We start from the raw sequence: 57671 nt of genomic DNA, 5'->3' as shown, positions 1-57671 counted from the left end.
ACGGTTCGATTTCATGTTAACTCCTCAATCCTGTTGATAGTTTTAAGGACAAGCTTGCTTATGCAAACGAAATGTAACCCCTTAGGTTGCAGATCCAGCTTAGCAGGTTTTTACAGAGGTGCGTTTCGCCCACTAACCACATAGTTGATGGTTTGCTGGTAGATGTCACTGAGGATGTCATTGTCCGTGGCTTCCACCCACTTGGTCAGTTCCATCAAAATGTCATCTTCAGTAACAACACCGTGCTCGGCGTGAAGACCTTGTGCGATCGCGTTAACAAGTTCCGGTTGTGCTGCTGTGGTATGTGCCGGGTAATAAGTAAACATGCTGCCTCCGTGTCGTTGTCTGTTTAATGTTACGGCGTGCAAAATCGTAATTCACATTCAGATTGGCAAATATTTTTGCCGTTGTGGTTCAGATTCGTCCTGGAATTAAAAATAACATCTCCCGTAGCACAGAAATAAAACTCAGGGTTTCCAGCGGCGTAAATTCGTGGTTTTTTCATAAGGCATGGGCGTCGGCCAGGAGATCAATTCCACAATGCTGCCCCAGGGGGTTTGACCATAGCAGAAAGCATTGCCTTCACCTCGCTCATCCGGAAAGCTAAGCGGCTTCGGCGCGGTGAACATCTCGCCGCCGGCGGCGGTGAAAGCCGCGATGGCACTATCAAAATTATCAACATAAACAGCAAAATGCTGAAGGCCAAAGTCGCTGGCGCGAGCGGGCATACCCTGCTCAGGACCGTGCATTTCGAAGAGTTCTATGCCGGGTCCGTGCGGCATAACAAGCATGCGAATGGCATGAATTTTAGTGCCGGGAAATAATTTTAAGGTGTGCTGCTGGGCGGGCTGATCGATATTATCGGTTTCTGCATCGACAGAATGATATAAAACCTGTGCGCCGAAAGCGCGTTCAAAAAATAGGGTGGCTTTTTCAATGTCGGGCACCGTAATACCGATATGGTCAATACCCCTTACTGACGATTGCATAGTAAACTCCTGCTATAAAAAATTTAAATATAGCAGGAGATAATCAGGCTATTACCACTTCATTTCGCCGGTATTCACTTTGGCACTCAGTTCCAGCGAACTTTCTTCCGCAAGGTTCGGCCACTGTTTTTTCATCGCGTTGATGACGCCAGTTGATTCTTTATGCGTCGTGAGGGCCTGTTCAAACTGCTGTAGATAGCGACGGGTAAAGTCGATAGCGCCGGTACCCGCTGGCGGTGTCCCAAGGTAGTGGCCCGGAATAACGCGTTCGGGCTTAAGGGCAGCCATGCTATCCAGCGTCTGCTGCCACTGTTTACGGCTTTCCGGCGTTTGGGTATCCGCCGTCCAGACGTGAATGCCCCATGAGACGCCCGTGCCGCCGAGGATGGTTTTGGCGGATGGGATCCAGACGTACGCCGCATAGCTTTCAGGCTCTTCAATGCTTACTCTCTCACCGTCAATCATAAAGGTGGTTGAGGCAAGCACTTGCGGCACGTAGAGCTGCGTCGGCGCGCCATCTTTCATCTGTGGCCCCCAGAAGGCGAGCTTCGCGTCTTTTGTGGCCCTGATATGGTCCACCACCTGTTGCGTGGCGACAACTTTGGCATTAGGGAAGGCTTTCATCAGCGGTTGCAGGCCGAAATAGAAATCCGGATCGCCGGAAGTGATCACGATTTTGTTCAGCGTTTTACCGCTGTGGCGAATTTTTTCTACCAGCGCTTCGCCATCTTTCACGCTGAACTGGGCGTCAAACAGTACCGCCTCTTTCGGACCAGATACCAGCGTGGAAGAAACGGCAAAAATGCCTTTTTCCTGCGGGTTATACGTATCAACGGCCAACGGCGCGGCAAAGACGGCCGGAGTGAAAAGGGTTGTCAGCAAAGCAAGGCGGGCGATTGTCATGGTCAGGTCTCTGTTCTTCAGGAAAGTCTCTATTGTACGGATCTCTTCATTTGCCAGAATTCCTGAAACAGGAGATGCTTAGTTTCGTAGATCGAGCAAATGGAGGTCAAAATGGATCGCGTTATTGCCGCCCAGGTGTACAACCGCATCTGTGAGCTGGGGAGTTTAAGCGCGGCGGCGCGGGCGCTGGGGATCTCCCGTCCGATGGTGAGCCGTTATCTGGAGCAGATGGAGAAGTGGGCTGGGGCGCGGCTGGTTAACCGCTCCACCCGTAAGCTGACGCTGACGGCGGCGGGGGAGAAAGTCCTGCAAAAGACGCGCACGCTATCGCAAATTTCTCAGGAAATTGAAGATCAGTCAGTGAAGGATTTACCCTCAGGCACGCTTCGTGTCGCCTGCGCGCATTTTACCGCGATGCAGATTATCGCTCCGGTGCTGCCCGAACTGTTGCAGCGTTACCCTCAACTGCGCATTGAGCTGGATGTTAACAACCATCCGGTGAGCCTGGTGGGCGAGCGAATTGACGTGGCGATCCGCATCACCGATAACCCCGAACCGGGTATGATCGCTCGCCGGTTGGGAGAGTGTCGGTCCGTGCTTTGCGCCTCGCCGCACTACCTTGTAAGCCGGGGCGTTCCAGAGGAGCTGGAAGACTTAGCCCGGCACAACTGCCTGCATTACAGCTTTTTTGCCGGTCAGTCGTGGCGTTTTTTAACGCCGGCAGGGGAGCCGGTCACGACGGCGGTCAGCGGCAATCTCAGCGCCAGCATCTCATCTCTGCTGATGGAGGCGGCGATAAATCACTGTGGTATTGCCATGCTGCCCGAGCGCGAGGCCGACGCGGCGCTACGGCAGGGAAGCCTGGTGCCGGTGCTCAGCGCCTATACGCCAAAACCGATCGGCATTTTTGGTATTTATCAGTCGCGAGACTATCAGCCTGCGGCGCAGCGTGTGTTCCTCGACGCGCTGGCAAACCACCTTGCCACGCGATCGGACTAGTCTGTCTTCCCTGCAAAATAGATTATGCGTCCTATACTTATCCCTTTGTAAGCCAAAAGGAGAGCAAGAATGACGATTCATAAGCACGGTTCAGCACACTGGTCTGGCGACATCAAGCGCGGCAAAGGGACGGTATCGACCGAAAGTGGCGTCCTTAACCAGCAACCTTACGGCTTTAACACCCGCTTCGAGGGCGAGAAAGGGACTAACCCGGAAGAGCTGATTGGCGCAGCGCACGCGGCCTGTTTCTCTATGGCCCTGTCGCTAATGCTGGGCGAAGCGGGTTATACCGCCGATTCCATCGATACCACGGCGGATGTCTCGCTGGATAAAACCGACAGCGGTTTTGCCATCAGCAAAGTCGCGCTGCAAAGCAAGGTGACGGTACCGGGTATCGATCCGCAGCAGTTCGACGGCATTATCCAGAAAGCCAAGGCCGGTTGCCCGGTCTCGCAGCTGTTGAAAGCGGAAATCACGCTGGATTACAAACTGAACTGATATCGGGCCGGGCGCATGCCCGGCTCATTTTTAACGGTTACGCCAGCAGCGCACGCTTCGGCTTGCGGAAGAGGGCTGGAGCTGTTGCGGCTGTTCACATCCCTGCGTCGCCAGCGAACAGCGGTCGCAGAAATAGCACCCAACGGGCAGGTGGCGATTACCCGGAAGATCGGTTTTTCGCAACGCCAGATCCTCATCCAGCGGTTCTCCGGTCCGGGGAACGGAGTCAAGTAGCAGCTGCGTATACGGATGGCGCGGCTGACCCAGCACCTGGTTCGCCGGACCCAGTTCCACGATTTGCCCCAGATACATTACCGCCACCCGGTCGTTCATGTGCCGGACCACCGAGACGTTGTGCGAGATCAGCACGTAGGTCAGATTTCGCTGCTGTTGCAGGGCAACCAGCAAATTGAGGATCTGTGCCTGGACGGAAATATCCAGCGCGCTGGTGGGTTCATCCAGCACGATGATGTCCGGATCCGAAGAGAGCGCCCGGGCAATAGCGATTCGCTGGCGCTGTCCGCCCGAAAACGCATGCGGCAGGCGGTCAAGATATTCCGCTCGAATCCCAACCTGCTGCGCCAGCGTTTCAGCCAACTGACGACGCTCCCGTTCGCTGCGACGTTGCTGTATCCACACCGGCTCGGTGATGGTGCGCCAGACGGGTAAACGTGGATCAAGGGACGAGAGCGGGTCCTGAAATACCATCTGCATACCACCCGCCGCATTCGCGCGCTGACAGGCCCCGGTACTCGGTTTGAGCATGCCCATCAGCAGCTGCGCCAGCGTGCTCTTTCCACAGCCGGATTCCCCCACAACGCCCAGCGTTTCGCCGCGATGGATCCGGAGATCCATGCCGTTAAGGGCGTGTACCTGTTCCGTCACGCGCCCCAGCCAGTTTTTGCGCGCAGGAAAATTCACATGCACGCTATCCAGTTCCAGCAGTACCTCAGACATGGCGTCTCTCCTGTTGTGGGTACCAGCAGGCAGCCTGCTGGCCTTCTGCGCCCGTGGAAATTAAGCGCGGCGTTTCGCTGCATTTCGCCCCGGCAGCAAAACAGCGTTCGCGAAAAGCACATCCGCGCGGGAGGTGGCTGAGGTTAGGTACCGTGCCGGGAATGGCCGGGAGGATCTCGCGCGGTTTACCATTTTCCGGGGCACACCGCAGCAGGCCAATCGAATAGGGGTGCACAGGATGGTGGATCAAGGTCTGCGTGCTGCCGCTTTCGATCACGCTGCCCGCGTACATAACGTACATCCGGTCACAAAGCTGCGACACCACCGCCATATCGTGACTGATAAACAGCACCGACGTTCCGCTGGCGCGCGCTTTATGTTTCAGCAGACGCAGCACCTGAAGCTGGACGGTCACATCCAGCGCGGTAGTGGGTTCATCAGCGATGATCAGCTCCGGCTCGCAGGAGAAGGCAAGGGCGATCATGACCCGCTGGCGCATACCGCCGGAAAGCTCAAACGGATAGCGATCCATTACCTGCGCCGCATCCGGGATTTGCATCTCGCCCAGCAGGGTGATCGCCTTCTGCTGCGCGTCGCGGCGGGAAAGCGACTGATGCTGGCGGATCACCTCCACCATCTGCCTGCCAATCCGGCGCGTGGGGTTAAGCGCCGTCATCGGCTCCTGAAAAATCATCGCCACCCTGGCGCCGCGCCACTGACGAAGCTGTTTTTCCGACGCGTTCAGCACATCTTCCCCGAGCAGCGTGACACGGCCATGGTGAACATGGTAACTGCCTTCCGGCAGCAGGCGCATCGCCAGCATCGCGGTGACCGATTTTCCCGAACCGGATTCGCCCACCACGCCGACAATTTCACCCCGGCCAATCTCCAGCGAGACGTGGTTGAGCGCGTGGACGTCACCGCGAAAAATGGGGAAGCTCAGGTGCAAATCTTCAATCGATAATACGGAATCACTCATGACTGCTTCCCTCCTGATTTGGGATCCAGCAGGTCGCGAAGACCATCGCCAAACAGATTAAAGCCAACCGCCGTGATCAGAATTGCCGCCCCCGGAAACGCGCAGTACCACCACTGGTCAAGCACGTAGTTACGCCCCACGGCCACCATTGCCCCCCATTCGGCGGTCGGCTGCTGCGCGCCTAATCCAATAAAGCCCAGCGTGGCGGCCATCAGAATGGCGCTGCCGATATCCAGCGACGCTTGTACGATCAGCGGCGGCAGGGCGTTACGCAGGATATGCCAGCTGATCAGGTGCCAGCGCGATGCGCCAAAGGTGCGGGCGGCCAGCACGTAGGTGAACTGGCGCACCACCAGCGTTTGCCCGCGTGCCAGCCGCACGTAAAACGGAATGCGTACAATCGCAATCGCCAGCATCGCGTTAAACAGGCTTGGGCCGAGCGCGGCGGCCAGGGCCATCGTCAGCACCAGCGAGGGGATGGAGAGCATAATGTCCATGATGCGCATAATGATGGCGTCGCCGCGCCCGCCAAGTACGCCGGACAAACAGCCGAGCAGCGAACCGATGCCGCCCGCAATCACCACCACCGCCAGCCCCGCTGTGATGGACTGCTGGCTGCCCACCAGCACGCGGCTGAACAGATCCCGGCCCACCTCATCGGTGCCAAACCAGTGCTGGGCTGACGGTGCCTGCAAGCGCGCGGTCAGATCCAGCGCGTTCGGATCGTGCGGGACTATCCACGGCGAGACCACCATCATCAGCAGCATCACGATCATAATGACCCCGCCGATCAGCGTGAGCGGGCTTTTGCGTAACATCCAGAACAGCTTTGCCCAGTTGATGCGCTGTTTAGCGGTGCTGACAGGGACGGGCGTTTCCTGAGTTAACATCATTCGGCACCTCCGCGCCCGATTCGCGGGTCGATCCACAGATACAGCAGATCCACCACCAGATTAACTAAGACATAGGCCAGCGATACCACGACCGCGAAGCCCATGACGGCAGGGAAATCCAGCGCCTGAATGGAGGTCACCACCCAGGCTCCCATTCCCGGCCAGGCAAACACGGTTTCGGTAAGGACGGCCCCGTACAGCAGATCGCCCAGCGCCAGCCCGAGCACGGTAATGGAGGGGATCATGGCGTTGGGTAAGGCGTAGCGCAGGACGATGTACCAGCCCGGCAACCCGCTCGCGCGGGCGGTACGAATATAATCCTCGCTCAGTTGCTCAAGCATCGCGGAACGTACCTGACGCGCCACAATACCCAGATGCACAAAGGCCAGGGTCAGGGAGGGTAAAATCAGGTGCTGCAGGGCGTTGAAAAACACCTCGCCGTTGCCTTCCAGCAGAGTGTCCAGCAGATAAAAACCGGTAACGTGGGCGGGCGGATCGAGCCAGTCGTCCAGCCTGCCGCCGCCGGGCAGAATTTGCAGTTGCCCGTAGAACAGAACGATAACTCCCAGTCCCAGCCAGAAGGCAGGCGTCGAGATGCCCGTCATCGCCATCAGTCGCACCAGGTGATCCAGCCAGCGGTTACGGTACACCGCCGATAAAATGCCCAGCGGCACGCCAATCACCAGCGCCAGCAGCAGGGAGCAAAAGGCAAGCTCCAGCGTGGCGGGGAAAAAAGCTTTCAAATCTTCCGCAACGGGGCGACCGGTGCGAATAGAGGTGCCCAGATCGCCATGTGCCAGCGCCTCAACGTAGCGGCCAAACTGAATATAGAGTGGTTGATCCAGCCCCAGTTGCTGGCGGATGCCCTGCACGATTTCATCGCTGGCGCGATCACCGGCCAGCAGGCGGGCGGAGCGCCGGGGATCAGGTGTGAAATAATAAAAGTAATAATACAGACACCGGCCACCACCAGGATTAACCCCCAGCAGCGCTGGCGCACAATGCTCCAGAACGTCATACACTTCCCCCCGGCGTGGGCCGTTACTTACTCATGGTGGCGATGTTAAAGACCTGCTCAAGCATCGGATTAAAGGTGAAGCCTTTGACCTCTTTGTTCATCGCCAGCTGGTAGTTCTTCTGGAACAGATAAACGTAAGCCGCCTCGTCAATCACCACTTTCTGCGCCTGCTGGTAATCTTTGGTGCGTTCCGCCTGATCGGTGGTTTTCAGTGCCGCCTGCAACAGCGCATCGACCTCTTTGTTCTCATAGAATGAGCGGTTCCCCGGCAGCCCTTTTTTGTCCGATTCGAACCAGTAGTTCATGAACATGTACGGGTCAGCGAAGTCCGGGCTCCAGTTACCAATCGCAATGTCATAATCACCTTTGCCGACGCGGTCGCGCATGGTGGCGTTCGCCAGTTTCTCGAGCTTGACGTTAATCCCCAGCTTGCCCAGGCTCGCCTGCGTGGAGAGGGCGATAGGCTCCCAGTTCGGGTCGTTATCGGAATAGAGGAACGTCAGGCTGGCAGGTTTATCTTTGACTTTCTCCAGCGCCGCTTTGGCTTTGGCCTCGTCAAAGCTGTACCGCATGGCGTTCGCATCGAAGCCCCACATGCCCTCCGGGATCGGGCCGCGCATCTGCTTGCCGTTCCCGCTGAGAATGCCTTTCACCATCCCCTGGTAATCGGTCGCCCAGGAGACCGCGCGGCGCAAATCTACCTGATTCATCGGAGGCTTACTGTTGTTCAGATAGAGGTAGGTCACCCGCAGGGACGGGTATTCCGCCACGGCCACTTTGCCTTCCTGCTTCAGAGCAGCAAGCTGATCCACCGGCAGGGCGTCGGCGATATCCAGATCGCCACGGGAAAGTTGCAGGCGACGCGAGGCGCTTTCACCGATAATCTTCACCGAGACGCGCTTAAAGTGCGGCTTTTCACCTGGCCAGTGTGGGTTGGGCACCATCACCAGCTGTTGACCTTTCCGCCAGCTTTTCAGCATAAACGGTCCGGAACCCGCGGTGTTTTGCGCCAGGAAACCGCGTGCGTCGTCGGCGGCATTTGCCTTCAGCACCGCCGGGTTGACGATCGACGCGCCGTCATTGGCCAGCGTGTAGAGGAACGGGGCAAACGGCTGGCTGAGGGTGAATTTCACCGTATGCTCATCCACCACGTCCACTTTCAAATCTTTCGGGAACGCTTCGGAAGGTCCCTGGTTGATTTTAAGCAGACGTTCAAACGACAGCTTGACCGCTTCGGCGGTCACCGGCGTGCCGTCGGAGAATTTTGCATTATCCGCCAGGGTGAACGTCCACACTTTCTGGTCGTCTGACGCCTTCCAGCCCGTCGACAGATCGCCTTCCACCTCCGTGGTGCCAGGCTTGTATTTCACCAGACGCTGGTACGAGGGGTAGGTCACCGTCCAGTCGTTGTTATCGATAGTGACCGCCGGATCCAGCGTTTGCGGATCGGCAGCTTTCCCTATCACCAGCATATCTTTTGGCACCGCCGCCAGCGCGGGAAGGGCGCTCAGGGCGAGCGTAGCGGCAATCAGGGTAGTAAGCAGCGTTGTTTTCATGGCCGGGCTCCAGAATTACAGTGAGTGTGTGATCGGATAACAGGCGAACTGGTCATCTAACAGCGGATAGCTGGCGGCGTTCGGCAGTTCGAAATGCCACCACTCGCTGCTGATGCCCACAAAACCGCCGCCGTACATAACGGCGTTCAGGAGCAGACGATTTCGCTGCGCCTCGGGCGGAACGGAAGGGTGCCAGGCATGAGAACGGTCGTGCATTTCGTCAAACCCGGCGCCCATATCCAGCACGTTGTCGTGTTCATCCATCAGCGTGACGTCAATGGCAGTGCCCCGGCTGTGGTTCGAGCCAATCGCGACATCCACCACGTATTCCGGATTGGGGCAGGCATCCCAGAGTTGCGCCTGTGCCTGCTGGGGGCGGTAGGCGTCGTAGACCACCAGCTTCAGACCGGCCAGCGCGGCGATACTGATCGATTTCGCCAGCGCGGTGGCGGCATCCGTGTGCAGCAGGCACGCGTGGTACTGATAGATCGGGCGGCCGGTAATGTTATCGGCGGTCGCGTATTTCAGATCGATATGCAGCGTGGGAAAAGTTTTCGCCACATCAATCAGTTGACTCTCTTCAGGCATAGCTCCGCTCCTTTAGCGTTCAAATTGACCAAATTCTTGTTGTAGTTGTCGGTTGATTGCCAGACGTTCCGGCAGCGCTTCCCCCAGCGCCTCCACGACGCCCGACAGCAGCAGGTTGAACAGACAGCTCACCGGCGCCAGCGAGTCCCAGAAATGGCCGGTATCGGTCTTCATCTGGAGTAAATCAATCGGGTAATCCCGCGCCCACGGGCACCAGATATCGGTGATCAGCGCCATCGCCAGTCCTTTTTCGCTCGCCACGCGGCAGTACTGGCGGGCAATGGCGGAGTAGGCGCGGGTATCGGTCAGCACGATATACGGGTTAGCAAAGCCGGAGTTAAGCGACTCCACCCAGCTACCGGAGAGCCCTTCGGAATAGCTTACCCGCGGGCGCAGATACTCCAGATGGCTGAAGAACGCATTGGCGATCCCGCGCGTGGACTGGATCCCCAGCACGAAGACGGCGTCGGCATGGGTAAGTTGCTGGACCACCTGCCTGAACGTTTCGCTTTGCGCCAGCTGGTAGACATGGGCAATGGCGTCCACCTCCAGCGACAGGGAGTGCTGAAGGCGATCCGACAGCGGCTGTTGCTGCTTCCAGGAGTCGAGACGCTCGTTAATGCCCCAGGGCTGGTGGGGATCGCGCAGGCTTTTTTTGGCGTCGTCCAGGTTGCGATAGCCCAGCTTGCGCAGAAAGCGTCCGACGGTGATCCCGCTGGTGGCCGTGGCCAGCGCCACGCTCTCTGCCGTTTCAAAGGGGATCTGCCCGACGTGCGCCAGCATCCAGCTTGCCACCCGCTTTTCGCTCGGGGTGAGCTGGCTAAAGGTCGCTTCGATACGGCTCAACACCTCAGGTTTGGTCGTCATACCGCCTCGCTGTTAACTGGCTGTCAAAGGCCGGGTTTCTGTTATCAGATTAACAATGCAGGACGCGTGCCATGTTCACATTGCGGCGAAAACGCGCTGTGCAGCAAAGTTAATGCAATATTTGTTTAACAGATGCTCAACATTTGTGCAGCGTAGTTCACTTTTGGTGCAGTGTCCGGCCTGAGCGGTATCTATTTGGTGAATACGACAGCCTCTTCACATTTTTTGGTAAGATGAAAGCTCTGTGGATAAGAGAGGGAGCCTTACATGGCGAATTTGCCCTGGCGGGTCAGCGTGCGCCTGATGGCTCTCGCAAAAAAAATAGCGATGGTCATCGGGATCATCGTGCTCGTTCTGCTGGCGGTGCGGGTTTATCTTTCGCAGCAGGGGCCGGCTCTGCATCACTGGCATACCTGGCGGGCTGACGAAATGTCCGTGCAGGAGATGGATAACGCGACCTTCGCAGCCTATGTCGCGCGGGAAAACGCCATCTTCACCGCTCTTGATGCTGAGGTGACGGCGAAAGTCACCCCCGCAGAGCGCACGCCGCTGAACCGCTATTACCGTCAGAGCCTGGTGTGGCCAGGACACTTTACTCCGGATGCAAACCGGTCGTTTGTGCTGATGCCTGCCGGAAAGCCGCGCGGGGCGGTAGTGTTGTTGCACGGTCTGACGGATTCGCCCTACAGCGTCAGGCGTCTGGCTGTGAATTATCAAAAGCACGGCTTTGTGGCCGTAGTGCCTCGTTTGCCCGGACATGGCACGGCGCCGGGCGCGTTGACAGACGTTGACTGGGAGGCGTGGCTGGCAGCTACGCGCCTTGCGGTTCGTGAAGCAACACGCCTGACAGGGAACGATCTCCCCCTGCACCTGGTGGGCTATTCCAACGGCGGGGCGCTGGCGATGAAATACGCCCTCGACGCCCTTGATGCGCCTGAACTGCGTAAACCTCAGCAGATCGTTTTGCTCTCACCGATGATTGGCGTCACGGCGTTTGCGCGCTTTGCCGGATTCGCCGGGCTACCGGCTATGTTACCGGCGTTTGCCAAAGCCGCGTGGCTCAACATTTCGCCGGAATATAATCCTTATAAATACAATTCGTTCCCGGTGAATGCGGCACGTCAGTCCTGGCTGCTTACCCGGGCGCTGCATGAGCAGATAAACCGCGATGTTCATGATCACAAACTAACGCAGCTTCCGCCGGTACTGGCGTTTCAGTCGGTCATGGATTCAACGGTCAGTACCCGCGCCGTAGTCAGCGGGCTGTTTGACCAGCTTCCGGCAAATGGCAGCGAACTGGTGGTATTTGACATCAATCAGGCCGGGAGTTTCCGTCCACTGTTCAGGCCATCATCCTGGACGGCGGTGGCTGACCTGCTGCCCGAGGCGAAAAGACGTTACAGTGTCACAATCGTGACCAATGCCAGCCCTGACAGGTTTGATATGGTGGCAAAGACAACGCCTGCGGGCAGCACCCGGGAAACGGTGACGCCGCTGTCGGTCTCGTATCCGCAGGAGGTTTATTCCCTGTCGCATATTGCCATTCCGTTCCCGCCTGAAGACGATCTGTATGGCCGCCATCCTGAGGTGAAAAACCGCTATGGAATCAGTCTCGGGACGATAGCCCTGTGGGGAGAAACATCGGTTCTGAGCGTCGGCAAAGATGCGCTGATGCGCGTGACGTCGAATCCGTTCTACGACTATATGCAGACGCGGATCGACAGCCGTATCGGGGAGAATTAAGCCCGACGTGGAATAGATTAGGTCACACCGGGGAACTGTGTTAAACAATACCGTTCAGGCGTATACCCCATACCGGACCCCGTTTCTGTGCTGACAACTCTCATTTATCGAAGCCAGCTGAGCTTAACCTGCACCTCCGCAGCGTTAAGCGCGCTGGTTGAACAGGCCAGGATCCGTAATACGGAGCAGGGCATCTCAGGCATTCTTCTCTCCCGTGGACGTGACGTTCTGCAAATTCTCGAAGGCACGGAACAGAGCGTCGTCGCGCTTTTTAACACCATCCGTGCGGATGACCGGCATACCGGCGTGGTGGAGCTGATGCGCGATTACGGCCCGCGCAGACGTTTCGAAGACGTGGGAATGCTGCTGTTTGACCTGGATGTTCAGACCCCGAAAGCGGTTCTGGCGTCGGTTCTGCATTACAGCAAGCTGGAAAGCTATCTGACTTCTGAGGATCGGGTCTTCAAATTTATTCAGACCTTTATCACCGGCAAAACCGCTATCCCACCCGCTTCGGACTATGAGCCTGATAAATGGACGCTTTCACGAGAGCGCGCGCCGTTTGGTAAAGGGTTAGGTCTGCTGGCGGGACAGCCCTGCCAGTTTGCGCTGCAACCCATTGTCGAGCCGTCCGAAGGCAAAATCAGTTCTCTCGAAGCGCTTATACGCGGAAACGACGGCGGCAGCCCGGAGCATTTCTTCCATAGTCTCGATCGTGAACAGATTTACGAAGTCGACCTGCAAACCAAAGCCTGGACCTTTGCGCTGGCGCAAAAGCTCGGCATCGGCAGCCACAAACTGGCGGTGAACCTGCTGCCAATGTCGCTGGTTAACGTGCCGGGCGCGGTAGAGTTCCTGGTAACGCAGATCAAAAAGCACAATCTACAGCCAGAGCAGGTGATCATTGAAGTCACTGAGAACGAGATGATCTCTGGCTTCAACCAGTTTAACAGCGCCATTAAACAGCTGCGCGCGGAAGGGGTTGGGCTGGCGATAGATGATTTTGGTTCCGGCTATGCTGGTCTTTCACTGCTCACGCGGTTCCAGCCGGATAAGCTCAAAATCGACAGAGAGATCGTCAGCGATATCCACCTCAGCGGGCCCAAGCAGGCGATTGTGAAGTCGATAATCAGCTGCTGCACCGATCTGGAGATTACGCTGGTCGCAGAAGGCATTGAGAAGATAGAAGAGTGGTGCTGGCTTGAATCCGCCGGTATTCGCCGCTTCCAGGGCTTTTTGTTCGCCCGCCCGCAGCTCAATGGCGTGGGTGATATTCACTGGCCCCATCGGGTGGGTTAAGCAAATTGTCCCTCGCCATATTTCCCCTACACCCTGCCTGTGCTTAAATAGCTAAACCGGTTTAACATTATTTAGCTAAGAAGGTGATATGGAGACGATCTGGGTACTTGGCGATGCAGTGGTGGATCTGTTGCCCGACGGAGAGGGCAAACTGCTGCAATGTCCTGGCGGCGCACCGGCCAACGTTGCGGTAGGGGTAGCGCGTCTGGGAGGCAGAAGCGCCTTTATAGGCCGGGTGGGCGACGACCCCTTCGGGCGTTTTATGCAAAAAACGCTTGCGGATGAGCAGGTTAATACAGAATGGCTGCGCCTGGACCCGCAGCATCGCACCTCCACGGTGGTGGTGGATCTCGATGACGACGGGGAACGTTCCTTTACCTTTATGGTTCGCCCGAGCGCTGATTTATTCCTCGACTCTGCCGATCTCCCGCCATTCCGCGCCGGGGAGTGGCTGCACGTCTGCTCTATCGCGCTCAGCGCCGAACCCAGCCGTTCCGCGACGTTTCAGGCGATGTCCGCTATCAGACTGGCGGGGGGATTCGTCAGCTTTGACCCCAATATCCGCGCCGATCTCTGGCACGATGAAGTCGAGCTGCGCCAGTGTCTTGAGCGGGCATTAGCCTGTGCAGATGTGGTGAAAATCTCGGTGGAAGAGCTGGCGTTCTTGACCGGAAATGCGCAGGTCCATGAGGGGCTGGCGGCGCTGATGCGCACCTGTCCGGCCAGGCTGGTGCTGGTGACGCAGGGAAAAGAGGGCGTCACCGCCTGGCAAAAAGGTGCCTTGACGCACTATCCTGCATCACCCGTGGAATGCATTGATACCACCGGTGCGGGGGATGCTTTCGTCGCCGGGCTGCTGTTCGGTCTGGCACGTCATGGCCAGGCCCGTCTCTCAGAGGTCATCACGTTAGCGCAGCGCTGCGGAGCGCTGGCGACAACCGCAAAAGGGGCAATGACAGCGCTGCCTTATCATCACGAACTGTAATTCACGTCGCCAGGCCTCCGGTCGGGGGCCTGAATTGTCGCCTCGATCACACTTACTAAAACGGTTTAGCAAAAAACGTTGCCGATTCAAAATTCAACGGTTTAGTATCACTCACCTAAACCGGTTTAGCAATTTAGCACTTTTACCGATAGTTATTAGGGATGCGACAAAATGTATAAAAAACGCAGACTTGCCGTGATGATAAGCATGCTGGCCGGCAGTACCTCTGTTTTTGCCCAGATGGATATGACCCGTATCGAAGCGCGCCTGGCGGCGCTGGAGCAGCGTTTGCAGGAGGCGGAAACCCGTGCGCAGGTTGCTGAAAAACGCGCCACGGCAGCGGAACAGAAAACGCAGCAACTGGTGGCTGCGCAGCAGGAAGCGCAAACCTCCACACAGGCGGTGGCGCAACGTACCACGGCGCTGGAAGAGAAAGCCGATCGGACAGGCGGTTTTGAGTTTCACGGTTACGCCCGTTCCGGGCTGCTGATGAACGACGCGGCCTCAAGCAGCAAAAGCGGTCCTTATCTGACACCCGCAGGGGAAACGGGTGGGGCCATCGGGCGTCTGGGGAACGAAGCGGATACCTACGTTGAGCTGAATGTTGAGCACAAACAGACGCTAGAAAATGGCGCGACGACGCGCTTTAAGGCGATGCTGGCCGACGGTCAGAAAACCTATAACGACTGGTCGGCAGACAGCAGCGACCTGAACATTCGTCAGGCCTTTGCCGAGCTGGGCACTTTGCCGGACGTTACCGGCGCGCTGAAAGGCAGCACCTTCTGGGCGGGTAAGCGTTTTGACCGCGACAACTTCGACATTCACTGGCTGGATTCCGACGTGGTATTTCTCGCCGGGACCGGCGGCGGCGTCTACGACGTGAAGTGGAACGATACGCTGCGCAGTAACTTCTCCCTTTATGGCCGTAATTTCGGCAGCGAAGAGGAGATCGACAACAACGTCCAGAACTACATCTTAAGCATGAACCACTTCGCCGGGCCGGTGCAGTTGATGGTCAGCGGCTTACGGGCAAAAGATAATGACGACCGTAAGGACAGCAACGGCGATCCGATTAAAACCGACGCGGCCAATAACGGGGTACATGCGCTGGTTGGTCTGCATAACGAGAGCTTCTACGGCCTGCGGGAAGGTTCCGCCAAAACGGCGCTGCTTTACGGCCACGGTCTGGGCGCCGAGGTGAAAAGCATTGGTGCAGACGGCGCATTGCTGTCAGAAGCCGATACCTGGCGTTTTGCAAGTTACGGTGTCACGCCGCTGGGCGGTGGCTGGCACTTTGCGCCCGCCGTACTCGCGCAAAGCAGTAAGGACCGCTACGTGAAGGGCGACAGCTATGAGTGGGTCACGCTCAATACGCGTCTGATCAAAGAGGTGACCCAGAATTTCGCCCTCGCGTTCGAGGGCAGCTATCAGTACATGGATTTAAACCCGGAAGGCTACAAGGATCGCAATGCGGTTAACGGTAGCTTCTACAAGTTGACCTTTGCCCCGACGTTAAAGGCGGGCAAGATTGGCGATTTCTTCAGCCGTCCGGAGCTGCGCCTGTTCGCCACCTGGATGGACTGGAGCAGCAAGCTGGATAACTACGCCAGCGATGACGCCTTTGGCAGCAGCGGCTTCAACGCGGGTGGGGAATGGAACTTTGGGGTGCAGATGGAAACCTGGTTTTAACCCTTCACGCTCCCGCATTGCGGGGGCGTTTCGAACATCATAAAAAGAGGTCAGGAAGAGGTATCTATGGATTTTAATCATATTGCGCGCGAGCTGATTCCGCTGCTCGGTGGCAAAGAGAACATTGCCAGCGCGGCACATTGCGCCACGCGCCTTCGTCTGGTGCTGGTCGATGATGCGCTTGCCGACCAGCAGGCTATCGGCAAGGTTGAAGGCGTGAAAGGCTGTTTTCGAAATGCCGGGCAGATGCAGGTGATCTTCGGCACAGGGGTGGTGAATAAGGTTTACACCGCGTTTATTCAGGCGGCAGGGATTAGCGAGTCCAGTAAATCGGAAGCGGCGGATATTGCAGCCCGCAAGCTGAACCCGTTCCAGCGCATCGCGCGTCTGCTCTCCAACATCTTCGTGCCGATTATTCCGGCGATCGTGGCCTCGGGTCTGCTGATGGGCCTGCTCGGGATGGTTAAAACCTACGGCTGGGTTAATCCGGATAACGCGCTCTATATCATGTTGGATATGTGCAGCTCGGCGGCGTTTATTATTCTGCCGATCCTGATTGGCTTCACCGCCGCGCGGGAGTTTGGCGGCAACCCGTATCTGGGCGCAACGCTCGGCGGCATCCTGACTCATCCGGCGCTGACCAACGCCTGGGGCGTAGCGTCCGGCTTCCACACCATGAACTTCTTCGGTCTTGAAATCGCCATGATTGGCTATCAGGGAACCGTCTTCCCGGTGCTGCTGGCAGTGTGGTTTATGAGCATTGTGGAAAAACAGCTTCGCCGGGCGATCCCGGATGCGTTAGATCTGATCCTGACGCCGTTCCTGACCGTCATTATCTCCGGCTTTATCGCGCTGTTGATTATTGGCCCGGCGGGACGCGCGCTGGGCGACGGGATCTCCTTTATTCTTAGCACCCTGATTGCCCACGCGGGCTGGCTGGCCGGGCTGTTGTTTGGTGGGCTCTATTCGGTGATTGTCATTACCGGCATTCACCACAGCTTCCACGCTATTGAGGCCGGACTGCTGGGTAACCCGTCGATTGGCGTGAACTTCCTGCTGCCGATCTGGGCGATGGCGAACGTGGCGCAGGGCGGGGCGTGTCTGGCGGTGTGGTTCAAAACCCGCGATGCCAAAATCAAAGCCATTACCTTACCGTCGGCGTTTTCCGCGATGCTGGGCATCACCGAAGCGGCAATTTTTGGCATCAACCTGCGTTTCGTGAAGCCGTTTATCGCGGCGCTGATCGGTGGTGCGGCGGGCGGTGCCTGGGTGGTGTCGGTGCATGTCTACATGACCGCCGTTGGCCTGACGGCGCTTCCCGGTATGGCGATCGTTCAGGCCAGCTCGCTGCTCAACTATATTATCGGCATGGTGATTGCCTTTGGCGTGGCGTTCACCGTCTCTCTGCTGCTGAAATATAAGACGGACTCTGAATAATGACCTTACCTTCCCGCTGGCCTGCCGTGTTGCAGGCCGTTATGCAAGGCCAGCCGCGTGCGCTGGCGGACAGCCACTATCCGCAGTGGCATCCCGCACCGGTGACAGGGCTGATGAACGATCCGAACGGCTTTCTCTGGTTTGCCGAACGTTACCATCTGTTTTATCAGTGGAACCCGCTGGGCTGCGATCATCGCTACAAGTGCTGGGGACACTGGAGCTCAGCAGATCTGGTGCACTGGCAGCACGAGCCAATGGCGCTGATGCCTGACGAAGAGTATGACCGCAATGGCTGTTACTCCGGCAGCGCCGTGGATAACAACGGCGTGCTGACCCTGTGCTATACCGGCAACGTTAAGTTTGACGATGGCGGCCGCACCGCCTGGCAGTGTCTGGCGGTGCAAAATGACGACGGCACGTTTGCCAAACTGGGACCGGTGTTGCCCCTGCCGGACGGGTATACCGGGCACGTCCGCGACCCGAAAGTGTGGCGCCATGACGGGCAGTGGTACATGGTGCTCGGGGCGCAGGATCAGCATAAGCGCGGCAAGGTGCTGCTGTTTACGTCAGCCGATTTGCACACCTGGGCGTCCTGCGGCGAAATCGCTGGTCACGGCGTCAACGGACTCACGGACGCGGGCTATATGTGGGAGTGCCCGGATCTGTTTGCGCTTGATGGCACACACGTCTTGATCTGCTGCCCACAGGGGCTGGCGCGCGAACCGCATCGCTATCTCAACACCTATCCGGCCGTCTGGATGAGTGGGGCATTTGATTATCAAACGCCTGCATTTGCGCACGACGAATTGCATGAGCTTGATGCCGGTTTCGAATTTTACGCGCCGCAAACCACGGTGGCAGAAGATGGCCGCCGCATCCTCATCGGCTGGATGGGCGTGCCGGACGGCGAAGAGATGCTCCAGCCTACACGGGGGCACGGCTGGATCCACCAGATGACCTGTCCGCGCGAGCTGCGCTACCGCGACGGTAAGCTCTGGCAAACGCCGGTCCGTGAGCTGGAAACGCTGCGCGAGGATGAACATCACTGGCAGGGACGCGCCAGCGATGCCCCGGTGCTGGAGGGAACCCGTCTTGAGTTCGAACTGAGCGCATCGTGCGTAAAAGTGGATTTTGCCGGCGCGTTGCGGCTGATTGTGGATGATGCGGGGATCCGTCTGGAACGCGCCAGCCTGGAAACCGGAGAGACGTTGACCCGCTACTGGCAGGGCTCTGTTCATCATTTACGCGTGCTGTGTGACCGTTCCAGCGTCGAAATTTTCATCAATCACGGTGAAGGCGTCATGAGCAGCCGCTATTTTCCTGACCATCCGGCCCAGGTTCGCTTCGAAGGTGCGTCCGACATCACATTACGCTACTGGTCGCTGCGCAGCTGCATGATAGAATAGGGGTTTTGGCAGCCGGATCTAAGTCGTTGTGAGAAAAACAAAACGCGTCACCATTAAAGATATCGCGGAGCTGGCGGGGGTATCAAAAGCCACCGCCAGTCTGGTTCTGAACGGCCGCAGCAAAGAGCTTAGGGTGGCGGAGGAGACACGCGAGCGTGTGCTGGCGATTGCCAAAGAACATCATTATCAGCCCAGTATTCACGCCCGTTCGCTGCGGGACAACCGCAGCCACACCATTGGTCTGGTGGTGCCGGAAATCACCAACTACGGGTTTGCCGTTTTTTCTCATGAGCTGGAGACCCTCTGCCGCGAGGCGGGTGTTCAGCTGCTGATCTCCTGTAGCGATGAAAATCCGGGCCAGGAGACGGTGGTGGTCAATAACATGGTGGCCCGCCAGGTGGACGGGCTGATTGTCGCCTCCAGCATGCTCAACGACGCGGATTATCAAAAGCTGAGCGAGCAGTTGCCCGTTGTGCTCTTTGACCGTCATATGAACGACAGTTCTCTGCCGCTGGTCCTCACCGATTCAATTACCCCGACCGCCACGCTGGTGGCCGACATTGCGCGCCAGCATCCGGATGAGTTCTACTTCCTCGGCGGCCAACCGCGGCTTTCCCCGACGCGTGACCGTCTGGAAGGGTTTAAGCAGGGGCTGCGTGACGCTGGCGTCGAGTTACGTCCGGAGTGGATTATTCATGGTAATTACCATCCGAGCTCCGGCTACGAAATGTTTGCCGAACTTTGCGCGCGCCTGGGCCGCCCGCCAAAAGCCCTTTTTACCGCCGCCTGCGGTCTGCTGGAAGGGGTGTTGCGCTATATGGGGCAACATAATCTGCTGCAAAGCGATATGCGTCTGGCCAGCTTTGACGATCACTATCTCTATGATTCTCTGACCATTCCTGTCGATACCGTTCGTCAGGATAACCGCCAGCTCGCCTGGCACTGCTTTGATCTGATTGGCAAACTGATTGAAGGGGAAACGCCGGAGCCGATCCAGCGTAAACTGGATGCCACACTGCAACGGCGGTACAAGGCCGTGGAGTGACAGGGTAACGTCTGAAGGATATATCAATAACTTTAATTAATTAAAGATCGGATTCAGCCGATAACCAAAGGGAAATTATATCCCTGAGGTGTGTTATGTCGTTGAAAAAATCATCCCTGATTATCCTGTTTTCCCTGCTTTTCTTCTTTGTGGCCAGCACTATCACCAGCGTTGGGCTCATCATTAAAAGTAATACTTCGCTGGATAATGTGAACAAAGAAATTCAGGTGGTCCTGTCCATTATTGATCCCATTAACCATAGCCGAACCCTGCGCGTCAGGGTTATGGAGTATGTAAAAATGGTGGAAGCGGGGGACGCCACCGACTCGTCTGCGAAACTGGCCTCGGTTAAAGAGGCGCTGACCAAAGCCGATAGTGCATTTTCGGCGTTTATGGCCTCGCCGCGTTTACAGGACGAAGCCCCGCTGGTCACTGCCTACCAGGAGGCGTGGCAAAACTACCGTAACCAGGGACTGGCACCACTGATTGCCGCTGCCGCCGCTCACGATGTGTCGCGGTTCAACGCTCTTATTCCCGTGGTGTCTCAACTCGATCGCCAATATGAAATTGTGCTCGATCAGGTTCTCTCCGTTCACCAGAAGTACGCCAAAACGCTGAACGAGGATGCGAGCCATAATTTTGTGTCGGGTCTGGTTATTATCACCTGCATTGCGGTGCTGTTCGTGGTGGTGATCCTCGTCGTCAGCCTGCTGATGAAACGCGTGGTCTTTGCGCCAGTTAACCTGGCGCGCGAGCACTGTCGACAGATTGCGGCCGGGAAGCTGGACGTACCGGTACCCATCAAGCGTGATTCCGGGAATGAAATCGATCACCTGATGTCCTCGATGGAGCAGATGCGCCAGGCGCTGCTCTCCACCATTTCTCAGGTGCGCGATGCCAGCCACACCGTAACGCATGCGGCGCAGGAAATTGCTTCCGGCAATATCGACCTGGCCTCCCGTACCGAGCAACAGGCTTCTGCCCTGACCCAGACGGCCGCCAGCATGGAAGAGCTGAGCGCGACGGTGGCGAATAACACCGATAACGTGTTCCAGGCCGGTAAGCTGGTGCAGGATGCCGTGAAAAATGCCCATACCGGTGAAGCGGTAACCCGTGAAGTCATCGAAACGATGAATACTATCGCGTCCAATTCGAAGCGTATTGAGGACATCACCAGCGTCATCAACAGCATTGCTTTCCAGACTAATATTCTGGCGCTAAACGCGGCCGTTGAAGCGGCGCGTGCTGGCACGCAGGGGCGAGGATTTGCCGTGGTGGCAAGTGAAGTGCGCACCCTGGCCCAGAAAAGCGCGGTGGCGGCGAAGGATATCGAAAGCCTTATCGCCCAGTCTGTTTCCAGCGTGAAAAACGGTGCGGAACTGGTGAATCGTTCGGGAGAGGTGATTGATTCTATTATCAGCTCTGTGAATAAAGTGCATACGCTGATGGAACAGATTTCGGTTGCCTCAGAAGAGCAGAGCCGTGGAATTGGTCAGGTTGGGCAGGCCGTAACGGAGATGGACGGTGTGACCCAGCAGAACGCGGCGCTGGTGCAGCAATCCGCCGCAGCCGCGGCCTCGCTGGAGGAGCAGGCGCAGCAGCTGTCGCAGAGTATTTCGAGTTTTCGTCTGCCGGCAATTGCGTGATTAAATGAGGAAGGCTCCTGTTGGAGCCTTTTTTTAATGTCTGCATGCAGCCGCTGCACAATCTCCTTCAGCCATTACTGTTATCCGTACAAAGCCGCTATCACATAAATTTTATCTTTCCCCGGCAATATTTCTGTTCTTCATCCGTCTACCTCATCAGAGACCATAATCATTCAACATAAACGAGGTACACATGAGAAATTTTGATATGCACGGAAAAGGTCACGGACGTGGTTTGGGCCGCCATCGTATGTACAAGGGCATCGTGATAGGCGCAGTCCTGTTCGTGGTGCTTGGCCTGCTGGTCATGTCCCTGTGGAACGCGTTGCTCCCGGCCATCCTGGGGGTTAAAGCCATTGGCTTCTGGCAGGCGCTGGGGATCCTGCTGCTGAGCCGCATTCTTTTCGGTGGGCTGGGTTTCCGTCCCGGTATGTTCGGTGCGCACCGCCGTATGCACGAACAATGGATGAATATGACCCCCGAACAACGTGAGGCCTTCATTCAGCAGCGTCGGGCAGGATTTGGTCGTCACGGTCATTGCCGGTGGCACGATGACCGGGATGAGAAGCGAGATGATAACGCTGCGAAAGCGCCGGAAGCCGAGTGAGCGATATGAAAGCCGGTGACGCGGGGGAATCATTACTGATCTCGGCACTCAATGCCTGCCGCGCACGGCTAAAAGCCTTCATTCGCGGACGGACTGCGGTTCGTGATGATGTCGATGATATTCTTCAGGAAGTGACCTGGCAGTTGATGAAAGTGGAACAACCGGTCGAGAACGTCGCCGCCTGGCTGTTTCGCGCCGCGCGGAATGAGATGATCGACCGGGCGCGAAAAAAGCATGAGGTTTCACTGCCGGGGTACCTGACGGCAGATGATGAGGACTTTCCGGAGCAGGAGATTGCAGAAACGTTATTCGGCGTACCGCAAACGCCGGAGGAGGAGTATCTCAACATGCTGCTGTGGGAAGAGTTGGGGCAAGCCCTGTCGGAACTGCCGCCACCACAGCGCGAGGTGTTTGAAAAAACGGAATTTGAAGGATACACCATGAAGGCGCTGGCGGAGGAAACGGGCGACAGCGTGCAGGCGTTATTATCCCGCAAACACAAAGCTGTGCGATTTTTGCGTAGTCGCCTCAAGGATATTTATGAAGCGTTGACAGGGCAATAAAGTTCGACCACTCTGAAAAACAATATCTTAGAGGGGTCGTTATGCTTCAACTGTTAGCAAAGAAAAAGATGCTGTTACTCTCTGCTCTGCTGGTTTCAGGGCTGGTCAGGGCAGAGGAGTCGCTTCCGGATGTGGTGAAGCACTTCAGTGAGCAGCAGGATATCAAAATCATTAAGAAAATTGATGCCCCCGGCGGCGCGCCAGCGTGGCTGGGGCAGTATCAGGACATGGGCGTGACGCTCTTTCTGACCCCTGACGGAAAGCACGTGGTGTCTGGCTATCTGTATGATGAGAAGGGAACCAACATCAGCGAGGCCTTTTTCCAGAAAGAGATCTACGCCCCGATGGGCCGCGAGATGTGGAAAAAGCTCAATGCGGCGCATCCGCTGAAAGAGGGCGCGGAGAGCGCCCCGCGCAAAGTCTTTGTTTTTGCCGACCCGTTCTGCCCGTACTGCAAGCAGTTCTGGGCTGAAGCGCAGCCGTGGGTGAAGGCCGGCAAGGTCCAGCTCAACACGCTGCTGGTTGCGTTTCTTAACCCGAACAGCGGGCGTAACGCCTCCGCGATCCTGAATGCCAAAGATCCGGTGTCGGCCTGGAAAGAGTACGAGCTGTCCGGCGGTAAAAAGCTGCCTAAACCTGAAGGGGCGGCTTCACGGGAAACCGTTGAGATCCTGCAAAATCACCAGACGCTTATGGACAGTCTCGGCGCAAATGCCACACCGGCTATTTATTACCTGAATGAGCAAAACGAACTGCAGCAGGTCGTGGGCATGCCAGACGCAAAACAGCTTGAGGCGATGTTCGGGCCGAAGCCGTAAAAAAAGGCAGAAACAGGACGTTTCTGCCTTTTGTCAGTCAACTACCCCAGCGCCCCCGGAGGTAATTTACGGCTTCCTGCGTCTGCGGCTGGTTAAGATAGTCTTCACGGAACAGGATGGTGCCTTTTACGTCTGGCAGTGAATCGTTGAGGTCGAGCTGTTTTTTCAGCTCCGGTACGCCGCCGTTCACCGTCCAGTCCGGTTCGTTTCTGGAAGGCGCGCCCACTTTGTAGAACGCGATCCCGATATACAGGCGGGTATGGGTCGGTTTCACCACGTCAGCCCACCATTTTGTCAGCACATCGTATCGTGCCGCGTCGCGGGCGAAGGGCCAGTAGATCTGCGGCGCAATGTAATCCAGTAAACCCTGCTGTACCCACTTACGCGTGTCAGCGTAGGATTCATCGTAGGCTGCGGCACCGCGCGTGTCCGATCCTGCCGGGTCGAAGGAGCGGTTGCGCCATACACCCGCCGGGCTGACGCCAAATTCAACCTCAGGCTTTGCCTGCTTGATCGCCCTTGATACCTGCACAATCAGCTGCTGCGTATTGTGCCGACGCCAGTCAGCTTTCGACGCAAATCCCTCGCCGTAGCGCCTGAAGGTCCAGGCATCGTTCAGGGTTGAGCCCGGCGTCTCGGTGTAAAAATAGTCATCGAACTGAACGCCGTCGACAGGGTAGCGATTCACCACTTCCATCACCACCTGGGTTATCCAGTCCCGCACCTCGGGAATGCCCGGGTCGAGAACAAAACGATCCCCCGATGTGCGGAGCCACTCCGGATGCTGGACGTAGACGCTGGAGGGATGAAGCGACGAGGTACGGTTAAGCGCCGCGATGGTCGACGGCTTCGTGTTGGTGGAGACGCGGTAAGGGTTGAACCAGGCGTGAACCTTCATCCCGCGCTTGTGCGCTTCATCCAGCATAAACTGGAGCGGATCGTAACCGGGGTCTTCCCCGATAGTCCCGGTCAGGGTATCTGACCACGGCAGTATTTCAGAGGCCCACAGCGCCGTACTGTCCGGTTTTACCTGAAAGAAGACGGTGTTGATCCCAAGCTTTTTCAGCTTATCGAGCTTGTCGGTCAGCGCCTTCTGTTGCTGGGCGATACGCTGGTCCGCGCTGCGGCCATTCACTGATGACACGGGGGGCCAGTCGAGACGGGAGACGGTCGCCAGCCAGATCCCGCGCATGGGTTCGTTAGTCTGCTGTACAGGTTTCGCCTGCGGCAGCGGGGTAACGAGTGATTTGGGTGGTTTGGAAGTGCAACTTACCAGTAAAAGCGCGCAGCCAAGCAGCGCGCCAGTCCGTTTTACGTGTCGCATCATTTGCGTGTTAGCTCCTGGGTGTCCGGCCATCCGTCCAGGGATTAAACGCCGGTTCGTCCTGTTCCTCGTTACCGTCATCGTGAAGGGAGTCGAGGTAGAGGGCTTCAACTTCCGCCCGCGCCCATGGGGTCCGGCGCAGGAACTTCAGACTCGATTTAACACTCGGGTCCTTGCGAAAACAGTTGATTTTGATTCGGTTGCCCAGTTCATTCCAGCCATATCGCGCAACCAGCGCGTTAACCTGCATTTCAAGCGTTACGCCATGCAAAGGATCGTTGGAAATAGGTGCTGTCATAGGCGTCCGGTAGTCTCATTTTTTATGGGGATGTGATAAACGCTCAAAGGTTACAAGAAAGCAGGGGACGCGGCAATTTCAGCGTGAGGTTCTTCACCCGTAAAGGGTGAAGAGGATTTCCGGTTAATACTATTTTTTAAACAGTTCAGGTGCCCACGGCGTCGGGTCTACCTCCATAAAGGGTGCACGCTCAAAGCGGGACTTCAGCGCCCAGGGCACCGTACAGTCGAAAATCGTTTTGCAGGTGATCCCGTTGCCACGAATGGAGGGACTGTAATCCGGTGCCTGAGACGGATCGAGCTGGTGACCGCGGATCCCCGGCAGATGGGTGATACTGACATCGCCCTGCATACGGGTCGTCATCGCCCACAAAATGTCGTCGCTGTCGAAAATATCCACGTCTTCGTCGACGAGAATAATATTTTTAAGCTCGGAATAGATGGCTAACGCGATGAGGGCCGCCTGACCCTGACGCCCTTCGTCAGAAGGCTGGCGTTTTTTAACCTGCAATACCCCAAGGAATTTGCCCCCGCCAGCGGTATGCGCATAGACGTTTTGCAGGAAACCGGGGATGGCTTCTTCCACCGCATTCCGGATGCTGGCCTCCGTTGGCAAACCGGCCAGCGTGGTGTGCTCTTCGCCCGGTCCTACCAGGGTTTGCAGGATCGCCTGATGACGCATCGTGACGGCCTTCACTTTGATTACCGGTAAGGAGGGGTTAGCCTCCCCGCAGTAGCCGGGAAATTCCGGCATCGCGTGCCCGGTGTGGGTATGCTGATCTTCTTCTACGCGCACGCCCGGCAGCAGTTCGCCTTCGATGATTATTTCCGCACGCGCAATCGCTTTTTCCTGTACGGCCACACCCTGCACCAGCTCGACGGGGGCCTGACGTAACGCGCCGGCGACACCCAGCTCGTTGTAGCCGAAGGGCGTAGTAGGGGCTTCGAAACAAGCGCCAATATAGATAGCGGGATCGAGACCCATATTGATCGTGACCGGCAAGGGTTTGCCCGCCTCTTCGGCTTTCTTACGGAACACTTCAATATGGCGGCCCGCGGCAAGGAACATGGAGAGCTCATCGCGCTCCTGAACGCAAAGACGGTGAATAGTGACATCGGTCAGCGAGGCGTCTTCCGGATCGCTTGCCAGCACCAGCCCCAGACAGAAGAACGGACCGGCATCTATCGGCGTGTTGGTCGGTGCCGGAAGCAATTTACGCAGATCGAAGTCCGGATCGTCGGCATAAAACACCTGCTCCTGACACGGCGCCTGGTCCGCCGGGACGACAACGGGAGCAATCGGGTTTTTCACCGCCTGGCCGACATGTTTTGCCAGTTCAGAGGGCTCGCAGCCCAACAGGAGCGCCGCCCGCTCGCGGCTGGCGTGCATACCGACCAGAATACGGGAGTCGGGATACCCCTTAATAGCGTTAAACATCATGGCCGGGCCGATGCGCGTCGGACGTTTTACCGTGCCGCCAGCACTAATGTGCCGGTACACACCCGCCAGCTCCGCGTCAGGATCGACCGGATGGTTGGTTTCAAGGTATTGACCTTCATGGCGTTTGAGCAGTTCGATAGCACTTCTGAGATCGTTGATGTGGTTTTCCATATTTTCCCCCTCGGATGATTGCATCCATTCTTAACCGGACGAAGAGGGCTATCAATTGCATCATTTGTGCTATTTTAATATGAATTTTATTATCAATAATGAAGGCACAGTATGCAGTTTCGACTGATGCGCAATTTTATCGTGGTGGCGGAAGAGCTTCACATGCATCGTGCGGCGGAGCGCCTTAACATGGCGCAACCGGCACTAAGCCAGCAAATCAAAACGCTTGAAGATCGTCTGGGGGTAGTGCTCTTTAGCCGGGCGAATCGTCGCCTGACGCTGACGCCAGCCGGTGAGGCGTTTCTCAGTAAAGCCAGAGTGGCGATTTTTATGACCGATCAGGCCATTCTGGATGCCAGACAGACGGCCAGAGGGGAACAGGGCGTGCTGAATCTCGGATGCGTTTCAAGCGCGATATTCGACAGTAAGCTGCCCGACGCGCTGCGGCTTTTACATGAGAAATGGCCAGCCATCAGCCTTTCCATGATGACGGGAAACGTGCAAACCCTTTATACCGGCGTGCAAAGCAACCAGCTGGATGTGGCCATTATTCGTGCCCCGTTACCGCTGCTGCCTGACGATCTTCAAAGTCGTCCTTTCACAACGGAAAAAGCCGTGCTGGCCTTACCTCGTCAACACAGTCTGGCGGGCTCCGCCGCGCTGACGCTTGCGTCGGTGAAAGAGGAGAAGTGGATCGCCCTGCGCGACCCGGAGGGGATGGGGCTGGAGCAATATTTCTATGATGCCTGCCACAGCGCGGGCGTACAGCCTGACGTTGTGCAAAATGCAACCGATGTCCCCACGGTGATAAGCCTTGTCTCGGCAGGGTTTGGTATCGCCATGCTGCCAGCCTCAGCGAAGGCGATATGCGTACAAAACGTCGTCTTTGTGGATATTCTTGACCGACTCCGGGAGAGCGAGCTGACGCTGGTTTGCCACCGGATTATTCGCTCTGAGGTCCTGAAAAAATTGCTGAGTATCCTCGATCATACCTGACGTCCGGCGGCCTGAAGAAGCTGTTCACGTAGCCAGCGATTAGCCGGATCCTGACTGTTTTTCGGATGCCAGTACATACCGATGACGATCGGCGGGAGATCCAGCGGCGGCGGAAAAATATCAAGCGTTTGCGTAAAGCGTAGCAACATGCGCCTGGGTAGGGTGCAGAGTAAATCGGTACCGGTAACAATCGCAGGCGCCATCGCATAGCTTTGCGTCGACATCACCACGTTACGCTGGTGGCCAAGCCCCGCCAGATGCTGATCGACAAAGCCCGCGAACGGGTCGCCCTCGGATGAAACCACCAGGTGTGAAAGACTACAATAGCTTTCCAGATCCACCGGCCCCGTACCGCGCGGATGGCCTTTCCGCTGGGCTGTGGCATATTCATCGTCAAACAGTTTGCGTCTGACCCATGCATCGTGCGCCCCCGCATTAACGCCAACATAAATATCCACATCGCCATTTTCCATCTGCGCTGACAGCAGCTGGGTTTCCGGGAGCGCAAAACGCAGGCGGATACCTGGTGCCGCATTGCTAATCTGATTCTGCAACTCAGCCCCCAGCATTAGCGCCGGGTTTTCGTGCAGGGCAATAACAAAGGTGCGGTTGCTGTTCTGCGCGTTGAACGTGGTGGGTTCAAGCATCGCCGCTATGCCCTGCAAAACCGTCGCGACCTGCGGCCTTAACGCTTCGGCGCGCGGCGTCGGTAACACCCCACGTCCGTGTGGAGAAGGGACAAACAGCGACTCACCAAACAACACGCGCAGGCGTGCCAGGCGGGCAGACATTGCTGGCTGGCTGATGCCCAGCCGCGCGGCCGCATGGGTGATATTCTGGTCCCTGAGTAACGCATCCAGCGTCAGGATCAGGTCCATATCCATATCGGAGGGGGACATCTTATTTTGCGTCACGGTTGGTATAGGTCACCGGGACCCACGCGTAGCCGTCCCGCTCACCTTTCGTCACATACCCGATCCCGGGGAAAGGCAGATGTGGCGCCGCAATCAGATCTTTGTTTTTCACAAACTCAGCGAAAGCTGCGTTGCGCACCCGGGCGGCGCCGTCCTGATCCTCATCGTAAGCAATCGTCACGTTGGGCTGCGGGAACTGAACTGCGGCGACGTGGATGATGTCGCCGACAAAGGTAATTTTTTCACCTTTGCTCTCCAGCGTGTAAAACGCGGAACCTGGGGTGTGGCCCGGGTGAACCGTACCGCTGATGCCCGGCAGAAGCTGTTCGGTGCCTGAGAAAGTCTTCACTTTTCCGGCATCCAGATAAGGCTTTAATGTCTTGTGCGCGACATCGAAGTAGTTCTGGTCATAGCCCGATTTTTTCTGGTTCTCGACGTTAAAGAAGAAATCGATATCCGGTTTGCCGACATAGACCTGCGCGTGGGTAAACACGCGCTGACCGTCTTTGACCAGACCACCGGCGTGATCGGAGTGCGCATGGGTGATTAGAATATCGGTAATATCTTCGGGTTTGATGCCCTGGGTCGCCAGGCTTTCAATCAGCCGCCCGCCTTTGCCGGGGCCAAAGAGCTGACCGGAACCGGTATCCACCAGGATTTTGTGACCGGGCAAAGCGATATAAAACGCGTTAATCGATGCTTCCACCGGATTGGCCTGGAAGTTTTTGGCCAGTAACGCATCGGTATTTTCCGCCGTCGTCCGGCGCAGTAAGGCGTGCAGATCCTGCGGCACGCTGCCGTCCGTAAAGGCGGTGATAATCCTGTCGCCAACCTGAACGCTGTAGCCGCCAGCCTGCTGTTTCACCACATGCTGCGGAACGCTGGCCACCGCGTGGATCGCTGGAAAGAATAAAACTGAACCGGTCAACAGGGTTGATATCGCAAGTTTTTTCACAGTAAACATGATGGGCTCCTCAATAGTAAGTTCATCATAGTTCAACTGCGATTTTTGAGAACAGCAGGGGAGTGAATGTGACCTATCCATGAAATGGATAGGTCTGAGAGGATGCTTTACAGCACGCCGGTACCGCCATCAGAGCACCACACTTGCCCGGAAGCGTATGAGCAGGAATCGGAGGCAAACAGCACATACAGCGGTGCGATTTCAACCGGCTGACCCGGTCGGCCCAGGGGCGTATCTTCCCCGAATTTCTGAACTTTAGACTGAGGCTGACCGCCGCTGGACTGAAGGGGGGTCCAGTACGGACCTGGCGCAACGGCATTCACCCGAATGCCACGCGGTCCCAGCTGCTGGGCCAGAGATTTGGTAAAGGCCACGTTACAGGCTTTGGTCTGCGCATAGTCCACCAGGATCGCGCTCGGTTTAAACGCCTGAACGGAAGTGGTGTTGATGATCACGGCGCCTTCCTGCAAATGGCGCAGCGCAGCTTTGGTGATCCAGAAGGGGGCATAGACGTTGGTCTTAAACGTCGCGTCAAAATCTGCCGTGGTGAGATCGTCGATAGATTCACAGTACTGCTGGCGTCCGGCGTTATTCACCAGAATATCCAGGCCGCCCAGTTCGGCAACGGCTTTTTCCACCAGCGTGTCGCAGAAGGACTCCACGCGAATGTCGCCGGGAATGGCGACCGCTTTACGGCCTTCGGCCTGAATCAGCGCAATGACCGATGCCGCATCGGACTCCTCTTCCGGCAGATAGCCAATAGCGACATCTGCACCTTCACGGGCATAGGCGATGGCTACCGCGCGACCAATGCCGGAATCACCGCCGGTAATCAGCGCTTTTTTTCCTGCCAGTTTTCCTGACCCGATATAACTTGTTTCACCATGATCCGGTATTGGCTTCATTTCCGATGCCAGCCCGGGAGCCCTTTGCGGTTGTTCTGCAAACGGTGGACGAGGGTAATGCAGCGTGTGATTATTTCCTGTAGACATACCGGCCTCCTTAATAGTGAATTCCAAGATTAGTCGTTAATTAAACGTAAGCGGGCAAAATTGACAAATTCAGACAAATCTATATTCCAGTGGCGGATATAAAATATTTTCTCAAGCCAGCATGTAATACCAGAAAAGGGCGACCTCATCTTTTTCCGGCAGGGCGTTGTAAAGGTAACGATCGTAACCGCCCAGAATAAACCCATAGTGACGATAGAAAAGGCAGGCAGAAACATTAACGTTCTGCGTCTCCAGCCGTAAACCGGGCGCGTTGAGGCTTCGCGCCCAGACGTGGGTGGCAGACATCAGCTTGTGCGCCGCGCCCGTTCGGCGTTTCGAACGCTCCACGGCAATGTAATCCACCGAAATAAATTTATTCCAGTTGCAGGACGCGGTTATAAAACCGGCGATTTCACCGTCATCCGTTTCGGCGATAAGAAATATTGAATCGGGATTAACGCAATGATTTTCCAGCGTCTGGAGATCCAGTTCATAGGTTTTATGATAAGGATCGGTTAGCGCCTCGATATGCAAATCACCATTGAGAAAAGGTTCTCTGGCAATCTCATCGACCGTAAAAGAAAAATCACAACATTCAAGACGGGCGAGGTCGGTGCTTAATCCTTTTCGAATATGCATAGTATTCCTTAAGTGGGAGTTATAAATAGATAATAGACGAAGCGGCATACCCTGCTGGCATAACACTCTGTTCATCCTGGTCTAAGCTTGTATTTCGTTCCGCGTAAAATGTGGTCATTCGAGGACAATGAATGGAATTCAGAACATGTCGCAGGCACTGGGGTGCTGAGTTTATTTCCGATGACGTTGTACGTTTTCGCGTCTGGGCAGAAGGGCAGAAAGATCTCACGTTGCGTTTAACCGACACCGACATTCCGATGGCGGCGGTGGGCGACGGCTGGTTTCAGGTTGACGTGCCCGGCGTCAGACACGGTACGCCGTATCAGTTTGTTTTACAGGATGGAATGGCGGTGCCGGATCCGGCCTCCCGCGCGCAACAGGCTGACGTCAACGGCCCGTCGGTGGTAATCGACCCGCGTCACAACCTGCCCGCACAGCGGGAATGGCAAGGGCGGCCATGGGAAGAGACGGTGATCTACGAGATGCATATCGGCACCTTCACCGGGGAAGGAACCTTCAGGGCGGCCATCGATAAATTGCCTTATCTGGCCGAACTGGGTATTACGCAACTGGAAGTGATGCCCGTGTCCCAGTTCGGGGGCGCGCGCGGATGGGGGTATGATGGCGTACAGCTGTATGCCCCGCACTCAGCTTATGGCACACCGGATGATTTTCATGCCTTCATCGATGCCGCCCACGCGCTCGGGCTTTCCGTGGTGCTGGATATTGTACTCAACCACTTTGGCCCGGAAGGGAACTACCTGCCGTTGCTCTCGCCGGCGTTTTTCCATCAGGATCGTATGACCCCGTGGGGCAACGGTATAGCCTATGAGGTTGAAGCCGTCCGGCAATACATCGCTGAGGCGCCGTTATTCTGGCTCTCGGAGTATCATCTTGACGGTCTGCGCTTCGACGCCATCGACCAGATCCATGACAACGCTGAGACCCATATTCTTCCCGAGATAGCGCAACGGATCCGCGACGCCTTTCCGGATCGGCATATCCATCTGACCACCGAAGACAGTCGCAACGTGATTTTCCTGCATCCGCGCGATGAGCATGGTCAGACGCCGCTTTTCACCGCCGAATGGAATGATGATTTTCACAACGCCGCGCATGTCTTCGCGACCGGGGAATCACACGCCTATTATCAGGATTTTGCCTTTGAGCCGGAGAAAAAGCTGGCGCGGGCGCTGGCAGAGGGCTTTGTCTACCAGGGGGAAATCTCGCTTCAGACCGGGAAATCGCGCGGGGTAGAGTGTCGCGAGCAACCACCGCAGTTTTTTGTCGATTTTATTCAGAATCACGACCAGGTCGGCAACCGTGCCCAGGGGGAGAGGCTTATCTCTCTGGCTGGGGCGGAGAAAACGCGCGTGCTGTTCGCGGCGCTGCTCCTGTCGCCACATATCCCGCTGCTGTTTATGGGTGAGGAGTATGGCGAAACGCATCCGTTCCTCTTTTTCACCGACTTCCACGGCGACCTGGCGAAAGCCGTGCGGGAGGGTCGCGCGAAAGAGTTTACCGGCCATGCCGGGCACGATGAAACCGTACCGGATCCCAATGACGTAAATACCTTTATGCGGTCGAAGCTTGACTGGAACAAGGCAGACACGGAGGAAGGTAGGGCGTGGCTGCACGGTACGCGCGAACTGATTGCGCTGCGTCAACGCTTTATCGTCCCGTTACTGAAACAGCGAGGCGCCGTGGAGGGTAACGTCCTGCAAACGGCGCTCGGCATGGTTGCCGTGAGCTGGCGTTTTCCGTCCGGTACGCTGTCGCTGGCGCTGAATATCGGCAAAAAGCCCCTCGCCTTAGCGGACCTGCCCGGAAAAACGATCTTTAGCTGGCCGGAGGCAGTCGAAAACCTGCCGCCGAACAGTATTGTTGTTCGCTTTGCTGATGGAGAAGCAGCGCTATGATCCCTTCCTCTACTTACCGAATTCAGTTTCGCAACGGCATGACCTTCGATCGCGTGGTGGACCTGATTCCGTATATGAAAGACCTCGGAATTAGCCATCTTTACGCGTCACCTGTTTTCACCGCAACCACGGATTCCACCCACGGCTATGACGTGACCGACCCCAACGAAATCGACCCGGCGATTGGCGGGCGGGAAGGGTTTGACCGCATGGCGGCAGCGCTGAAACAGGCGGGAATGGGGCTGATTCTGGATATCGTTCCTAACCATATGTCGACCTCGCTGGAAAACCGCTGGTGGCGCGATGTTATCGAGCACGGTCGGCAGAGCCGCTATGCGGCATATTTTGATATCGACTGGTCCCGACCCCTGACGTTGCCGTTTCTTGGCGACACCTTTGAAGCCGAACTGGAGCGGGGGGCTATCACCCTAAAACGTGACAGTGTCACCGACGGCGCGGCGTTGGTTTACTATGATACCGCCTATCCGCTTAATCCCGGCACGTATGCCGAAGGCAAGAGCATCGCTGAGATCCACGAGGCGCAAAGCTGGCGGCTGATGTCCTGGCGGGAAGCGCCGAAACAGCTTTCATGGCGGCGCTTTTTTGAAATCACCGGGCTGGTCGGCGTGCGGGTAGAGGATGAGGCGGTATTCGCAGACACGCACCGCCTGATCCTTGAGCTTGTCCACGCCGGGGTTGTCGACGGCCTGCGCATTGACCATGTGGACGGGCTTGCCGATCCGCTGGGCTATTTGCAGCGACTTCGTGCGGCGACCGGACCGGATTGCTACATCACGGTAGAGAAGATCCTCGCCAAAGGGGAACAGCTTCCTCCGGAGTGGCCCATCTCAGGTACTACGGGCTATGAGTTTATCGCCTCCCTGGCGGAAGTGCTGGTGGATGATACCAACCTCTCGCGGCTGGAGACGCTCTACGACGAGACGCTGGGTACGACCGTTGACAGGCAGGCGGAACTTCGCAACGCCAAAGGACTGATGACCGATCGTAATTTTGAAGGTGAATTTACCACGCTGCTCAAAATAGCCAGCGAGCTGGCCGGGCATAACGGTGCCGAAGTGGAGCATGAGGATATCCGCCATGCCTTGCGCGAGCTGCTTATCGCGTTTCCGGTGTATCGCACCTACGGCACCGCACAGGGGCTGACGCCACCGGATGTGGCGCTGCTCAGCCGCGTGGTCGCCAGCGTCAACACCTCTGAACCCGCTCTGAGCCTTATCGTGCGTATTCTTACCGGCGATCTGCCGGCGCATGACCACGCACTGGCCTCGCTTTTCCGCACCCGTTTTCAGCAGCTGACCGGGCCGCTGATGGCGAAATCGGTAGAGGATACGCTGTTCTTCCGCCATAACCTGGAGCTGGCCCTGAACGAAGTCGGCGCCGACCCGACGCCGCGCGCGTTTTCACTTTCCCGTTTTCATCAGGAGATGCGCATTCGACTTGCCCGCCAGCCCGATGCGCTGCTGGGAACCTCCACCCACGACACCAAACGCGGCGAGGATGCACGAGCTCGTCTGTATACGCTGACGGAAGCGCCAGATCTGTGGGGAGAAAATCTGGCGCGCTGGCGGCAGATGAACCAGACGCAAGTCCGATTCCTCAACGATGGCACCGCGCCGAACGCCGCCGACACCTGGATGATCTTCCAGGCGCTGGCGGGCGTCTGGCCAGCAACCCTGTCGCCTGAGGATCGTGATGGCCTTAAGTCACTGGAAGAGCGTTTCCTCGGCTTTATCGAGAAAGCCCTGCGCGAGGCCAAGCAGCGTACCGACTGGATCGACAGCAACGAAGATTACGAGAGCGTGGTCCTGGACTACGTGCGCCATCTGCTTTCCCCGGATAACACCCTGTTCCTGCGTGATTTCAGTGCCGCACTCCAGCCGTTTATTCGGGCTGGGTTAATGAATAGCCTGAGCCAGACGGTGATCAAACTGACTGCGCCTGGCGTACCGGACATCTACCAGGGCAGCGAGGGGCTTAACTTCAGCCTCGTCGACCCGGATAACCGCCGCGAACCGGATTTCGCCGCACTGGCGGAAAACCTCAGCGTAGCGGATGGCACCGTTTTTAACGATGCGCAACGCTGGCGAGACGGCAGCGTGAAGCAGTACGTCACCGCCACGCTGTTACGGCTTCGGCCACATTACCCCGCGCTTTTCCGCTACGGCGACTGGCTGCCGCTGAAGGTAACCGGCGAGCGGGAGGAGAATCTGATCGTTTATGCCCGCATTAAAGATGACGAGGCGCTGATCGTCGCCGTGCCGCGCCTGGTGTTTGACGTCACCGATAATTCGATGCTGTGGGCCAATACTACCGTGGCCATACCCCAGGCGCTGGCCGGGAAGCACTACCGGGATCTGTTTACCGGTGAGCGTCGCCTTCTGCCAGAGACGCTGGATTTAACGTCTGAAAAGGGATGTTTGTTGGTTCTGCTTACCTGCGAATAATTGAGGAGAACAAAAATGCCAAAGGATACAACGTTTGAAATTCGGGCCGGTCATGGCCAGCAGTTGGGCGCAAATTATGACGGGAAAGGGGTGAACTTCGCCCTGTTTTCCGCCCACGCTGAGCGGGTGGAGCTGTGTCTGTTTGATCCTTCGGGAAAAACAGAAATCGCCCGTCTGGAACTGCCGGAATATACCCATGAGGTCTGGCACGGCTATGTGCCGGACCTGAAACCGGGGGCGCTGTATGGCTACCGCGTTTACGGCCCCTACGATCCGGAGAACGGTCACCGCTTCAACCCCAATAAGCTGCTTATTGACCCCTATGCCCGTGAACTGGTAGGTGAAATTGAGTGGAACGATGCCCACTTCGGCTATGAGCTGGGACACGACGAGCTGGATCTCAGTTTTGACACGCGAGACAGCGCGCCGTTTACGCCCAAATGTAAGGTCATCGACCCCAATGCCGTTGACTGGCAGGACTCACGCCGGCCCGATATCCCGTGGCCGCATACCGTGGTCTATGAAAGCCACGTAAAAGGCTTTACCCAGCTTAACCCGGCTATTCCGCCTGAACTGCGCGGTACGTTTGAGGGGATGGGGCATAAAGCCTCGGTGGAGTACATCAAAAGCCTCGGCATTACCTCGGTCGAGCTGCTACCGGTTCACTGGTTCCCTGACGATCAGCACCTGCTCGATCGCGGCCTGAAAAACTTCTGGGGCTATAACTCGCTCGGTTTCTTTGCGCCAGCGTCCCGCTATTACGGCCCGGCGGGGATCCAGGGTTTCCGCGACATGGTGCGTGCTTATCATGACGCGGGCATCGAGGTGATCCTCGACGTGGTCTATAACCACACGGCGGAGGGCAACGAGCTGGGGCCAACCCTGTCGTTTAAGGGGATTGATAACTTCTGCTATTACCGCACCATGCCGGATCAGCACCGGTATTACATCAACGACACCGGCACCGGGAACACCGTTAACACCTCGCACCCGCGCGTGTTGCAGATGGTCATGGACTCCCTGCGTTACTGGGCAGAATCGATGCAGATTGACGGTTTCCGCTTTGACCTCGGAACCATTCTCGGACGCGAGCCGGAGGGATACGACCCGCGCGGCGGCTTCTTTGATGCCGTGACCCAGGATCCGGTGCTGTCGAAGCTGAAGCTTATCGGTGAACCGTGGGATATCGGCCCAGGGGGGTATCAGGTGGGGGGCTTCCCGCCAGGCTGGGGCGAGTGGAACGACAAATACCGCGACACGGTACGTGAATACTGGAAGGGAGATAACGTTTCTAACGATTTTGCCGCCCGTCTGTTAGGGTCCGGTGATTTGTACGATCTGCGCGGACGTCGTCCGTGGGCCAGCGTCAATTTTATCACCGCGCATGACGGCTTTACGCTGAACGACCTGGTATCCTACAACGAGAAGCATAACGCCGATAACGGGGAAGATAATAACGACGGACATAACGATAACCGGTCGTATAACTACGGTGAAGAAGGGCCGACGGAGAACCCCGATATCATCGCCACCCGCGAGCGGCAAAAGCGCAACTTCCTCACCACGCTCTTCTTCTCCCACGGCACGCCGATGCTGCTGGCAGGTGATGAGTTTGGCCGGACGCAAAAGGGCAATAATAACGGCTATTGCCAGGACAGCGAGATCTCCTGGATAAACTGGGAAGGACTCTCTGAAAACGACGAGAAGCTGCGCGACTTTACCCGTCGGTTGATTGCTCTGCGCGCTGAGCAGCCGCTGCTGCGCCGTGAAAACTGGCGCGACGGGCTTGAGATTCGCTGGTTTAACGCCGGTGGCGGACCGCAGCAGTCGGAACAGTGGGACGAGGGTTCCACTCTTGGTCTTGCCATCAGCCGTCCTGATCTTGAGCAGGAAGAGGGCATCTGGCACGACGTGCTGATGCTGTTTAACCCGTTTGAAGGCACGGTGCCATTCCAGATCCCGCAGTTTGGCGAAGGGGGCTGGGTGCTGGAGCTTTCGACGGCGGATGATGCCCCCACAGGGGAAATCATCACGGAATCCGTCGATTATGAACTGGCCGGGCGGAGCATAACGCTTTTCCGCCGTCCTTAAAGCGAGGCCGCCGCGCGTGCGGCGGTATCATACAGGGAGGAGATCGCGCGGAGTAATTGCGCGGTCTCGCCAATCGACGCGCCCGGAATGCCGCTTTCCGCATGAATGTTGATCAGGCAGGCTTCACGTACCTCCCGGTACTTCATGCACAGCGCTTTGCCTTCCTCCGTCGTCGAGAAAAAGAGCTCTTTCCCCGCTTTTTCACTGGTGACGTAACCCGCCTTTACCAGCTTTTTCAGCGCATACGTCACCACGTGGGTATCTTCCACGTTCAGCACAAAGCAGATGTCGGCCAGCTTTTTCTTGCGGTTGCGGTGGTTTACGTGGTGCAGAAGCGAGACATCGAAAGCGCCCATATCCGGTTCACCTGCTGCGGTCATGCAGCGCACCATCCATTTGTTAAACGCATTGCTGGTCATGATCAACGCGTATTCCAGCTCCGACAGTTCGGCACATCGCTCTGAGACGAGATGGCGGGAGGAGACGATACGCCCGTCCGCAATATCGTCGTGGTTTAACGCTGTTTTCGTTTTCTTTGTCGTCATACCGATCCTTTCTCCAGAATGTAAACCCGTCGATAAAATAAGAACATTTTATTGATAAATTGTTTACATGTTTTTGACGTTCAGATATAGCTTTTTAGTGCAGGTTCTGTGGAGCCTCACGCAACACACAACATCGCGCGCCGTAATGCACCGGCTTCGCTCTGCTGCGAAGTATAAAAAATAGCCGTCGGCGCGCAACGCTCACTTTGGATAGGGTAACGTTTATGGACAGTTCTACACTGTTGCCACTTATCGGGATTCCGGTGGTGGTTATTGGTTTTGCACTGCGTTTCAACCCGCTGCTGGTTGTCGTGGTGGCGGGGCTGGCAACGGGCCTGCTGGTTGGCATGGATTTCGGTATGCTGCTGGAAACCTTTGGCGAAAAGTTCGTGAATAGCCGATCGCTCGCCACTTTCATTCTGATCCTGCCGGTGATTGGCCTGCTGGAGTATTACGGGCTGAAAGAGCGCGCCCAGGCCTGGGTCGCGAAGATCGCCAGCGCCACCTCGGCGCGTATCCTGATGCTCTACTTTGTTGCCCGCGAAGGGACGGCTGCGCTGGGCCTGATGTCGCTTGGCGGCCACGCACAAACGGTGCGTCCTCTGCTGGCGCCGATGGCCGAAGGGGCGGCCCTGAATGAATATGGCGAACTGCCGCAGACTATCCGCGACAAAATCAAAGCCCATGCCGCCGCCTGTGACAATATCGCGGTTTTCTTTGGGGAAGATATCTTTATCGCCTTTGGCGCGGTACTGCTGATTGATGCGTTCCTGAAAGAGAACGGGATCGAGGGGATCGAACCGCTGCATATCGGCCTGTGGGCCATTCCGACCGCTATTGCGGCACTGATCATCCATATGACGCGTCTGCTGCGCCTCGACGCCAGCATTCGTCGCGACGTGATGGCCTGGAGAGCAGAGCAGGGTTCGCAGGAGATCGCACCATGATGACCTTTATCACCATTAACCGCGTGTACTACCTGATCGGCTTTGTCGTGATGCTGCTGGTTGTGATGACCCTTCGCGATCGCGCTAACCCGAAACGCTATACCACCGCGCTGTTCTGGTTTCTGTTTGGCGGGATCTTCCTGTTTGGCGATCTGATGGTGCAGGAGCTGGGTAAGTCGCTGGCGTATCGCATTATTGGCGGCGCCGTTATCGTGATTGCGCTACTGGCCGGTTTCGGGCTGGTCGGGAAGGGGCATTATAAAATGTCCACCGAGGAGGAGCGGGTTGCCTCATCACACCGGCTGAAAAACTGGCTATTCTTGCCCGCGCTGATGATCCCGGTGGTGACGGTCATCGGGACGCTGTTTCTGAAAGGCGTGTCGATTGGCGGTGTCTATCTGCTCGACCAGAAGCAGCTTACGCTGGCGGCGCTGTGCGTGGCCTGTGTGGCGGCTATCCTCACCGGCTGGTGGCTGACAAAAGGTACGCCGCTGCATGCGGTTCGTCAGTCGCGTCGGCTGGTCGATACCATTGGTTGGGCGGTGATCCTGCCGCAGATGCTCGCCATGCTCGGCGGGGTGTTTGTGGTGGCGAATACCGGTGAATCGGTACAAAAGGTGGTCAGCCTGTTTGTGAACCCGGACAGCCGCTTCATGCTGGTGGTCATTTATTGCGTGGGGATGGCGCTGTTTACCATGATTATGGGCAACGCCTTCGCTGCCTTCCCGGTGTTAAGCGCCGGTATCGCTCTGCCATTCCTGATTAACGTCCATCACGGTAACCCGGCACCATTGCTGGCTATCGGCATGTACGCAGGCTATTGCGGCACGCTGATGACACCGATGGCCGCCAACTTCAACATCGTGCCCGCCGCGCTGCTGGAGCTAAAAGACAAATATCAGGTTATCAAGATCCAAATCCCGACCGCGTTAACCTTGCTGGTGGTGAACGTGTTCTTAATGTATTTCCTCGTGTTTCGCTAAGGAGCTGCAATGGAATTAACGCAACATCAGGCTGACGCCTTCGCCAGAATGCCGTTGACCTATTTACGTCAGGAATACCCGAACCACATTATGCATCTGCTCAACGATGACGGCGATGTTCTGCCGCCTCGCGAGCTGCACCCGATCTTTTACGGCTGTTTTGACTGGCACTCTGCGGTGCACGGCTACTGGCTGCTGCTGCGCTGCCTGCGTCTCTGGCCCGAACTGCCGTGTCGGGAAGAGATCATCACTCTCTTCGAAGAACACCTGACCGACGAGAAGGTGGCGAAGGAGCTGGCCTATTTTACCGCGCCGTTCCGCGCGTCGTTTGAGCGACCTTATGGCTACGGCTGGCTGCTGGCGCTGGCCCAGGAGCTGAAACAATCGTCACTGCCGCAGGCGGAGCGCTGGTACCAGACGCTGCAACCGTTAACGCGGGATATTCGCCAGCGGCTGGTGGATTACCTCAGCAAGCTTACCTATCCGATCCGCGTCGGGACGCACTACAACACGGCGTTTGCGCTCGCGCTGGGGCTGGATTATGCCCGGGCGGTGAACGATGACACGCTTGAGCGCGCCATCCTGGACGCGGCAACGCGGTTTTACCTCGCGGACACGCATTATCCTGCGCATTATGAGCCGGGTGGCGACGAGTATATCTCCGGAGCGCTGACCGAGGCCCTGCTGATGAGTAAGGTGGTGGAGGATTTCCCGGCCTGGTTCGATGCGTTTCTGCCTGAAGTGGGCGCCATTTCTGCGCTCATGAACCCGGCTGAGGTGAGCGACCGCACCGACCCGAAAATCGCGCATCTGGACGGTCTCAACCTCAGCCGTGCCTGGTGTATGAAGCACATTGCCCGCGCCCTGCCGGAAAATCATCATGCCCGGAAGCCATTACGCGATGCCGTTGCGCGCCATCTCTCGGCAAGCGTGGAGCATGTTGTCGGCAGTCACTACAGCGGCGGGCACTGGCTGGCGAGTTTTGCGCTGCTGGCACTGGAGTAGCGCTTAGTTGTATATCAGACTAAATGTCGCCAGGCTGTCTGCCAGCCCCGCGGTGGCCTGGGTTTCGGTGCGCACATATTGTGCGTCGTAATCCAGGGAAAACGCGGTCTGCCGGGCAGCGTTGGCAAAAGGTTCGACACCGGTGCTGTTGAGAGGAACGGTTGTGCCTCTGGCGGCACCGTAGTTATCGCCATACAGAATGCGGATCCCCACGCCGGTAGCGGCGCTCTCCTGTTGACTTAGCGCCAGCACATCGTGATTCTGCGCGTCTTTTTCAGTCGGACCAAAGAACCCGATCTTCACCGCTGCCGTTTGGGATGCGTCACAGACCAGAGGGATGATGAAGCGGTGTTTATCCCCATCCATTCCTTTGTTGAGATCGCTTACGCTACTTTGTCCCATATTGACGGTGATGTTGTTATCCGAGATATAACAGCTCGATTTATGCACTTTCAGGTCGGCGGCAGCGACTTCCACCGTCACGCCAGCTTCAGATATCACCGCGCCGTTAGCATCCTCCAGAATCAGCGTTCCTGTGCGAATTTGCCCGCTGTTCGGCTGTTCATAGACAATCTCCTGCGCGGTTTTATAAAACACGACGAAGAACTGGGTCGCCATTTGCGAGGGATCGTTTGTGCTGCAAATCGCAACGCTGTCATCCCCCGAGGCGATGTAATGCACGGGTTCGGCTGCACAGTGCGTGGTTTCGCGAATGCCCACCGCAAACCCGACGCCGGGAATATCTGGCACGTCATAAACGGAGGCCGGGGCGCCCGTACCGTTCGGCGCCACGCCGCTGACGGGCGCTACGGTTAAGGCGTTATTGGCCACAAAGCGCATCGTTACCGGGCCGGTTCCCTCAGGACAGTTATAAAACGAGCGGTTTTCCTGGCCCAGGATAGCGCCTGAAAGCATCGACCCCGGAGGGATCGAGGGGTTATCAGTGATCGAGTAGTTTTGAAAGTTAATGACCGCATCGCCCATGGTCGGCGGGCAGGTCTGAGACGCCCTTGCCGTAGCGTGAATCAGCAAAAAAGCGAGCATCAGGAGATTGATTAAACGGTTGATATTGTTCACAGGTGTCTCAGTAAGTTATTGGCACTGAAGGTTCATAAGCGTGACCGGAGTGCGGCCAGCGGTATCCGGAAGGCGTAATGGGGCGCTACAGCGCATATCCTGGCCTTTCTGCCGCCAGCTGGCATGCAAGGTCCCGCGTAGCGGCACGCCGCTGAGATAGACCTGTCCTGCTTCGCCAACGATGCCGACGCTTGATTTCGCAGACGTCCCGTTCGAGACATACGCGCTGGCGCCAAATGGAAGCGGGCGCCCGTGTGCCGTAAGGGTGATGAGCGTTCTGATGCCCACGTGGGTATGGTAATTCGCAAGGACGACCGCGCCGCTGGTCGGCACAATCGTTCTGCTGTTCTGGTCCAGATCGACATTTTCTGCCAGCGTTTCGGTATCCAGCGAAATGGTGTTTTTGTGATACGCCGATAAGGTTGGCATCACGGCATAACCTCGGGAGTCGGTGTGAACATTGGTCGCCCCTTCAACCTGAACGTCCGACGCCTCGTCAGCGCGGATCAGCGCCAGGGTATCCCCAAGGCTTTGGCTCAACGTCACCCCATACTGTGTTGCCACAATGCCGCCTGCTGCGCCGTAGTTCACGCGGTTGCTATAGCGATCGTGGCTGTACCCGAGACTGGCGCTGCCATAACCGCCGTGATAAGCCAGCGCAAGGTTGCTGTTCGCGGTATTGGCCTGGTTGTCGAAGCCCTGCTGGAGGTTATAGTTCAGGCGATCGTGGGCCAGCGCCGTACCATACAGCGAAACCTGCCGGGTAGTATGGCCATCAAGATTATTGTTGAGGCTGTAGCTGGTTGTTGCGCCGGGTAGCCAGCGGCTGAGTGGGACGCTGATGCTAAGGTTTATCGCCCGTTCGTTGTCGCTATCATCAGCGCTTGAGCGGGTGAGATAATACCCAACACTCAACGACACCCCTTTGTAGTTAGCGTAATAGCCAAGATGGACGGTTTGATCGACCGCCGAGGCGTTCCAGTAATCCTGACGGTAAAAGGATGCGCTGATATTGCCCAGCGCACCGAGATCCTGCGTCAAACTGAACTGTGTGCGGTTACGCCGGTTATGCACGTGCTGGTCTCGATCGCTGTCATCATTTGCTTCACTGAAACTGTAAAAGTCATGCGTCGTATAATGGCTGGTCGAAAGGGTGAGCGACGTGTTCGTCTCAGCGAGATTTTTTTGGTACTGAGCGCGTATTTGCTGCCCGAGGGCAAGCCTGTCATCACTGAGGTGTGCTTTCGCCGCAACGGTGTCCACACCCAGTGCCCCAAACCGGCCAAAATCTTTACCTAATCCCAGCGCGAGAGCCTGATAGTGGCCGGAAAGCTCCGCTCCGCCGTACAGCGTCAGGCTTGAAGACAATCCGTAAAAGGCGGAGGCCTGAACAAACGGCGGGGTGTCGCCCTCGGCGTCAGGGCTGTTATACCGTCCGGCGCTGGCGCTGAATTTCAGTCGTTTCTCCCGTAGCATGAAGGCCACCGAGGAGTAGGGTTGGGTGAACGTGCGTTCGCTGCCATCACTTTCATGGACCGTGATCTCAAGATCGCCGCTTTGCGAAGTGGGGAAGAGATCGCTAATGACAAATGCGCCAGGCGCAACATAGGTTTCATAGATGGTGTAACCGTGCTGGCGAACGCTGACGCGGGCATTGCTGTGAGCGACCCCGCGGATCGTGGGCGCGAAACCGCGCTGGCTGTCCGGCAGCATATTCTCATCCAAGGCAAGCTGAAGCCCCGTAAACTGAAAACTGTCAAAAACCTCGCCAGACGTGTAGGCATTCCCTATTGTTAACGCGCTCTTCAGCGGCGTAATGGCCCGCTGGAGTGATGTTCCCTGAGACTGCCAGTGATGGGTATTACCATATTCAAACGTGGCGTAATTGCGTAAACGCCACGCCCCCAGGTTGATACCGGATCGCAGGCTCAGATAGCTGCTGTTGTCATGAATATTGTCGATGTTGGTTGTCGAGCCCGTAAGATTGTAATCGACAAAAGCAGCGGGGATGCCGTCGTCCCACTGTTCGGGAGGAATATAATCGGCACTTTTTTGCAACATGGCTGCCTGCGGAATGCTGAAAACCAGCCGATGATGGGTGAAGTCAAAATGCGTCGACGCATCGGGGATATATTTGCCGATGTCCGTAAATGTCTCCTCGTCATGCAGCGCATCGAACGAAGAGAAGGCCGCGATGTTTATCCCAAGTCTCTTGAGGTACGCCAGGTTGAGGACCGGTGAGAGCGTTCCCCCCGTATCAACGAATGCAATTTCGCGCTCATCCCGCTGCGTCTGGTTAACAACAACCGCGACACGATAACGTCCCGGCTGCTGACCGCCTTGTCGGGAAAAATAGCTTAAGTCGCTAGCCTGCTGCTGATCTGCGGTGATCTCCAGCGCCTGAGGATCGAAGTACTCATCGGCCTGTGCCCGGCGCACATGAATGCCAGACGTGACCGCACCCGCAAGCATCGCGAGCGTATAAATGCGGGGTAAATTGCGTGGGCCGAGAGAATGCATGTGCGGTCGTTGGCTACATTCGCCAAAGGCGTGTTGTCACAGCGTCAGGATTGCGTGGCGACTCTCGTCAGCCCGCCGTAATCGTTGATCGCCTGCCAGCGAATGGTCCCCGAGCAGGGAATGTGCCATTGACGATCGGAGAAGGGGTCAATCATTCCCGGCATTTCAACGTCGGTGTTCCCAACGCTGACCTTGTAAAACGATACAAACCAGGGCGAGGGGTTGTGTGCGCTAAGCGTATTATTACGACAGGTAAATTTTAATTTTTTGTAGGCAAGTTCGGCATTGCCTTTCAACCCTGCGGGACGGAAAAATAACTTGAATTTTGACTTCACGTTAATCTGCAATTTGTTGCTGTTTGCTTTTTTGCTCGGGGCAATATTTTTGATGTTAAGCCAAAAAACAGATTCCCGGTCAGTGGGTAATGGCGTTCCAAGATAATTGATGCGCAGCGAGTTTTTCTGTTCCGCATCTAAACGAAATAACGTAGGCGTCACGATAAAGGGCGGAGCGGTTTTATTCTTACTGTCAATATTTTCAATCCACGACTGAATAAGATAAGGGGTTTCTTTTTCCATATTGGTAATGGAAAATGCCACTTCTCTTTGCCCCTCAAGGTAAACAACACGCGTACCGCCCATCACAACCCCCGCGTGTGCTGTCAGACTCATACCGAGCGAATAAAAGAACAGGGCCGCAGTGAGTTTCTTCATTTTCAGATCCCCGTAGAGGTAAAAGATAAGCAGAGCAAGCTCTGCTTATCATCAGTCGATCAGTTATAAACCATCAGGAAATTGGCATCTGCGTCGGCTTCTCCGGTGCTGACGACATCGGTGGTGGCATTATAATTGGCGTAGAAATTGAGTGTTTTTGAATCTTCCCCTTCGGCAAGGTCGATACTCTGAGAAATATCACCAATTTTAATCTGCGTGTTACGGTCGCTTTCATAGAGTTTAACGGCAACGCCAGTCGCCGTATTGCCATCGCTGTCCACGGAGGAATTTAAACCCAGCAGGGTATTATCATTCGCATCTTTGTTACCATCAAACAACACGGCAACGGTTTTAACGGAATCTGGGCAACCTTCAACTGAGATCTGGAAAGGCGTGCGCGTGGTCTCTTTTTGGGTGGCAAAGTAGCTTGCAGCCCAGGTGCCTAATTCAACGGTTTGCCCTGCTGAGTCGGTGGTGATATTACAGGATGCATCGGTAATCTTACCGGTAAAATGGACTACGCCGCCCGTGCCCTGAGTCCCCGCATCGTTCTCTGGGTTGGTATTAATATTATTGTCGCTGTCACCAGAAGGAAGGCCCGCCAGCGCACTGCCACTTGCCATCATCAGGCCACAAAGGGTTAACGCGATCATGTTTTTTTTGTTGATCATGCCTATTGTTCTCATTCGCTCAAATATGTCAGTCTGGATATGCCGCTAGCAACACTGCCGGTGGCGTTATTGCTCAGAAAAAACAGCGCGAATGCTAACAAAATGCCAATTCAGTCCATAACAAAAGGTTGTCTAAAATTAAATTACTTTATTTTACGAAACCCCGTAACTTTCTTGTAACCTTACTTCGGGTTTGCTGATGTCGTTTATTGATGTTGCGAATCTAATTCCTGCCTGAGGGTTTATATTTGCCTTGTCACAAACGGTGCATTATTCATTGTGAGCTCAGTGGAGCTACTTTGTTATTGTCTCGTCCTGGCAGGAATAAAAATGAAGATATTTATTATTTCTATTGGGATATCAACGAATGAAACTGACTAAAATTGGTGCGACGCTTATTCTGACTTTCTGTGGCGCGAGCGCGGCGACGGCTTCTAACACTATCACATTTAATGGAACGGTGCTCGATCAGGGTTGTGATATTGCCGTTGATGGCGGCACGGCAAATGCGACCGTTGATCTGGGCTCAACGGCGGCAACCGACCTCGCTACAAAAGGCGACCTTGGCGCGCCAAAACAGTTTGTGTTCGACCTGAATAACTGCCCAACCAGCACGACTGCAAATATTGTCTTCTCAGGCCCTGTTGATGCTGTTGCAGCCGATCCATCCTATTTTGCAAACACTGCTACGCTGGGTGCGGCAACCAACGTGGCCGTTCAGCTCAAGCAGGGCGGCTCAAATGGTACCATCGTCAAAAATAATGCAGATAACGATCCTATTACTTTCACCGATGGCACAGCGAGTCAAACCTATACCGCGCAGATGATTGCCACCGGGCAGGCCGTTGCCGGCGATGTTAACGCTGTTATTACCTATAACGTCCGTTATAACTGATTCCGCAGGAGGGGAAACCCTCCTTTTTAGTTTGTGAGTGCATTATGAAACCCATCGCCGCTGTTATTTTTTGCGTGGCCAGCGCCGCCAGCCTGAACGCGTCCGCCAGTATTGTTACCGGGAGTACGCGGGTTATTTTTGATGGCTCCCGCCAGGCCGCCTCTTTGTCCGTTGAAAACTCTGACAAGGTTACCAACCTGGTACAGTCGTGGATTAGCCCGGCTAAAGGCAGCCCGTTAAAAAAAGAAAATATGATTATTACGCCACCGCTATTCCGTCTGGAAGCCGGGAAAAAAGCGTCAATTCGTATTGTGCGTTCAGGTTTACCTGTTCCGGAAGATCGTGAATCGCTGTTATGGCTGAACGTGAAAGGGATCCCCGCTACCGACGGTAGTGAAGGTAAAAATACGATGCAAATTGCCATCAACTCAAAGATTAAGCTGATCTACCGTCCGGCAGCATTAAAGGGGCAGACGCCAGAATCCAGTGCGGAAAAGCTTAAGTGGAACCTGACCGCGAAGGGTTTACAGGTCAATAACCCGACACCTTTTTATATGAACTTCTCACGAATTGAAATTAATCACCAGGCGTTAAGCGGGCAGTATTTTGTCGCGCCATTCTCCACGTTGAGTATTTCTGAAGGTGTTATGTCACCTCACGGCAAAGTAACCTGGTCGCTTATTAATGATTATGGCGTGAAAGGCCCGGACAAAGTCACCTCATATTAATCGACACCGTAAGTCTCCCGCACGGATACAGGGTTACAATGGAAAAAGTGAAACAAACCTACGTCCTTTCTTTAGGGCTCGGGCTCAGTGTTGTCTTTAGTTCTTTCAGCGCACGTGCGCAGGAACATTTCAACCCTCATCTTTTGGAAACAGACAGCGCAGAAGTGCCAGCAATGGATCTCAGTCTGTTTGCCAAAGATGAGGTGCCGCCCGGGGACTATAACGTCGACATTTTTATCAACGGCAATCTGGTAGACAGTAAAACCCTCTCTTTTCGACGGTTGAAAAGTGCTCCTACGTCAGACCGCACAGGGGCATGCTTAAACGTCACTCAGCTGAAAGCCTGGAACGTTCGTGTCGATAACTATTTTGGCGAACAGGAAAAAGCCAGCGAATGTGTGGATCTGTATGCCATCCCAGGCGCGGACGAAAAAATCGATCTGGCGCAGCAGCGTTTCGACCTGATCCTGCCGCAGGTTGCTTTATTTAACACCGCAAGGGGTTATGTTTCACCGGAGCGCTGGGATGAAGGGATCACGGCGGGTTTACTTAATTACAGCGTCTCAGGTCAACAGGATCTGCATCAGCGCAACGGCACCGACAGCAGTAATCAGTTTCTTAGCCTGCAACCGGGGCTGAACGTAGGCGCCTGGCGCTTTCGCAACTATTCCACCTATACCCATTCCGAATCCGAAAATGACTGGGATTCCGTGTATACCTACGCCTCACGGGATATTAAATCTCTTAAAAGCCAGCTGGTGCTGGGACAAGGAACCACGCGCGGCGGCATTTTTGATAGCGTCGGTTTCACCGGGGTGCAGATGTACTCGGATAACGATATGAAGCCGGACAGCATGCAAGGCTTCGCCCCGGTAATACGCGGTATAGCCCGCAGCAATGCCGAAGTGACGGTATACCAGAACGGTCACAGCATTTATAAGGCTACCGTGCCGCCGGGACCGTTTGAATTCAGCGATATGTATCCGACCGGCAGCTCCGGCGATCTGCAGGTGGTGATCAAAGAGTCCGACGGTACGCAAAGTAGCTTTATTGTGCCTTACGCCACGCTGCCGGTATTGCAACGTGAAGGTCAGGTGCAGTATGGCCTGGTGGCGGGCAAAACCCGTCAGGACGGGTCAGGTTCACGTGCAGAGGATTTTAACTTTATTCAGGGATCAGCGGCCTGGGGCGTCGGAAAAGGGATCACGCTTTACGGCGGCTATATTCAGGCGGAAGACAATTATTCCAACCTGATTGCCGGAACTGGTTTTAATATGGGCAGCGCCGGAGCGCTCTCATTTGATATTTCCCAGTCGTGGGCGGATATCCCGCAGCCGGACAACATGCGACAACAGGAACACCATAGCGGCCAGTCGTATCGCGTGCGCTACAGTAAGACGCTTCAGCAGACCAACACCGATATTGCCGTCGCCGGTTATAAATTTTCAACCCGGGGTTATCTTTCGTTTCAGGACTTCCTCAATGACTGGGATCCGGGCAATAGCACTATTGATAATGGCCGGGAGCGAAACCGTTTTGATGTGACAATCTCGCAGACGTTGCCTTTCGGCACCCTGTCACTGAGCATGTACGACGCCTCTTACTGGAACAGTGAACATGCGGACTCCATGAACCTGGGCTTCAGCAGCACGCTTGGACCGGTGTCGTACTCGCTGAACTATGCCCACTCTAAAAACGTCAATGGCGGTTACAATAACGATTCCGATAACTACGACGACGATAACGTCTTCTCGCTTAACCTGAGCGTACCGTTCAGCGCCTTCAGCCACAGTGAAGCGGCCCGGTCTGTTTCGGCTAACTATTCGATGAACAGTAGTAAAAACGGCGATACCACGCACAACATCGGAATTTCCGGTACCGCGATGCAGGAAAACCAGCTGAACTGGCAGGTTTCAGAAGGCTATAACGCCGATTCTGAAGCTACTAACGGCAATGTCACTGTGGGTTATCAAAGTACTTATGCCGATATGTCAGCAGGCTATAGCTACGACGATTACAGCCGACGAGTGAATTACAGCCTACGCGGGGGCATGGTGCTGCATCGCGACGGTATCACCCTGGCGCGTCAGCTGAACGATAGCGTAGCGCTGGTTGAAACACCGGGTGTTTCCGGTATGCCAATCAACGGGCAGACGAACGTTCATACCGATTATTTCGGTAACGCCATTGTGCCGTACGTTCGTCCGTATCACAGCAATTCGATCTCACTCAACACAGTGGATGCCAGCGATACTTCCGCGGCCATTGATAACATCGCCAAAACCGTGGTGCCGACCAAAGGGGCGGTAGTACGCGTGAAGTACAACACCTGGATTGGACAAAAGGCGATGATGACGCTGACCTACAACGGTAAACCGGTGCCGTTTGGCGCAGTAGTAACACAAACCAGCGGCGAGTCGGATGACACGCGCAGCAGTATTGTTGGCGACGGCGGGGAAGTGTATCTCGTCGGGCTCGCCGGGAAAGGGCGGTTAATTGTTAAGTGGGGGGAGACGGCGAACAAGCAGTGCGCCGTTGATTACACACTTGCCGGCGCTAAAACAGAGGCCGATATTTTATTCATCAACGGGGTTTGCCATCCCGTATCGGGAGCAAATTAATGTCACGCTTCATTATTCTCCGTTCCGGCCTTAAATCGCTCATCGGCCCGGGAATGGTATTCATGCTGAGCGTGTCGCCGGCAATGGCGTACACCGATCGCAATGATATTGAGTTCCATGTCACCGGAAACATTATTGATGGCTCATGTAACGTCACCAAACCGGAGGCAGTCGACCTCGGGAAATATTACTGGAAAGACTTTGCCGTAGCGGGGGGGAACACAGGAAATGTGCCAGTGACCATCGCGTTTGACAGCTGCACCGCAGGGTTAAGCCAGGCAACGGTTACCTTTACAGGCGCACCTTACGCTGAAGATCCGGCTTATGCCTCTGTCATTTACGCCAATCAGGTGGCGGCAGATGCAGGCGGCGCGACCGATGTCGGCCTTCAGTTGTTTATCCGTGACCACGAACATCCCATCAGCGGTGTCGCGCTGGCCAACGGCGTGAGCTACCCGGTTGCGCTCGAAAACCAAACCGGCGCGATGACTTTTACTGCCCGAATGTATACCCCACATGGGACCCCAACACCGGGTGCATTCAGCAGTGCGATTACATTGAATGTTGTTTATAACTGAGCTTAAGTGAGCAGACTAATTTCATGTCAAAATATTTATATTATCTGGTGTTATTGCTGGGGACAGTCCCACTATTAAGTCATGCAGCCTGTAACCGGGATAACGGCGATGATGTTACCGTTACGACGATCCCATTACCCTCGAAACTGTTGGTCAGTGCGAAAAATTATACCTTTGGCGAAGTGTTATACGATTCTGGATATATCAGCGGGACGGATGGGGATGTCACGATTAAAAACTGTAGCAGGGATTATTACGTAGGATTTCATTATAACCCGACTCATTTAGCATCGGCGTCGCCGGTAGGAGATAATATCTACCCGACCACGATACCGGGTATCGGCATTAAGACCTACACGCTTAACCAGGCCGGTCCGTATGATTATGAACGTGCGGTTGATAACTCATGGCAGTCCGGCGATGGCGAGAGCAGCCATACGCTGGCGGGCTCGGCCTATCGTGTGCAGTTGATTGCGACGGGGGGTACAATCCCGAGCGGTAATCTGGCCCTTGAGAGCGGCAAACTGGCGACGGTGGAATTTCGTGAAGGGCAAAGCAGTTCGGATAACGGTGATAATGCGTCAGAAGTCTATTTGTCAAATACACAGATAGAAGTCTATGCGATGGGATGCTCAGCATCCGTTTCTTCCCTGCTGTTTAATATGGGCGATGTGGATACCTCTGCGTTTGATAATCTTAAGATGGTGGAAGGACCCGAACAGGATGTTGGTCTGAGCTGTCAGCCAGGCACCAACGTGACCATGACCATCAACGGGCCGCTTGCCGAGGGCGACAATGATAATGGCTCAGTGATTGCCTTAGACCAGTCTGAATCGGGTACGACGGCGACCGGTGTGGGGGTCGTGATATCAGCCTATCAACCGGCGCTACGCAGTTTTACCTACTGGGCCATTGGTCAGGAGGTACAAGCTTTTAATTCCAGTCGTGTAAAAGCCGCATCACAAGGCAGTGGGCTGGCTGCCGATGGTACCGCGCTTGCTGATATCGGCTCCGCAACCACCTATAGCGATCCGGCAAATACAGGCGGGGCCGGAGAGTCTGAAACCTTACGTTTTAAAGCGTGGTATTACAAAACCAGTGACGTTGTCACGCCAGGGCAAGCAAATGCCACCGGGACAATCACCCTTAAATATAATTGATACCTTTGATCATGACAGGGGGTAGCGCTGCGGTTTATTTTTGTACACCCCTGCGCTACCGTTATGTGTTTCTGTCGTGTACATTTCCTCTGCGACCCTATTTATTCGGTGGAACTGACAATGATTACTAAACGGTCTGAGCCACGCTTTTCATTCATTCTGTTAATTTTTGTGTGTCTTGTAGGATTATATTCTTTTAACGGTCACCTTAAGCCTCACGCCGGACAAAAAGGGGTTGCATGTATTTCTTACAAGCGGATCCTGCGTGAATCACCGTTACTGGCACAGGAAAAAAAGCAGAACGAAATACTTCTCGCATTAGCTAAAAAATCCGCGCTTGAAGTTGAGAAAAAATATTACGCTCTGCCAGAACCCTTGCGCCGTGAAATGAAAGCGATCGATGATATGAGTAAAAACACGCAACTGCGGGCAGAGCAGGGTCGCCTGCGGCATATAAGCCAGCGAGTCATATCTGATACCGTTGAAAAATACAGAATAGATCATCACTATTCGGTCGTTTTCAATAAAGATAGCGCCTCTACAGTGGATTATGGTCACGACATCAGTAATGAAATCATTAATGAATTACAGCATGTAAAAGTGGTGTACGGGCCGCGCCCTAATTTTGAAGATGCGACCCGGGAGCTTTTGCTCGCTCAACCTGTTTCCGCAGGATGAGTGATTTTACGCAGTCGGCTCGCGCTGACGATGACCGCTACCGCAGAAGCCGCCGCAGCGATCCACAGTGCAGCATGAATTGATCTCTCATTTGTTGCCAGCAGTACGCCCACAGCGGCGGCCCCCAGACATTGCCCGAACGTGCGCATAATGGATAACACACCGGATGCATAGCTCGCATAGTCACGACTAACGTTTGAGAGCATTTCCCGGTTATTGGGACTCTGAAAGCAGCCAAATCCCATCCCGCAAACCAGGCTTCGCAGGCAGATATCCCACATCGAAGGGCTGGCGGGTAATGTTGCCAGCAGAATCAAACCGACGACAAAAATCATCAGCCCCAGGGTTGAAATCACCGGGGCTGAAATCGTGTCCGCCCACCGGCCTGCATGCGGCGCAATCAGCACGATCCCTAACGGCCACGGCGTAAATAGCAGGGCAGAAATCACCGGACTGTAGCCGTATTCGCTCTGAAACAGGAAGGGTAGCGCAATAAAGGTGATACCCTGGCTGACAAAAGCAATCATCGACGTTAAGGCCGCGAGGGTAAAACGATCATTTTTGAATATGGCTGGCGGCAGTAAGGGGTTATCCGTGCGGCGGATCTGCCAGATAAAAGCCATGCCGCTCAGCGCAGCGAGAACCGTCCAGCAAAGACTACCTGTGTGATAAGTAGCATCCTGGAGGCTGTTCGCCGCCACGATCGTCGAACCCAATAGCAGCGCCGACAATATGGCGCCCAGGGTGTCAAAGGGCGCTTGCTTTCGAACCGCATCCCGCGGCAGCGCTTTGACCGCCAGCAGCAAGGCGAGGGTGCCGGGAAGAACGTTTATCGCAAAAAGCCATTGCCAGCTCAGGGTGTGAAGGATCGTACCGCCCAATACCGGGCCGATAGCGGAGCTGGAGGCGATGAGCAGGGCGTGTAAACCCAGAATGCGGCCAAGCAATCGTCCGGGAAATACGGACCGCAGTATCGCGGGAGCAATACTCAGCGTCGCTGCGCCGCCGATCCCCTGGAGCACGCGCATACCGATAAGCACTTCGGGCGTTTTCGCCAGCGCGCAACCCAGCGATGTCAGGGTAAAGGTCGTCAGGCCTGCCAGAAATACGGGGCGATAACCCAGGCGGGCCGCAAGCGCCGCGAATATCGCCAGCATCATTGCAGCCGCCAGCAGATACCCGTTGGCGAACCAGACGGCATAACTGGCTGGCACCTGCATCTCCTGAGCCATGGAGGGCAGGGCAATATTGATCATGGTGCCATCAAACACGCCCATTAACGTGGTGGTCATTATCGCGGCCATCACCCGTGCGCGCGTCGGGCCAGGCAGTCCATCGTCGCCGGGTTGGCTGGAAAAAAGCATCATCTTGTTGTCCTTAGAGAAGAGTGTGTGGATGACAAAACTATAAAGATGGCTTTTGCAGGGCGGAAGGCGCACCATTTGCACTTTATCGTTGCATGAAACGCCTTATCTGAATCTACAGGGAGGAAGGAGATGTCCGAACCCGATTTTAATTTGCTGATAGCACTCGACATATTGCTGAGCGAAGCGAGCGTGGCAGGCGCGGCACGTCGTCTGAACCTCAGCACCTCGGCAATGAGCCGGACATTAAGCAGGTTACGCGACGTCACTGGCGATCCGATTCTGGTGCGCGCCGGACGTAATATGGTACTGACCCCGTGGGCCGAAGCGACCCGGGACCGTGCCAGGCGTGCAGTGCACGAGGCCAGGGCGGTATTACAGCCCTCAACTGAAACGTTCAGCGCGCGAAGTCTGGCGCGACTTTTTACCATCAGGGCAAACGATGGTTTTGTGGTGGCGTTTGGGCCTGCGCTTATAGCGGCTGTGGCCGACGCCGCGCCGGACGTCTGTATACGCTTTGCGCCTAAGCCGGAAAAAACGTCGCGCTATCTTCGGGAAGGGCTGGTTGATCTGGAGATTGGCGTCCAGAGTAATATGGGGCCTGAAATACGGCTGCAACGACTGTTTGAGGATCGGTTTGTGGGCGTCGTGCGTAAGGGGCATCCGCTGGCTAAGCAGGCAGAAATAGGGGTGAAGGATTATGTCGCCTGGGGCCATGTGGTAGCGTCACCCGAGGGTGCACTGCACGGATCCGTTGACGATGCGCTGGCCGAACTCGGAACAAAACGTAAAATCGCGAGCGTCGTACCGGGATTTCCGACGGCGCTGTCCGTGGCGGTGGCATCGGATCTTATCGCCATGATACCCGCGCTCTATTTACTCAATCAGCAGGTAACGGACCAGGTACAGGTTTTCGAGCTGCCGTTCAAAAGCCGTCTAATTACGGTATCACAGATGTGGCACCCAAGAATGGAACGCGATCCCGCGCACCGCTGGCTGAGAGAGCAAATTCTTGCGATATGCAGAGTGAAGAGGTCAGACATGATTAAGGGACCTGTATAGCGATTGCTATACGCGCCGCTTATGCTATGCTTGTAAAGCAATTGCTATACAAGAGGTATACCCATGAAATCAGATGTTCAACTCAATCTTAGAGCCAAAGAATCCCAGCGGGCGCTTATCGATGCCGCCGCAGAGATCCTCCATAAATCACGTACTGACTTCATTCTGGAGATGGCCTGTCAGGCAGCCGAAAATGTGATCCTCGATCGGCGTGTATTCAATTTTAACGATGAACAGTATGCAGAGTTCATTGATATGCTTGATGCCCCGGTCGCCGACGATCCTGCCATAGAAAAACTGCTGGCAAGGAAACCTCAGTGGGACGTGTAACCGCCCCAGAGCCCTTATCCAGCGTCCATCAACTGGCGGAGTTCGTCAGTGGAGAGGCCGTACTTGACGAATGGTTAAAACAAAGAGGTCTGAAAAACCAGGCGCTTGCCGCAGCCCGAACGTTTGTCGTTTGTAAAACGGGCACAAAGCAGGTCGCGGGATTTTACTCTCTGGCTACCGGCAGCGTTAACCATACGGAAGCGACAGGTAATTTGCGGCGTAACATGCCGGATCCCATTCCCGTGATTATTCTTGCCCGTCTGGCTGTCGATGTCTCAATACGCGGAAAAGGGTTGGGAGCCGATTTACTCCAGGATGCGGTTTTACGCTGTTATCGGGTAGCAGAGAATATTGGGGTGCGGGCGATCATGGTTCATGCACTCACTGAGGACGCCAAAGCGTTTTATATCCACCATGGTTTTAAAGCATCGCAGACTCAGGAACGGACACTGTTTCTCAGGCTTCCTCAGTAGCGGCGGGATTTTATGGAATGAATGTTCAGCCCGTCTGGCTGATAAGCTTGCGCCAGACTCTGTTATGCAAAGTAAATAGCAGCATCTTATAGAAAGCGGTAGAGAGGATACAGCTGCCGCTAAGCCCAAGCATGACAATACTTACCAGTGCCGCGGTCAGGCTGATCCTCGATAAATGTTAGATGGAATATGCCATGAACTTTGCGGATGCCCCGTAATTTTTGCGTTATGAAGTCATCGTAAGTCCACAACTAAATTTAGGCAACCGACTGATTCATCGGTAAGTTCCTGAAAGAGAGGAACTCATGAACTAAAGAATAAACCCACCTAATTTAACATAATATACATTATGCGCACTTAGATTGTAATGGCTCAATAGTAATGTCCGCCTGTGGCTCAATTCAGATGTCCGCGCTATGGTAAGCTTCACTGGTCCGTTTAAACTACCGGGAGGCATATCATGAGCGCAGAAAGCTCAGGAGTGTTTACTTTGAAAGAGATCAACCGGATCAAGATTATACAGGACGTCATTGAACGTCGCATCACAACGCGCCGTGCGGCCGAGCACCTCGGTATCAGCGACAGGCAATGCCGCAGACTTCTTGCCCGTTACCGTGAAGGCGGACCGCTTGGTATGGCCAGCAGACGATGTGGCATGCGTGGTAACCGCCAGTTGCCACCCGGGCTCGCAGATCAGGCTCTGGAACTGATCAAGACGCGTTATGCTGATTTCGGTCCGACTCTGGCGCGTGAAAAGCTCGAAGAACTCCACGGACTGTTTCTTGGCAAAGAAACTGTCCGGCGCATCATGGTGCGGGCTGGCTTATGGGTTCCCCGTAAACAACGTGCCGCAAGGATCCCTCAACCACGGTACCGGCGTCCGTGTACTGGTGAGCTGATACAAATAGATGGCTGTGATCACGACTGGTTTGAAGGCCGTGGCCCGGCCTGCACCGCGCTGGTCTATGTTGATGATGCAACCAGCAAACTGATGGAACTGTTGTTTGTTAAATCGGAGTCCACGTTTTCTTACTTCGAAGCCACGCGGCGCTATATCGATAAGCATGGTAAACCGCTGGCACTGTACAGCGATAAAGCCGGTGTTTTTCGTGTTAACAATAAACACGCCACAGGCGGAGACGGGCATACTCAGTTTGGGCGAGCCATGCATGAACTGAACATCCAGACTATCTGTGCAGAAACCAGTCCCGCCAAAGGGCGTGTAGAACGAGCTCACCTCACTTTACAGGATCGTCTGGTCAAAGAGCTGCGGTTACAGGGCATTTGTTCAATGGAGGCTGCAAATGACTTCGCTGAGGCCTATATGGCTGACTATAACCGCCGTTTTGGCAAAGTACCGCGACATGATTTTGACGTACACCGTGCTGTAGAACATGATGAGGACCTGGGGCTTATTTTCACTGTTCGTGAAAAACGTAAAGTCTCAAAATCGTTGACGATACAATATGATAAAATGTTGTACCTGATTGAAGACAGCGAACTGAGTCGCCGTGCAATAGGTAAATATATCGATGTGTATCACTATCCTGATGGCAGAAAAGAGCTGCGCCTGAACGGTACGCTACTTCCCTACTCTACCTACGACCGACTGTCAGAAATCGA

General features: G+C 55.6%; 53 protein-coding genes and 1 pseudogene (2 of these 54 running past the window's edge). 30 read left to right on the top strand and 24 right to left on the bottom strand.

What is annotated here, in order from left to right:
* The 4 genes from sra to L3069_RS11215 all read right to left on the bottom strand — a co-directional run.
* Positions 1 to 15 carry the 5' end (the start) of a stationary-phase-induced ribosome-associated protein gene (gene sra / locus L3069_RS11230; RefSeq protein WP_023300167.1) on the bottom strand. The gene continues 123 nt to the left of window position 1, outside the view, so only the first 15 of its 138 coding nucleotides appear in the window; the start codon lies at positions 13 to 15; its stop codon lies off the left edge, out of view.
* 95 nt (positions 16 to 110) lie between these two features.
* On the bottom strand, positions 111 to 326 hold the full coding sequence (gene bdm / locus L3069_RS11225; protein ID WP_022648192.1) for a biofilm-dependent modulation protein: 216 nt from the start codon (positions 324 to 326) through the stop codon (positions 111 to 113).
* A 141-nt stretch (positions 327 to 467) separates the two neighbouring features.
* Positions 468 to 989: a VOC family protein gene (locus L3069_RS11220; protein ID WP_038416094.1), complete on the bottom strand. Its 522-nt coding sequence runs from the start codon at positions 987 to 989 to the stop codon at positions 468 to 470.
* 51 nt (positions 990 to 1040) lie between these two features.
* Entirely contained in the window at positions 1041 to 1892 is an 852-nt protein-coding gene (locus L3069_RS11215) for a Vmh family MBL fold metallo-hydrolase (RefSeq protein WP_038416093.1), read from the bottom strand.
* 111 nt (positions 1893 to 2003) lie between these two features.
* Here L3069_RS11215 and L3069_RS11210 point away from each other — a divergent pair, with 111 nt between their 5' ends.
* Together L3069_RS11210 and L3069_RS11205 are read left to right on the top strand one after the other, a co-directional pair.
* Entirely contained in the window at positions 2004 to 2891 is an 888-nt protein-coding gene (locus L3069_RS11210; protein WP_074133649.1) for a LysR family transcriptional regulator, read from the top strand.
* 69 nt (positions 2892 to 2960) lie between these two features.
* Positions 2961 to 3389, top strand: a complete 429-nt coding sequence (locus tag L3069_RS11205) for an OsmC family protein (RefSeq protein ID WP_003857069.1) — start codon at positions 2961 to 2963, stop codon at positions 3387 to 3389.
* 30 nt (positions 3390 to 3419) lie between these two features.
* Here L3069_RS11205 and L3069_RS11200 read toward each other — a convergent pair whose 3' ends face one another.
* The 7 genes and pseudogenes from L3069_RS11200 to L3069_RS11170 all read right to left on the bottom strand — a co-directional run bounded on the left by L3069_RS11200 (position 3420) and on the right by L3069_RS11170 (position 10247).
* Entirely contained in the window at positions 3420 to 4346 is a 927-nt protein-coding gene (locus L3069_RS11200) for an ABC transporter ATP-binding protein (protein WP_100167654.1), read from the bottom strand.
* Positions 4339 to 5325: an ABC transporter ATP-binding protein gene (locus tag L3069_RS11195; RefSeq protein ID WP_038416090.1), complete on the bottom strand. Its 987-nt coding sequence runs from the start codon at positions 5323 to 5325 to the stop codon at positions 4339 to 4341. The genes L3069_RS11200 and L3069_RS11195 overlap by 8 nt, the downstream gene beginning before the upstream one ends.
* The gene (ddpC, locus tag L3069_RS11190; protein WP_022648185.1) at positions 5322 to 6218 is read right to left on the bottom strand and encodes a D,D-dipeptide ABC transporter permease; all 897 of its coding nucleotides are present in this window, start codon (positions 6216 to 6218) and stop codon (positions 5322 to 5324) included. The genes L3069_RS11195 and ddpC overlap by 4 nt, the downstream gene beginning before the upstream one ends.
* Positions 6215 to 7236, bottom strand: a pseudogene (locus tag L3069_RS11185) (ABC transporter permease). Before L3069_RS11185 ends, ddpC begins: the two are co-directional and overlap by 4 nt.
* A 23-nt stretch (positions 7237 to 7259) precedes the next feature.
* On the bottom strand, positions 7260 to 8792 hold the full coding sequence (locus tag L3069_RS11180) for an ABC transporter substrate-binding protein (RefSeq protein ID WP_038416089.1): 1533 nt from the start codon (positions 8790 to 8792) through the stop codon (positions 7260 to 7262).
* 15 nt (positions 8793 to 8807) lie between these two features.
* A complete protein-coding gene (gene ddpX / locus L3069_RS11175) occupies positions 8808 to 9380 on the bottom strand; it encodes a D-alanyl-D-alanine dipeptidase (RefSeq protein WP_038416088.1) in 573 nt (190 codons plus the stop codon).
* Positions 9381 to 9392: 12 nt separating this feature from the next.
* On the bottom strand, positions 9393 to 10247 hold the full coding sequence (locus tag L3069_RS11170; protein WP_038416087.1) for a MurR/RpiR family transcriptional regulator: 855 nt from the start codon (positions 10245 to 10247) through the stop codon (positions 9393 to 9395).
* A 267-nt stretch (positions 10248 to 10514) separates the two neighbouring features.
* Here L3069_RS11170 and L3069_RS11165 point away from each other — a divergent pair, with 267 nt between their 5' ends.
* The 11 genes from L3069_RS11165 to dsbG all read left to right on the top strand — a co-directional run bounded on the left by L3069_RS11165 (position 10515) and on the right by dsbG (position 23485).
* Positions 10515 to 11990, top strand: coding sequence for a carboxylesterase (locus tag L3069_RS11165; protein WP_032676226.1), 1476 nt, complete (start codon positions 10515 to 10517; stop codon positions 11988 to 11990).
* Between the two features lie 87 nt (positions 11991 to 12077).
* Complete coding sequence (locus tag L3069_RS11160; protein ID WP_063135839.1) at positions 12078 to 13289, top strand: diguanylate phosphodiesterase; 1212 nt, start codon at positions 12078 to 12080, stop codon at positions 13287 to 13289.
* A gap of 88 nt (positions 13290 to 13377) precedes the next feature.
* Complete coding sequence (locus L3069_RS11155) at positions 13378 to 14274, top strand: aminoimidazole riboside kinase (RefSeq protein WP_038416085.1); 897 nt, start codon at positions 13378 to 13380, stop codon at positions 14272 to 14274.
* Positions 14275 to 14445: 171 nt separating this feature from the next.
* Entirely contained in the window at positions 14446 to 15963 is a 1518-nt protein-coding gene (locus L3069_RS11150) for a carbohydrate porin (protein ID WP_100167655.1), read from the top strand.
* A 66-nt stretch (positions 15964 to 16029) separates the two neighbouring features.
* Positions 16030 to 17400 (top strand): sucrose-specific PTS transporter subunit IIBC, encoded by a 1371-nt coding sequence (locus L3069_RS11145; protein WP_038416083.1) that lies wholly within the window; start codon positions 16030 to 16032, stop codon positions 17398 to 17400.
* Complete coding sequence (locus tag L3069_RS11140) at positions 17400 to 18806, top strand: sucrose-6-phosphate hydrolase (RefSeq protein WP_100167656.1); 1407 nt, start codon at positions 17400 to 17402, stop codon at positions 18804 to 18806. Before L3069_RS11145 ends, L3069_RS11140 begins: the two co-directional genes overlap by 1 nt.
* A gap of 28 nt (positions 18807 to 18834) precedes the next feature.
* Positions 18835 to 19851, top strand: a complete 1017-nt coding sequence (locus tag L3069_RS11135; RefSeq protein ID WP_017693400.1) for a LacI family DNA-binding transcriptional regulator — start codon at positions 18835 to 18837, stop codon at positions 19849 to 19851.
* 95 nt (positions 19852 to 19946) lie between these two features.
* Positions 19947 to 21497: a methyl-accepting chemotaxis protein gene (locus L3069_RS11130; RefSeq protein WP_038416081.1), complete on the top strand. Its 1551-nt coding sequence runs from the start codon at positions 19947 to 19949 to the stop codon at positions 21495 to 21497.
* 193 nt (positions 21498 to 21690) lie between these two features.
* Entirely contained in the window at positions 21691 to 22104 is a 414-nt protein-coding gene (locus L3069_RS11125; protein ID WP_038416080.1) for a hypothetical protein, read from the top strand.
* A gap of 5 nt (positions 22105 to 22109) precedes the next feature.
* On the top strand, positions 22110 to 22667 hold the full coding sequence (locus L3069_RS11120; protein ID WP_023300150.1) for an RNA polymerase sigma factor: 558 nt from the start codon (positions 22110 to 22112) through the stop codon (positions 22665 to 22667).
* A 41-nt stretch (positions 22668 to 22708) separates the two neighbouring features.
* Positions 22709 to 23485 (top strand): thiol:disulfide interchange protein DsbG, encoded by a 777-nt coding sequence (gene dsbG, locus L3069_RS11115; protein ID WP_038416079.1) that lies wholly within the window; start codon positions 22709 to 22711, stop codon positions 23483 to 23485.
* Positions 23486 to 23522: 37 nt separating this feature from the next.
* Here dsbG and L3069_RS11110 read toward each other — a convergent pair whose 3' ends face one another.
* From L3069_RS11110 to L3069_RS11100, 3 genes are all read right to left on the bottom strand, one after another.
* Complete coding sequence (locus L3069_RS11110; protein WP_038416078.1) at positions 23523 to 24812, bottom strand: glycoside hydrolase family 10 protein; 1290 nt, start codon at positions 24810 to 24812, stop codon at positions 23523 to 23525.
* 7 nt (positions 24813 to 24819) lie between these two features.
* Positions 24820 to 25107: a VF530 family DNA-binding protein gene (locus tag L3069_RS11105; protein WP_022648167.1), complete on the bottom strand. Its 288-nt coding sequence runs from the start codon at positions 25105 to 25107 to the stop codon at positions 24820 to 24822.
* A gap of 129 nt (positions 25108 to 25236) precedes the next feature.
* Entirely contained in the window at positions 25237 to 26718 is a 1482-nt protein-coding gene (locus L3069_RS11100) for a UbiD family decarboxylase (protein WP_038416077.1), read from the bottom strand.
* 111 nt (positions 26719 to 26829) lie between these two features.
* Here L3069_RS11100 and L3069_RS11095 point away from each other — a divergent pair, with 111 nt between their 5' ends.
* Positions 26830 to 27714 carry a LysR substrate-binding domain-containing protein gene (locus L3069_RS11095; RefSeq protein ID WP_038416076.1) on the top strand — a complete coding sequence of 295 codons (885 nt, stop codon included), beginning with the start codon at positions 26830 to 26832 and terminating at the stop codon, positions 27712 to 27714.
* Here L3069_RS11095 and L3069_RS11090 read toward each other — a convergent pair.
* The 4 genes from L3069_RS11090 to L3069_RS11075 all read right to left on the bottom strand — a co-directional run bounded on the left by L3069_RS11090 (position 27705) and on the right by L3069_RS11075 (position 31223).
* Positions 27705 to 28613, bottom strand: coding sequence for a LysR family transcriptional regulator (locus L3069_RS11090; protein WP_038416075.1), 909 nt, complete (start codon positions 28611 to 28613; stop codon positions 27705 to 27707). The genes L3069_RS11095 and L3069_RS11090 overlap by 10 nt on opposite strands.
* Position 28614: 1 nt before the next feature.
* Entirely contained in the window at positions 28615 to 29592 is a 978-nt protein-coding gene (locus L3069_RS11085; protein ID WP_023300144.1) for an MBL fold metallo-hydrolase, read from the bottom strand.
* 107 nt (positions 29593 to 29699) lie between these two features.
* Positions 29700 to 30584 (bottom strand): SDR family oxidoreductase, encoded by an 885-nt coding sequence (locus L3069_RS11080; protein WP_022648162.1) that lies wholly within the window; start codon positions 30582 to 30584, stop codon positions 29700 to 29702.
* Between the two features lie 111 nt (positions 30585 to 30695).
* Positions 30696 to 31223, bottom strand: coding sequence for a GNAT family N-acetyltransferase (locus tag L3069_RS11075; RefSeq protein WP_022648161.1), 528 nt, complete (start codon positions 31221 to 31223; stop codon positions 30696 to 30698).
* 131 nt (positions 31224 to 31354) lie between these two features.
* On the opposite strand from L3069_RS11075, the gene treZ reads away from it, so the two are divergent.
* From treZ to glgX, 3 genes are read left to right on the top strand one after another with little or no spacing between them, the layout of a single operon-like run.
* Positions 31355 to 33142, top strand: a complete 1788-nt coding sequence (treZ, locus tag L3069_RS11070; protein WP_023300143.1) for a malto-oligosyltrehalose trehalohydrolase — start codon at positions 31355 to 31357, stop codon at positions 33140 to 33142.
* The gene (gene treY / locus L3069_RS11065) at positions 33139 to 35607 is read left to right on the top strand and encodes a malto-oligosyltrehalose synthase (RefSeq protein ID WP_063135840.1); all 2469 of its coding nucleotides are present in this window, start codon (positions 33139 to 33141) and stop codon (positions 35605 to 35607) included. The genes treZ and treY overlap by 4 nt, the downstream gene beginning before the upstream one ends.
* Positions 35608 to 35622: 15 nt before the next feature.
* Entirely contained in the window at positions 35623 to 37698 is a 2076-nt protein-coding gene (glgX, locus tag L3069_RS11060) for a glycogen debranching protein GlgX (RefSeq protein ID WP_038416073.1), read from the top strand.
* On the opposite strand, the gene L3069_RS11055 is transcribed toward glgX, so the two are convergent.
* A complete protein-coding gene (locus tag L3069_RS11055; RefSeq protein WP_022648157.1) occupies positions 37695 to 38243 on the bottom strand; it encodes a winged helix DNA-binding protein in 549 nt (182 codons plus the stop codon). The two genes, glgX and L3069_RS11055, sit on opposite strands and share 4 nt — an antisense overlap.
* A gap of 224 nt (positions 38244 to 38467) precedes the next feature.
* Between L3069_RS11055 and L3069_RS11050 the strand changes: the two genes are divergently transcribed.
* Genes L3069_RS11050 through L3069_RS11040 form a run of 3 tightly spaced genes read left to right on the top strand, consistent with a single transcriptional unit; the run spans position 38468 to position 41178 of the window.
* Positions 38468 to 39190 carry a DUF969 domain-containing protein gene (locus tag L3069_RS11050; RefSeq protein WP_038416072.1) on the top strand — a complete coding sequence of 241 codons (723 nt, stop codon included), beginning with the start codon at positions 38468 to 38470 and terminating at the stop codon, positions 39188 to 39190.
* Positions 39187 to 40173, top strand: a complete 987-nt coding sequence (locus L3069_RS11045) for a DUF979 domain-containing protein (protein WP_038416071.1) — start codon at positions 39187 to 39189, stop codon at positions 40171 to 40173. Before L3069_RS11050 ends, L3069_RS11045 begins: the two co-directional genes overlap by 4 nt.
* A 9-nt stretch (positions 40174 to 40182) precedes the next feature.
* On the top strand, positions 40183 to 41178 hold the full coding sequence (locus L3069_RS11040) for a DUF2891 domain-containing protein (protein ID WP_023300138.1): 996 nt from the start codon (positions 40183 to 40185) through the stop codon (positions 41176 to 41178).
* A 3-nt stretch (positions 41179 to 41181) separates the two neighbouring features.
* Here the strand turns inward: L3069_RS11040 and L3069_RS11035 are convergent, their stop codons facing one another.
* The 4 genes from L3069_RS11035 to L3069_RS11020 are packed head-to-tail and all read right to left on the bottom strand — an operon-like array spanning position 41182 to position 46159.
* Positions 41182 to 42255, bottom strand: coding sequence for a fimbrial protein (locus tag L3069_RS11035; RefSeq protein ID WP_236901916.1), 1074 nt, complete (start codon positions 42253 to 42255; stop codon positions 41182 to 41184).
* A gap of 15 nt (positions 42256 to 42270) precedes the next feature.
* Positions 42271 to 44775 (bottom strand): fimbria/pilus outer membrane usher protein, encoded by a 2505-nt coding sequence (locus L3069_RS11030; RefSeq protein WP_227022496.1) that lies wholly within the window; start codon positions 44773 to 44775, stop codon positions 42271 to 42273.
* A gap of 44 nt (positions 44776 to 44819) precedes the next feature.
* On the bottom strand, positions 44820 to 45488 hold the full coding sequence (locus L3069_RS11025) for a molecular chaperone (protein ID WP_038416070.1): 669 nt from the start codon (positions 45486 to 45488) through the stop codon (positions 44820 to 44822).
* A 59-nt stretch (positions 45489 to 45547) separates the two neighbouring features.
* Positions 45548 to 46159, bottom strand: a complete 612-nt coding sequence (locus L3069_RS11020; RefSeq protein WP_022648150.1) for a fimbrial protein — start codon at positions 46157 to 46159, stop codon at positions 45548 to 45550.
* A 367-nt stretch (positions 46160 to 46526) separates the two neighbouring features.
* Between L3069_RS11020 and L3069_RS11015 the strand changes: the two genes are divergently transcribed.
* The 6 genes from L3069_RS11015 (at position 46527) to L3069_RS10990 (ending at position 52819) form a co-directional block, all read left to right on the top strand.
* On the top strand, positions 46527 to 47054 hold the full coding sequence (locus L3069_RS11015) for a fimbrial protein (RefSeq protein ID WP_022648149.1): 528 nt from the start codon (positions 46527 to 46529) through the stop codon (positions 47052 to 47054).
* 44 nt (positions 47055 to 47098) lie between these two features.
* Positions 47099 to 47782 (top strand): fimbria/pilus periplasmic chaperone, encoded by a 684-nt coding sequence (locus L3069_RS11010; protein ID WP_038416069.1) that lies wholly within the window; start codon positions 47099 to 47101, stop codon positions 47780 to 47782.
* A 38-nt stretch (positions 47783 to 47820) separates the two neighbouring features.
* Entirely contained in the window at positions 47821 to 50403 is a 2583-nt protein-coding gene (locus tag L3069_RS11005; RefSeq protein WP_023300133.1) for a fimbria/pilus outer membrane usher protein, read from the top strand.
* Positions 50403 to 50981, top strand: coding sequence for a fimbrial protein (locus L3069_RS11000; RefSeq protein WP_022648146.1), 579 nt, complete (start codon positions 50403 to 50405; stop codon positions 50979 to 50981). Before L3069_RS11005 ends, L3069_RS11000 begins: the two co-directional genes overlap by 1 nt.
* A 23-nt stretch (positions 50982 to 51004) precedes the next feature.
* Entirely contained in the window at positions 51005 to 52141 is a 1137-nt protein-coding gene (locus L3069_RS10995; protein WP_038416067.1) for a type 1 fimbrial protein, read from the top strand.
* A gap of 120 nt (positions 52142 to 52261) precedes the next feature.
* The gene (locus L3069_RS10990; RefSeq protein ID WP_023300131.1) at positions 52262 to 52819 is read left to right on the top strand and encodes an OmpH family outer membrane protein; all 558 of its coding nucleotides are present in this window, start codon (positions 52262 to 52264) and stop codon (positions 52817 to 52819) included.
* Here L3069_RS10990 and L3069_RS10985 read toward each other — a convergent pair.
* Entirely contained in the window at positions 52798 to 54186 is a 1389-nt protein-coding gene (locus tag L3069_RS10985; RefSeq protein ID WP_038416066.1) for an MFS transporter, read from the bottom strand. The two genes, L3069_RS10990 and L3069_RS10985, sit on opposite strands and share 22 nt — an antisense overlap.
* Before the next feature lie 129 nt (positions 54187 to 54315).
* On the opposite strand from L3069_RS10985, the gene L3069_RS10980 reads away from it, so the two are divergent.
* From L3069_RS10980 to L3069_RS10965, 4 genes are all read left to right on the top strand, one after another.
* Entirely contained in the window at positions 54316 to 55245 is a 930-nt protein-coding gene (locus L3069_RS10980) for a LysR family transcriptional regulator (RefSeq protein ID WP_038416065.1), read from the top strand.
* A gap of 63 nt (positions 55246 to 55308) precedes the next feature.
* Positions 55309 to 55575: a DUF1778 domain-containing protein gene (locus tag L3069_RS10975; RefSeq protein ID WP_003857131.1), complete on the top strand. Its 267-nt coding sequence runs from the start codon at positions 55309 to 55311 to the stop codon at positions 55573 to 55575.
* A complete protein-coding gene (locus tag L3069_RS10970; protein WP_038416064.1) occupies positions 55563 to 56048 on the top strand; it encodes a GNAT family N-acetyltransferase in 486 nt (161 codons plus the stop codon). The genes L3069_RS10975 and L3069_RS10970 overlap by 13 nt, the downstream gene beginning before the upstream one ends.
* A gap of 460 nt (positions 56049 to 56508) precedes the next feature.
* Positions 56509 to 57671 carry the 5' portion of an ISNCY-like element ISKpn21 family transposase gene (locus tag L3069_RS10965; RefSeq protein WP_001567368.1) on the top strand. The gene runs 241 nt beyond the window's last position, so the window shows 1163 of its 1404 coding nt (coding positions 1–1163); it begins with the start codon at positions 56509 to 56511; its stop codon lies beyond the right edge, outside the window.

This window comes from Enterobacter cloacae complex sp. ECL411 (assembly GCF_021869665.1).
GTDB lineage: Bacteria > Pseudomonadota > Gammaproteobacteria > Enterobacterales > Enterobacteriaceae > Enterobacter > Enterobacter intestinihominis.
This window is presented reverse-complemented; position numbering and strand designations above follow the sequence as displayed.

What these genes read in the sequence shown, in the direction of transcription:
- bdm (WP_022648192.1), bottom strand. Translation starts at nt 326, where the DNA reads ATGTTTACTTATTACCCGGCACATACCACAGCAGCACAACCGGAACTT.
- L3069_RS11220 (WP_038416094.1), bottom strand. Translation starts at nt 989, where the DNA reads ATGCAATCGTCAGTAAGGGGTATTGACCATATCGGTATTACGGTGCCC.
- L3069_RS11215 (WP_038416093.1), bottom strand. Translation starts at nt 1,892, where the DNA reads ATGACAATCGCCCGCCTTGCTTTGCTGACAACCCTTTTCACTCCGGCC.
- L3069_RS11210 (WP_074133649.1), top strand. Translation starts at nt 2,004, where the DNA reads ATGGATCGCGTTATTGCCGCCCAGGTGTACAACCGCATCTGTGAGCTG.
- L3069_RS11205 (WP_003857069.1), top strand. Translation starts at nt 2,961, where the DNA reads ATGACGATTCATAAGCACGGTTCAGCACACTGGTCTGGCGACATCAAG.
- L3069_RS11200 (WP_100167654.1), bottom strand. Translation starts at nt 4,346, where the DNA reads ATGTCTGAGGTACTGCTGGAACTGGATAGCGTGCATGTGAATTTTCCT.
- L3069_RS11195 (WP_038416090.1), bottom strand. Translation starts at nt 5,325, where the DNA reads ATGAGTGATTCCGTATTATCGATTGAAGATTTGCACCTGAGCTTCCCC.
- ddpC (WP_022648185.1), bottom strand. Translation starts at nt 6,218, where the DNA reads ATGATGTTAACTCAGGAAACGCCCGTCCCTGTCAGCACCGCTAAACAG.
- L3069_RS11180 (WP_038416089.1), bottom strand. Translation starts at nt 8,792, where the DNA reads ATGAAAACAACGCTGCTTACTACCCTGATTGCCGCTACGCTCGCCCTG.
- ddpX (WP_038416088.1), bottom strand. Translation starts at nt 9,380, where the DNA reads ATGCCTGAAGAGAGTCAACTGATTGATGTGGCGAAAACTTTTCCCACG.
- L3069_RS11170 (WP_038416087.1), bottom strand. Translation starts at nt 10,247, where the DNA reads ATGACGACCAAACCTGAGGTGTTGAGCCGTATCGAAGCGACCTTTAGC.
- L3069_RS11165 (WP_032676226.1), top strand. Translation starts at nt 10,515, where the DNA reads ATGGCGAATTTGCCCTGGCGGGTCAGCGTGCGCCTGATGGCTCTCGCA.
- L3069_RS11155 (WP_038416085.1), top strand. Translation starts at nt 13,378, where the DNA reads ATGGAGACGATCTGGGTACTTGGCGATGCAGTGGTGGATCTGTTGCCC.
- L3069_RS11150 (WP_100167655.1), top strand. Translation starts at nt 14,446, where the DNA reads ATGTATAAAAAACGCAGACTTGCCGTGATGATAAGCATGCTGGCCGGC.
- L3069_RS11145 (WP_038416083.1), top strand. Translation starts at nt 16,030, where the DNA reads ATGGATTTTAATCATATTGCGCGCGAGCTGATTCCGCTGCTCGGTGGC.
- L3069_RS11140 (WP_100167656.1), top strand. Translation starts at nt 17,400, where the DNA reads ATGACCTTACCTTCCCGCTGGCCTGCCGTGTTGCAGGCCGTTATGCAA.
- L3069_RS11130 (WP_038416081.1), top strand. Translation starts at nt 19,947, where the DNA reads ATGTCGTTGAAAAAATCATCCCTGATTATCCTGTTTTCCCTGCTTTTC.
- L3069_RS11125 (WP_038416080.1), top strand. Translation starts at nt 21,691, where the DNA reads ATGAGAAATTTTGATATGCACGGAAAAGGTCACGGACGTGGTTTGGGC.
- L3069_RS11120 (WP_023300150.1), top strand. Translation starts at nt 22,110, where the DNA reads ATGAAAGCCGGTGACGCGGGGGAATCATTACTGATCTCGGCACTCAAT.
- dsbG (WP_038416079.1), top strand. Translation starts at nt 22,709, where the DNA reads ATGCTTCAACTGTTAGCAAAGAAAAAGATGCTGTTACTCTCTGCTCTG.
- L3069_RS11110 (WP_038416078.1), bottom strand. Translation starts at nt 24,812, where the DNA reads ATGATGCGACACGTAAAACGGACTGGCGCGCTGCTTGGCTGCGCGCTT.
- L3069_RS11105 (WP_022648167.1), bottom strand. Translation starts at nt 25,107, where the DNA reads ATGACAGCACCTATTTCCAACGATCCTTTGCATGGCGTAACGCTTGAA.
- L3069_RS11100 (WP_038416077.1), bottom strand. Translation starts at nt 26,718, where the DNA reads ATGGAAAACCACATCAACGATCTCAGAAGTGCTATCGAACTGCTCAAA.
- L3069_RS11095 (WP_038416076.1), top strand. Translation starts at nt 26,830, where the DNA reads ATGCAGTTTCGACTGATGCGCAATTTTATCGTGGTGGCGGAAGAGCTT.
- L3069_RS11090 (WP_038416075.1), bottom strand. Translation starts at nt 28,613, where the DNA reads ATGTCCCCCTCCGATATGGATATGGACCTGATCCTGACGCTGGATGCG.
- L3069_RS11085 (WP_023300144.1), bottom strand. Translation starts at nt 29,592, where the DNA reads ATGTTTACTGTGAAAAAACTTGCGATATCAACCCTGTTGACCGGTTCA.
- L3069_RS11080 (WP_022648162.1), bottom strand. Translation starts at nt 30,584, where the DNA reads ATGTCTACAGGAAATAATCACACGCTGCATTACCCTCGTCCACCGTTT.
- L3069_RS11075 (WP_022648161.1), bottom strand. Translation starts at nt 31,223, where the DNA reads ATGCATATTCGAAAAGGATTAAGCACCGACCTCGCCCGTCTTGAATGT.
- treZ (WP_023300143.1), top strand. Translation starts at nt 31,355, where the DNA reads ATGGAATTCAGAACATGTCGCAGGCACTGGGGTGCTGAGTTTATTTCC.
- treY (WP_063135840.1), top strand. Translation starts at nt 33,139, where the DNA reads ATGATCCCTTCCTCTACTTACCGAATTCAGTTTCGCAACGGCATGACC.
- glgX (WP_038416073.1), top strand. Translation starts at nt 35,623, where the DNA reads ATGCCAAAGGATACAACGTTTGAAATTCGGGCCGGTCATGGCCAGCAG.
- L3069_RS11055 (WP_022648157.1), bottom strand. Translation starts at nt 38,243, where the DNA reads ATGACGACAAAGAAAACGAAAACAGCGTTAAACCACGACGATATTGCG.
- L3069_RS11050 (WP_038416072.1), top strand. Translation starts at nt 38,468, where the DNA reads ATGGACAGTTCTACACTGTTGCCACTTATCGGGATTCCGGTGGTGGTT.
- L3069_RS11045 (WP_038416071.1), top strand. Translation starts at nt 39,187, where the DNA reads ATGATGACCTTTATCACCATTAACCGCGTGTACTACCTGATCGGCTTT.
- L3069_RS11040 (WP_023300138.1), top strand. Translation starts at nt 40,183, where the DNA reads ATGGAATTAACGCAACATCAGGCTGACGCCTTCGCCAGAATGCCGTTG.
- L3069_RS11030 (WP_227022496.1), bottom strand. Translation starts at nt 44,775, where the DNA reads ATGCATTCTCTCGGCCCACGCAATTTACCCCGCATTTATACGCTCGCG.
- L3069_RS11025 (WP_038416070.1), bottom strand. Translation starts at nt 45,488, where the DNA reads ATGAAGAAACTCACTGCGGCCCTGTTCTTTTATTCGCTCGGTATGAGT.
- L3069_RS11020 (WP_022648150.1), bottom strand. Translation starts at nt 46,159, where the DNA reads ATGATCAACAAAAAAAACATGATCGCGTTAACCCTTTGTGGCCTGATG.
- L3069_RS11015 (WP_022648149.1), top strand. Translation starts at nt 46,527, where the DNA reads ATGAAACTGACTAAAATTGGTGCGACGCTTATTCTGACTTTCTGTGGC.
- L3069_RS11010 (WP_038416069.1), top strand. Translation starts at nt 47,099, where the DNA reads ATGAAACCCATCGCCGCTGTTATTTTTTGCGTGGCCAGCGCCGCCAGC.
- L3069_RS11005 (WP_023300133.1), top strand. Translation starts at nt 47,821, where the DNA reads ATGGAAAAAGTGAAACAAACCTACGTCCTTTCTTTAGGGCTCGGGCTC.
- L3069_RS11000 (WP_022648146.1), top strand. Translation starts at nt 50,403, where the DNA reads ATGTCACGCTTCATTATTCTCCGTTCCGGCCTTAAATCGCTCATCGGC.
- L3069_RS10995 (WP_038416067.1), top strand. Translation starts at nt 51,005, where the DNA reads ATGTCAAAATATTTATATTATCTGGTGTTATTGCTGGGGACAGTCCCA.
- L3069_RS10990 (WP_023300131.1), top strand. Translation starts at nt 52,262, where the DNA reads ATGATTACTAAACGGTCTGAGCCACGCTTTTCATTCATTCTGTTAATT.
- L3069_RS10985 (WP_038416066.1), bottom strand. Translation starts at nt 54,186, where the DNA reads ATGATGCTTTTTTCCAGCCAACCCGGCGACGATGGACTGCCTGGCCCG.
- L3069_RS10980 (WP_038416065.1), top strand. Translation starts at nt 54,316, where the DNA reads ATGTCCGAACCCGATTTTAATTTGCTGATAGCACTCGACATATTGCTG.
- L3069_RS10975 (WP_003857131.1), top strand. Translation starts at nt 55,309, where the DNA reads ATGAAATCAGATGTTCAACTCAATCTTAGAGCCAAAGAATCCCAGCGG.